The sequence below is a fragment of the Janthinobacterium lividum genome, from assembly GCF_011601275.1.
Classification (GTDB): Bacteria; Pseudomonadota; Gammaproteobacteria; order Burkholderiales; family Burkholderiaceae_D; genus Janthinobacterium; species Janthinobacterium lividum_E.
The window spans coordinates 115,344-171,004 of record NZ_JAAOLY010000014.1; the positions used below are offsets into that span (position 1 = coordinate 115,344).

The 55,661-nt window shown below is 63.6% G+C and carries 55 protein-coding genes and 1 pseudogene (2 of these 56 cut by a window edge); 13 read left to right on the forward strand and 43 right to left on the reverse strand.

Annotated elements, in window-relative coordinates:
• On the reverse strand, nt 1–24 hold the beginning of the coding sequence (locus tag GYK42_RS20740; protein WP_166449016.1) for an alpha/beta hydrolase family protein. It extends 2,472 nt beyond the left edge of the window; only the first 24 of its 2,496 coding nucleotides appear in the window; it begins with the start codon at nt 22–24; the stop codon falls past the left edge of the window.
• A 189-nt stretch (nt 25–213) separates the two neighbouring features.
• Here GYK42_RS20740 and GYK42_RS20745 point away from each other — a divergent pair, with 189 nt between their 5' ends.
• Complete coding sequence (locus GYK42_RS20745) at nt 214–732, forward strand: hypothetical protein (RefSeq protein WP_058048930.1); 519 nt, start codon at nt 214–216, stop codon at nt 730–732.
• Between the two features lie 6 nt (nt 733–738).
• On the opposite strand, the gene GYK42_RS20750 is transcribed toward GYK42_RS20745, so the two are convergent.
• The 8 genes from GYK42_RS20750 to GYK42_RS20785 all read right to left on the reverse strand — a co-directional run bounded on the left by GYK42_RS20750 (nt 739) and on the right by GYK42_RS20785 (nt 10,281).
• Entirely contained in the window at nt 739–1,548 is an 810-nt protein-coding gene (locus tag GYK42_RS20750; RefSeq protein ID WP_166449017.1) for a hypothetical protein, read from the reverse strand.
• 86 nt (nt 1,549–1,634) lie between these two features.
• A complete protein-coding gene (locus GYK42_RS20755) occupies nt 1,635–2,213 on the reverse strand; it encodes a nucleotidyltransferase family protein (protein WP_166449018.1) in 579 nt (192 codons plus the stop codon).
• Nucleotides 2,214–2,215: 2 nt separating this feature from the next.
• Nucleotides 2,216–3,214 (reverse strand): DUF4424 family protein, encoded by a 999-nt coding sequence (locus GYK42_RS20760; protein WP_166449019.1) that lies wholly within the window; start codon nt 3,212–3,214, stop codon nt 2,216–2,218.
• A gap of 5 nt (nt 3,215–3,219) precedes the next feature.
• Nucleotides 3,220–6,051, reverse strand: a complete 2,832-nt coding sequence (locus tag GYK42_RS20765; RefSeq protein ID WP_166449020.1) for an ATP-binding protein — start codon at nt 6,049–6,051, stop codon at nt 3,220–3,222.
• Nucleotides 6,052–6,059: 8 nt separating this feature from the next.
• Nucleotides 6,060–6,794, reverse strand: a complete 735-nt coding sequence (locus GYK42_RS20770; protein ID WP_166449021.1) for a hypothetical protein — start codon at nt 6,792–6,794, stop codon at nt 6,060–6,062.
• Nucleotides 6,787–8,157 carry a hypothetical protein gene (locus GYK42_RS20775; protein ID WP_166449077.1) on the reverse strand — a complete coding sequence of 457 codons (1,371 nt, stop codon included), beginning with the start codon at nt 8,155–8,157 and terminating at the stop codon, nt 6,787–6,789. Before GYK42_RS20775 ends, GYK42_RS20770 begins: the two co-directional genes overlap by 8 nt.
• Before the next feature lie 237 nt (nt 8,158–8,394).
• A complete protein-coding gene (locus tag GYK42_RS20780) occupies nt 8,395–9,156 on the reverse strand; it encodes a DUF3108 domain-containing protein (protein ID WP_166449022.1) in 762 nt (253 codons plus the stop codon).
• The gene (locus GYK42_RS20785) at nt 9,157–10,281 is read right to left on the reverse strand and encodes a DUF3108 domain-containing protein (RefSeq protein WP_240943685.1); all 1,125 of its coding nucleotides are present in this window, start codon (nt 10,279–10,281) and stop codon (nt 9,157–9,159) included. It lies immediately after the preceding gene.
• Between the two features lie 149 nt (nt 10,282–10,430).
• Here GYK42_RS20785 and GYK42_RS20790 point away from each other — a divergent pair, with 149 nt between their 5' ends.
• Nucleotides 10,431–11,147: a PhaM family polyhydroxyalkanoate granule multifunctional regulatory protein gene (locus GYK42_RS20790; RefSeq protein WP_166449023.1), complete on the forward strand. Its 717-nt coding sequence runs from the start codon at nt 10,431–10,433 to the stop codon at nt 11,145–11,147.
• A 21-nt stretch (nt 11,148–11,168) separates the two neighbouring features.
• Here the strand turns inward: GYK42_RS20790 and GYK42_RS20795 are convergent, their stop codons facing one another.
• The 11 genes from GYK42_RS20795 to GYK42_RS20845 all read right to left on the reverse strand — a co-directional run bounded on the left by GYK42_RS20795 (nt 11,169) and on the right by GYK42_RS20845 (nt 22,438).
• Nucleotides 11,169–11,465 (reverse strand): hypothetical protein, encoded by a 297-nt coding sequence (locus GYK42_RS20795; RefSeq protein ID WP_346768129.1) that lies wholly within the window; start codon nt 11,463–11,465, stop codon nt 11,169–11,171.
• Complete coding sequence (locus GYK42_RS20800; protein ID WP_166449024.1) at nt 11,449–13,179, reverse strand: tetratricopeptide repeat-containing response regulator; 1,731 nt, start codon at nt 13,177–13,179, stop codon at nt 11,449–11,451. Before GYK42_RS20800 ends, GYK42_RS20795 begins: the two co-directional genes overlap by 17 nt.
• Nucleotides 13,180–13,190: 11 nt before the next feature.
• Nucleotides 13,191–13,910 carry an ATP-binding protein gene (locus tag GYK42_RS20805; protein ID WP_166449025.1) on the reverse strand — a complete coding sequence of 240 codons (720 nt, stop codon included), beginning with the start codon at nt 13,908–13,910 and terminating at the stop codon, nt 13,191–13,193.
• A 156-nt stretch (nt 13,911–14,066) separates the two neighbouring features.
• The gene (locus GYK42_RS20810; protein WP_166449026.1) at nt 14,067–15,851 is read right to left on the reverse strand and encodes a family 2A encapsulin nanocompartment cargo protein cysteine desulfurase; all 1,785 of its coding nucleotides are present in this window, start codon (nt 15,849–15,851) and stop codon (nt 14,067–14,069) included.
• Nucleotides 15,826–16,755, reverse strand: a complete 930-nt coding sequence (locus GYK42_RS20815) for a family 2A encapsulin nanocompartment shell protein (RefSeq protein ID WP_034784363.1) — start codon at nt 16,753–16,755, stop codon at nt 15,826–15,828. The genes GYK42_RS20810 and GYK42_RS20815 overlap by 26 nt, the downstream gene beginning before the upstream one ends.
• Before the next feature lie 104 nt (nt 16,756–16,859).
• Nucleotides 16,860–17,084, reverse strand: coding sequence for a helix-turn-helix domain-containing protein (locus GYK42_RS20820; protein ID WP_034784364.1), 225 nt, complete (start codon nt 17,082–17,084; stop codon nt 16,860–16,862).
• 7 nt (nt 17,085–17,091) lie between these two features.
• Nucleotides 17,092–18,078: a serine O-acetyltransferase EpsC gene (gene epsC / locus GYK42_RS20825; protein WP_166449027.1), complete on the reverse strand. Its 987-nt coding sequence runs from the start codon at nt 18,076–18,078 to the stop codon at nt 17,092–17,094.
• Nucleotides 18,079–18,097: 19 nt separating this feature from the next.
• A complete protein-coding gene (locus GYK42_RS20830; RefSeq protein WP_166449028.1) occupies nt 18,098–18,595 on the reverse strand; it encodes a rhodanese-like domain-containing protein in 498 nt (165 codons plus the stop codon).
• 119 nt (nt 18,596–18,714) lie between these two features.
• A complete protein-coding gene (mnmC, locus tag GYK42_RS20835; protein ID WP_166449029.1) occupies nt 18,715–20,346 on the reverse strand; it encodes an FAD-dependent 5-carboxymethylaminomethyl-2-thiouridine(34) oxidoreductase MnmC in 1,632 nt (543 codons plus the stop codon).
• Entirely contained in the window at nt 20,346–20,909 is a 564-nt protein-coding gene (locus GYK42_RS20840; RefSeq protein WP_166449030.1) for a DNA-3-methyladenine glycosylase I, read from the reverse strand. The genes mnmC and GYK42_RS20840 overlap by 1 nt, the downstream gene beginning before the upstream one ends.
• Before the next feature lie 38 nt (nt 20,910–20,947).
• Nucleotides 20,948–22,438, reverse strand: coding sequence for a PLP-dependent aminotransferase family protein (locus GYK42_RS20845; protein WP_166449031.1), 1,491 nt, complete (start codon nt 22,436–22,438; stop codon nt 20,948–20,950).
• 106 nt (nt 22,439–22,544) lie between these two features.
• Here GYK42_RS20845 and GYK42_RS20850 point away from each other — a divergent pair, with 106 nt between their 5' ends.
• On the forward strand, nt 22,545–23,006 hold the full coding sequence (locus tag GYK42_RS20850) for an OsmC family protein (RefSeq protein ID WP_046682159.1): 462 nt from the start codon (nt 22,545–22,547) through the stop codon (nt 23,004–23,006).
• Complete coding sequence (locus GYK42_RS20855) at nt 23,007–23,660, forward strand: FMN-binding negative transcriptional regulator (protein ID WP_166449032.1); 654 nt, start codon at nt 23,007–23,009, stop codon at nt 23,658–23,660. It abuts the gene before it with no gap.
• On the opposite strand, the gene GYK42_RS20860 is transcribed toward GYK42_RS20855, so the two are convergent.
• The 3 genes from GYK42_RS20860 to GYK42_RS20870 all read right to left on the reverse strand — a co-directional run bounded on the left by GYK42_RS20860 (nt 23,644) and on the right by GYK42_RS20870 (nt 25,848).
• Nucleotides 23,644–24,597 carry an AEC family transporter gene (locus GYK42_RS20860; protein WP_166449033.1) on the reverse strand — a complete coding sequence of 318 codons (954 nt, stop codon included), beginning with the start codon at nt 24,595–24,597 and terminating at the stop codon, nt 23,644–23,646. The genes GYK42_RS20855 and GYK42_RS20860 overlap by 17 nt on opposite strands.
• 98 nt (nt 24,598–24,695) lie before the next feature.
• The gene (locus GYK42_RS20865; RefSeq protein ID WP_166449034.1) at nt 24,696–25,133 is read right to left on the reverse strand and encodes a CHRD domain-containing protein; all 438 of its coding nucleotides are present in this window, start codon (nt 25,131–25,133) and stop codon (nt 24,696–24,698) included.
• A gap of 157 nt (nt 25,134–25,290) precedes the next feature.
• A complete protein-coding gene (locus GYK42_RS20870; protein WP_166449035.1) occupies nt 25,291–25,848 on the reverse strand; it encodes a winged helix-turn-helix transcriptional regulator in 558 nt (185 codons plus the stop codon).
• A gap of 252 nt (nt 25,849–26,100) precedes the next feature.
• Between GYK42_RS20870 and GYK42_RS20875 the strand changes: the two genes are divergently transcribed.
• The gene (locus GYK42_RS20875) at nt 26,101–26,337 is read left to right on the forward strand and encodes a hypothetical protein (protein ID WP_166449036.1); all 237 of its coding nucleotides are present in this window, start codon (nt 26,101–26,103) and stop codon (nt 26,335–26,337) included.
• Here GYK42_RS20875 and GYK42_RS20880 read toward each other — a convergent pair.
• The 4 genes from GYK42_RS20880 to GYK42_RS20895 are packed head-to-tail and all read right to left on the reverse strand — an operon-like array spanning nt 26,334 to nt 31,025.
• Nucleotides 26,334–27,341 (reverse strand): Csu type fimbrial protein, encoded by a 1,008-nt coding sequence (locus GYK42_RS20880; RefSeq protein WP_166449037.1) that lies wholly within the window; start codon nt 27,339–27,341, stop codon nt 26,334–26,336. The genes GYK42_RS20875 and GYK42_RS20880 overlap by 4 nt on opposite strands.
• The gene (locus GYK42_RS20885) at nt 27,341–29,707 is read right to left on the reverse strand and encodes a fimbria/pilus outer membrane usher protein (protein WP_166449038.1); all 2,367 of its coding nucleotides are present in this window, start codon (nt 29,705–29,707) and stop codon (nt 27,341–27,343) included. Before GYK42_RS20885 ends, GYK42_RS20880 begins: the two co-directional genes overlap by 1 nt.
• Nucleotides 29,708–29,753: 46 nt before the next feature.
• A complete protein-coding gene (locus tag GYK42_RS20890; protein ID WP_346768130.1) occupies nt 29,754–30,482 on the reverse strand; it encodes a fimbrial biogenesis chaperone in 729 nt (242 codons plus the stop codon).
• Between the two features lie 12 nt (nt 30,483–30,494).
• The gene (locus GYK42_RS20895; RefSeq protein WP_166449039.1) at nt 30,495–31,025 is read right to left on the reverse strand and encodes a Csu type fimbrial protein; all 531 of its coding nucleotides are present in this window, start codon (nt 31,023–31,025) and stop codon (nt 30,495–30,497) included.
• Nucleotides 31,026–31,374: 349 nt separating this feature from the next.
• Here GYK42_RS20895 and GYK42_RS20900 point away from each other — a divergent pair, with 349 nt between their 5' ends.
• The gene (locus GYK42_RS20900) at nt 31,375–32,178 is read left to right on the forward strand and encodes a response regulator transcription factor (RefSeq protein WP_166449040.1); all 804 of its coding nucleotides are present in this window, start codon (nt 31,375–31,377) and stop codon (nt 32,176–32,178) included.
• On the opposite strand, the gene GYK42_RS20905 is transcribed toward GYK42_RS20900, so the two are convergent.
• Together GYK42_RS20905 and pnuC are read right to left on the reverse strand one after the other, a co-directional pair.
• Nucleotides 32,175–34,742: a TonB-dependent receptor gene (locus GYK42_RS20905; RefSeq protein WP_166449041.1), complete on the reverse strand. Its 2,568-nt coding sequence runs from the start codon at nt 34,740–34,742 to the stop codon at nt 32,175–32,177. The genes GYK42_RS20900 and GYK42_RS20905 overlap by 4 nt on opposite strands.
• A 329-nt stretch (nt 34,743–35,071) precedes the next feature.
• Complete coding sequence (pnuC, locus tag GYK42_RS20910; RefSeq protein WP_166449042.1) at nt 35,072–35,662, reverse strand: nicotinamide riboside transporter PnuC; 591 nt, start codon at nt 35,660–35,662, stop codon at nt 35,072–35,074.
• 136 nt (nt 35,663–35,798) lie between these two features.
• Between pnuC and GYK42_RS20915 the strand changes: the two genes are divergently transcribed.
• On the forward strand, nt 35,799–36,560 hold the full coding sequence (locus GYK42_RS20915; protein WP_166449043.1) for a substrate-binding periplasmic protein: 762 nt from the start codon (nt 35,799–35,801) through the stop codon (nt 36,558–36,560).
• A 6-nt stretch (nt 36,561–36,566) separates the two neighbouring features.
• Here GYK42_RS20915 and GYK42_RS20920 read toward each other — a convergent pair whose 3' ends face one another.
• Together GYK42_RS20920 and GYK42_RS20925 are read right to left on the reverse strand one after the other, a co-directional pair.
• Nucleotides 36,567–37,268, reverse strand: coding sequence for an isochorismatase family protein (locus GYK42_RS20920; RefSeq protein WP_205711487.1), 702 nt, complete (start codon nt 37,266–37,268; stop codon nt 36,567–36,569).
• 52 nt (nt 37,269–37,320) lie between these two features.
• Entirely contained in the window at nt 37,321–38,187 is an 867-nt protein-coding gene (locus GYK42_RS20925) for a pirin family protein (RefSeq protein ID WP_166449044.1), read from the reverse strand.
• 119 nt (nt 38,188–38,306) lie between these two features.
• Here GYK42_RS20925 and GYK42_RS20930 point away from each other — a divergent pair, with 119 nt between their 5' ends.
• A complete protein-coding gene (locus tag GYK42_RS20930; protein ID WP_166449045.1) occupies nt 38,307–39,212 on the forward strand; it encodes a LysR family transcriptional regulator in 906 nt (301 codons plus the stop codon).
• A 46-nt stretch (nt 39,213–39,258) separates the two neighbouring features.
• Nucleotides 39,259–40,062 carry a metallophosphoesterase family protein gene (locus tag GYK42_RS20935; RefSeq protein ID WP_166449046.1) on the forward strand — a complete coding sequence of 268 codons (804 nt, stop codon included), beginning with the start codon at nt 39,259–39,261 and terminating at the stop codon, nt 40,060–40,062.
• On the opposite strand, the gene GYK42_RS20940 is transcribed toward GYK42_RS20935, so the two are convergent.
• Both GYK42_RS20940 and bla read right to left on the reverse strand, forming a co-directional pair.
• Entirely contained in the window at nt 40,059–40,232 is a 174-nt protein-coding gene (locus tag GYK42_RS20940; RefSeq protein ID WP_166449047.1) for a hypothetical protein, read from the reverse strand. The genes GYK42_RS20935 and GYK42_RS20940 overlap by 4 nt on opposite strands.
• Nucleotides 40,233–40,496: 264 nt before the next feature.
• Complete coding sequence (gene bla, locus GYK42_RS20945) at nt 40,497–41,441, reverse strand: subclass B3 metallo-beta-lactamase (protein ID WP_166449048.1); 945 nt, start codon at nt 41,439–41,441, stop codon at nt 40,497–40,499.
• 139 nt (nt 41,442–41,580) lie between these two features.
• On the opposite strand from bla, the gene GYK42_RS20950 reads away from it, so the two are divergent.
• Entirely contained in the window at nt 41,581–42,384 is an 804-nt protein-coding gene (locus GYK42_RS20950) for a metallophosphoesterase family protein (protein ID WP_166449049.1), read from the forward strand.
• Here the strand turns inward: GYK42_RS20950 and GYK42_RS20955 are convergent.
• Entirely contained in the window at nt 42,381–42,908 is a 528-nt protein-coding gene (locus tag GYK42_RS20955; RefSeq protein ID WP_166449050.1) for a dihydrofolate reductase family protein, read from the reverse strand. The two genes, GYK42_RS20950 and GYK42_RS20955, sit on opposite strands and share 4 nt — an antisense overlap.
• Before the next feature lie 41 nt (nt 42,909–42,949).
• Here GYK42_RS20955 and GYK42_RS20960 point away from each other — a divergent pair, with 41 nt between their 5' ends.
• Complete coding sequence (locus GYK42_RS20960) at nt 42,950–43,546, forward strand: TetR/AcrR family transcriptional regulator (RefSeq protein ID WP_166449051.1); 597 nt, start codon at nt 42,950–42,952, stop codon at nt 43,544–43,546.
• A 30-nt stretch (nt 43,547–43,576) separates the two neighbouring features.
• On the opposite strand, the gene GYK42_RS20965 is transcribed toward GYK42_RS20960, so the two are convergent.
• The 4 genes and pseudogenes from GYK42_RS20965 to GYK42_RS20980 all read right to left on the reverse strand — a co-directional run.
• Nucleotides 43,577–44,254 carry a type 1 glutamine amidotransferase domain-containing protein gene (locus GYK42_RS20965; RefSeq protein ID WP_166449052.1) on the reverse strand — a complete coding sequence of 226 codons (678 nt, stop codon included), beginning with the start codon at nt 44,252–44,254 and terminating at the stop codon, nt 43,577–43,579.
• A 22-nt stretch (nt 44,255–44,276) separates the two neighbouring features.
• Nucleotides 44,277–45,440, reverse strand: a complete 1,164-nt coding sequence (locus GYK42_RS20970; protein ID WP_166449053.1) for an iron-containing alcohol dehydrogenase — start codon at nt 45,438–45,440, stop codon at nt 44,277–44,279.
• Nucleotides 45,441–45,531: 91 nt separating this feature from the next.
• A complete protein-coding gene (locus tag GYK42_RS20975) occupies nt 45,532–46,227 on the reverse strand; it encodes a TetR/AcrR family transcriptional regulator (RefSeq protein ID WP_431190179.1) in 696 nt (231 codons plus the stop codon).
• A gap of 33 nt (nt 46,228–46,260) precedes the next feature.
• A pseudogene (locus GYK42_RS20980) lies at nt 46,261–46,695 on the reverse strand (DUF308 domain-containing protein); the annotation flags it as partial.
• Between the two features lie 69 nt (nt 46,696–46,764).
• Here GYK42_RS20980 and GYK42_RS20985 point away from each other — a divergent pair.
• On the forward strand, nt 46,765–47,193 hold the full coding sequence (locus GYK42_RS20985) for a hypothetical protein (protein WP_166449054.1): 429 nt from the start codon (nt 46,765–46,767) through the stop codon (nt 47,191–47,193).
• 97 nt (nt 47,194–47,290) lie between these two features.
• A complete protein-coding gene (locus tag GYK42_RS20990) occupies nt 47,291–48,343 on the forward strand; it encodes an alpha/beta hydrolase family protein (RefSeq protein WP_166449055.1) in 1,053 nt (350 codons plus the stop codon).
• A gap of 450 nt (nt 48,344–48,793) precedes the next feature.
• Here GYK42_RS20990 and GYK42_RS20995 read toward each other — a convergent pair whose 3' ends face one another.
• The 5 genes from GYK42_RS20995 to GYK42_RS21015 form a co-directional block, all read right to left on the reverse strand.
• On the reverse strand, nt 48,794–49,573 hold the full coding sequence (locus GYK42_RS20995) for an enoyl-CoA hydratase (RefSeq protein ID WP_166449056.1): 780 nt from the start codon (nt 49,571–49,573) through the stop codon (nt 48,794–48,796).
• A gap of 215 nt (nt 49,574–49,788) precedes the next feature.
• A complete protein-coding gene (locus tag GYK42_RS21000; RefSeq protein WP_166449057.1) occupies nt 49,789–50,985 on the reverse strand; it encodes an acetyl-CoA C-acyltransferase in 1,197 nt (398 codons plus the stop codon).
• A gap of 60 nt (nt 50,986–51,045) precedes the next feature.
• Nucleotides 51,046–51,492: a YiiD C-terminal domain-containing protein gene (locus GYK42_RS21005; protein ID WP_166449058.1), complete on the reverse strand. Its 447-nt coding sequence runs from the start codon at nt 51,490–51,492 to the stop codon at nt 51,046–51,048.
• Nucleotides 51,493–51,554: 62 nt separating this feature from the next.
• On the reverse strand, nt 51,555–53,954 hold the full coding sequence (locus GYK42_RS21010) for a 3-hydroxyacyl-CoA dehydrogenase/enoyl-CoA hydratase family protein (protein ID WP_166449059.1): 2,400 nt from the start codon (nt 53,952–53,954) through the stop codon (nt 51,555–51,557).
• Between the two features lie 14 nt (nt 53,955–53,968).
• Nucleotides 53,969–55,661: the 3' portion of an acyl-CoA dehydrogenase C-terminal domain-containing protein gene (locus GYK42_RS21015; RefSeq protein ID WP_034753387.1), read on the reverse strand. 98 nt of this gene lie beyond the right edge of the window; 1,693 of the gene's 1,791 nt are visible here — the last part of the coding sequence; its start codon lies off the right edge, out of view; its stop codon occupies nt 53,969–53,971.

Here is a 55,661-nt window from a genome sequence, read left to right on the forward strand (position 1 = left end):
AAGCAAAGGCAAACGAGTAGACATGGAACTCCAGTGTATGAAGGTGGCGACAACAAGCGGGCGCACCGCACCGCTCATGGCGGCGCATTGTGACAAAGCATATTGCGTTCATGCCATGTAAATGTCAATCAGCAACTTTTGCCGTTTGACAAGCATCGCCGCCCGTCCCCATCTGGCTTACAATCGCTGTTTTACCCGCACCCGAATGCCTACATGGAAACCACTACCCTCGCCCTGCTGTTCCTGGTCCCGCTGCTGGTCTGGCGCATTTATTCGCGCCTGAAAAAACTGGTGGCGCGCCAGAAGTCGCAGTTGTGGCGCCATTGGAGCGTGGCGATCGTCTTTCCCGCGCTGCTGCTGTTCCTGGCGACGACGACGAAATTCGAGCTGTTGCCCCTGTCCAGCCTGGGCGCGGGTGCGCTGGCCGGCGGCTGGCTCGGCGTGCTGGGCTTGAAACTGACGCGCTTCGAACAGGTCGGCAAGGACTTCTTCTTTACACAGCACCGCTACCTGGGCCTGGCCATCACGATGCTGTTCATCGCCCGCTTGCTGTACCGCGGCATGGAAATCTACCTGAACACGCGCCTGGACGTGCCCGTGCCGCCGCCGCCGTTCGGCCAGAGTCCGCTGACCATGGCCGCATACGGCCTCGTCATCGGCTACTACGCCGTGTATGCGTGGGGCCTCGTGCGCTGGCGCCAGCGCAACAAGCCGCTGCAAGCGGCCGAGTAAGCCGGGTCAGTAGTACTGGCACAGGCCCGTACACGTCGTCACCGACAGCGCCTGGCGTATCGTCGCCAAGGCCGGCGCCAGGGCGGGATCGAGATCCTTGTCCGCATCGGCCAGGCTGGTCAGCAAACGCTCGCGCAAGGGCGGCGCCATCAGATTGGCATTCGCCGTGGCGTGCTGCGCGGCCGCTTCCAGCATCATTTTCTTTTGCGCCACGCTCCAGAGCGGCACCTGCATGAACTGCAATACGCCAGTGTAAACAATGGCCGTATTCTTGCTGAACGCCCGCGCGCGCAGACGCTCGGGCCCGCTCACCGCATCGGCCGGCTGGGCGCTGAATTCCTGCTCCATCAGCCCAATCAAATGGCCATGGCAATGCATGCTGAAAGCAAACAAGGTGCTCATTTCATCGCCGTAGCTGGCCAGGTTCTGCGTCATTTGCTCCCTGCGCGCCTGCTGCAATTCGGCGCCGGACAGCGGCAAGGGCCGTTCGAGGCCAAACGCATAGTATGTTTTCCCCAAACGCATGGCCTTTTCGCATACGGCCACGCTCTGGTTGACGTCCTGCAGCGCCGCGACGGGCGCCTGGAACAGGCGCGGGCCGTCGGCGATATGGGCAAACAGCTGCGCCACGGCAGGGTCGCCCAGGCGCGGCAAGCCGCTTTGCGGCGTGGCCTTGGCCATCAGCGCTTCCAGCTGGCCGCTCGCTTGCTGAAAATCGGTATAGCTGTCGGCGAAGGCGGCGGGCGCCACGAGGGCGGAGGAAAGGCAGAACAAACGGCCGAGGCGGCGCAGCGGCATGGAAATGGACAGGGACATGGGATCAGGAAAACACTATTGGATAACAGGCAATTATAGGCAATCTGTATCCATAGTGCATTTAATTGCTTTTACGCCAGCATTTCTCAAGCGATGATGGTGACGCGCGGCCAGCGCGCCGCATAGTTTTTGCTGGCCAGGCGCTGCGCATAGCCGTCTTCGCTGATACGCGCCGGGTTGCGCCGCACCACCATGTCGAACAGGTCATCGAGGCCATGCGGCGCGATGATGCCGATCTCGCCATCAGGCTGCAGATGGATGCCGACCGAAGTGGCAAACTCGGGCCAGGAAGCGATGGCGTCATCGAGCGACAGCAAGGGCGGCACGGCGTAGCCGAACTCGTCTTCAAACCACAGGTGCACCCTGGCCTGGTTGCACACTTCCCACGGCACGCCGGGCAGCACCGTTTCCAGGCGCTGGCGCAGTTCCACCTCGCGCCGGGCTTGCACATCATGCGCATCGAAATACGCCACGTCGACGTCGCTCAATGCCGACGGTTGCGCGTAGCCGTGCAAGGCGTCCCACACGAGGTTGCGCACGGCGCCGGCGCCGATGCAGCAGTGGGGCAAGCCCAGCTGCGCCACGGCGTGCAGGGCCTGCATGCACCACGGCGTGGCGCGGGCGATGGCGCGCAGGCGCGCGGCCAGCGCTTCCTGCGTGCTCATTCCTATGGCCGGATCTGCGGCGCCACGCCGTCGTGGTCGCCCGCGCCTTCGACATTGCCGAAGTACACGTCCAGGTCCTGCTTCGGATGGAAGTTGCGCAGCTTGACTTGCAAGGTGGTGGGATTGATCTTGGTGAACGTGCCGGGGAAGCACAGACTGACCAGCTCGTCCGGCTTGCCCTTGATCAGGTTCAAGGTAAAGTCTTCGATGCCATTCTTCCAGGTATTACCCGTCGTCAAAATGTACGACACCCAGACAGCATTGACGAAGCCGCTTTCGCCCTGCTTGGCCGCCAGGCGGTTCCACGTCTTGTAGAAGGCCTTGTCGCCGCAGTATTTCTTTTCAAAGGTATTGCCATCGCCCAGGTAGGATGCGCCCGGGCCGGCCGCGACGAACGGCGCATATTGATGGCGCACGCGCACGACTTTGCCGGCGGGGAATTTCTGCTGCCACAGGTAGATGACTTTCACCGTCCAGGCCGGCACCCATTCCTCGTCGTACAGCTGGGCCAGCAAGCCTTCGCGGATCATGATCTTGCTTTGCGCTGCCGTCAGCGGCGCCACTTTCTTGTCGAACGGGGTGTGCGACGGGAAATAGGCGATCTGTGCGTCCGACAAGCCCAGCTGGCGCAAGCGGGCCGTCACGTCGGAGCTATCGAGCTTGGCGACGAAGGTGGTTTTGTAATCCTTGCGCTTGCCATCCACGTCGACCGTAAACTGCTGCGGCTGGCCGTAATACGTGGGCGAACCATGGTAGCCGGCCGAGTATTCGGGCAGCGGGAAGAAGATCGTCTCTTCCACATCCTTGGTCGATTCATTGAGGAATTCGTACTCGACCTTGATCAAGTCCGTGCTCACGCTGAGCACTTCCTTTTTCATGGCCACGGCATCCGTCTTGCCGAACAGGATGCCGCCCGCGCTGACGGAACCGATGCCGTCGTTGGCCACGGCCGCGCCGGCCAATGCCAGCGACAGGGCCGCAGCCAGAATGAGCTTGCGCACGGCCATCACGCCACCTTGCCCGGCACGGGTTCGACCCGGCGCTGCAGCACGAAAATCGGTTGCGCCCATTGGGTATCCTTTTTCTTCTTGCTGGTGATCAAAGTGAGCTCCGACGGATCGTAGACATCCGTGTTGTGCGTCAACGGCGTCGTCATCAGGTATTGCGCTTCCGTGTTTTTCAGAAACTCGCCAACCAGCTGAATGTTGCGGATATCGAGGTGGGCAAACGGTTCGTCGATGAAGACGAAGCCGCCGGAACCGTCTTCCGATTTCAGCAAGCCGATCAGCAGCACCAAGGACTTCATCACTTGCTGGCCGCCCGACGCTTCGCCATCGTTCATGCCGATGACGCCCTTGCCGTCGAACTTGAAGCGCACGTGCAAACCCGCCTGCGACAGCTGCACGTCGTCGTTTTCCAGGCGCACGGGGTCGGCATGCACTTCGATGCCGGCCAGTTCGCCCAGCTCCTTGATGTTCTTGCTGTACGTCTTGATGGTGTAGCGCAAGCGCTCCATGTAGGCGCCGCGGGCATTGCCCGTCGCTTCGATGGCGCGGTTGTTCTGGTAGCGGCGCTCGTCCGTTTCCGACTGGCGGCCGTGCAGTTGGTCCGACAGGCGGTGATGCTGGTCGATGACGGTCGCGTCGAGTTCCCAGTCGTCGCGCGCCAGGCTGTTTTGCAGGCTGGCCACGCGCAGATCGACCTGGTGCGCATTCTGGTGCTCGGCCACGAGCGCGGCGCGGCGCGCGGGACGACGCCAGCTTTTCGGCAGATGGCGCCACGCATGACGCAAGGCCAGCAAGGCGCGCGCATGCTCGGCGCGCTGTTCAATCTGCTTCTTGTAGCCGAGACGCGACCCCGCTTCCGCTTCCGACAAGGCCAGGCGCGCGTTTTGCCACACCGTATCGGCACGCGTGCGCGCCACGGTGGCGTTCTTGGTGAGGTTCTGCAACTCTCCCAGGCGCCCGCCCACTTCCAAGCGCTCTTCCTTGAGCGGCTTGGAATTGCGCAGCGCTTCGGCGAATTCTTCCTGGCGTGCGCTCAGTTCCTTGGCCGCGTCGACGCCGGCGATGCGCGCCTTCAAGGCGCCCACTTCGGCCGCCAGTTTCGAGATCGCCAAAGTCAGCGTGTCTTCCTGTCCTTCCAGTCCCGGCAAGGAGCGCAACAGCGCTTCGAGGCGGCCGCTGCGGCCAGCCTGGCCGAAGCGATAGCGCGACGCTTCCACGAACAGGGAACGGCCGCCGCGGCGTTCGCGGTGATAGGCCTCGGGCGTGATCCACTCTTCGTGGTTGCCCAGCTTGAAGCCTGCTTCGACGGAATCGACGCGCGCAATGCGCGACAATTGCTCGATCAGCCAGCTCGGCACGGGTGCGGAGAATTTCACCACGGCCAGCAAGCTTTCGTCTTTCGCCACTGGCGCCGTGACCAGGTCGGGCACGATGAAATGGCGGTAGCGCTCCTTCTCGGCCAAACGGTAGGCGCTAGACGCATCCTTGGCCTTGTCGAGCAGGACGACGGAGGCGTAACCGCCCAGCACGCCTTCGACGGCGCCCTGCCAGCGGCTGTCCGTCACTTCGACGATGTCCGACAGCATCGCGTGGCTGATCCCCGCGTCGCGCAATGCACGGCGCATGCCGCGCACATTGTCCGGCTCCGGCATGGCCGTCTTGCCTTGCAGCGCTGCAATCGTCGCCTGCTCGCCCGCGATGCGGGCCGACAGAGCGTCGCGCTGCTGGCGCTGGCGCAGCAGTTCCGCTTCCTTCTGTTCCAGCTGGGCCGCCACTTCGGCGATGTCGCTGCCCGAGTCGGCCGCCAGCTTCTGCAAACGGTCCTTCTGTTCCAGCAAGCTGTCCAGCGGTTTCAGCTTGGCATTGATCAGTGACAAGCGGCTCTGCAAACCAATGGATTCCTGCTCCAGCAGAGTCTCGTTCATCTGCGCGTCGGACAGGGCCTTCGCCTGTGCCGCCAGCGCATTGCGTTTATCCGTCAACTGCTGATCGGCCTGCGCCATCGGTTTGCGCGCATCGCGCAATTGCCGGCTGGCGATGGCAGCCTTTTCGCGCGCCTCATGGTACTGCAGGCTGGGCAGCACTTCTTCCAGCAGGTTGCGGCGCTCTTTATGCAAGCCTTCCCACTGGTGGTAATTGGCCACGCGCAGGCGCAAGCCTTCCAGATTGGTTTTCGACGCTTCCAGTTCCGTCTCGAAACGTTTCAGCTCCACTTCCGTGTCGCGCTGGTGGCGTTTGGCTTCGTCGTAGGCGTCCAGCACTTCCTTGTCGCCAAAGACCTGGAACACCAGGTCAAGCAGCTGGCGCGGCGCGTATTCGCACAATTTGTCCGTCTCGCCCTGCTCCAGCGCCAGCACTTTCGACATGGCCGGCGACAGGCCCGCATTGGCCAGGCGCTTGCGGTAGTTTTCCACGCCGAGCCAGTCGTTGGCGTCCGTGATGTCCTCGATCTGCACATTGCCTGGACGCATCAGATACTGGCGCTTCCAGTCGCCGCCATTTTTCTGGATCTGGCAAAACAAGGTCACTTCATCGTCGCTGAAAAAACCCGAGCTGCGGAACGGCCGGTTCGACAGCTGCTTGCCCACGTTCTTGTTGTCGACCACGGCGCGCAGCCAGGCCGTCTGCTGGCCCGAGTGGCGCGCATAGTGTTTATACGTGCGCCCCATCGAGCAATCGAGGCCGAACAGGGTGCGCAAGGCATCGAGCAAGGTGGTCTTGCCGGAACCATTCTGCCCCGCGATGGTGATGATCTTCGCGTCGAGCGGGATATTCTTGATGCGCTGCCAGTAATCCCAGTGCACCAGTTCAAGTGATTTGATATGAAACATGGGCGCTTTCAGTGAGGAAGGTCGGACGCGGGCTCGTCGCCAGCGTCAGGCAGATCGCCGATGTCGGCGGACAAATCAGCGGATAAGTCAGCGTCGAGGTCGACGGCCACCAGGCGCGCCGGCGCCCGCTTGAACACGTCGGCCAGGGCGCCATTGATGATGCGCTCTTTCAACACGTCCGTGTCCATCATCAGGTCCAGCAGCGGACCTTCCAGGATGAAGTCGCCGCGCCGCTCGATAAAGCCCAGCTTGGCCAGGGTGCCCAGATTCATGTCCATGCGCGTCTTCTTGCCCAGCTTATCGCCGAAGTCCGACAGCAGCGCCTTGTAGGAAATACCGATCGACGCGTCTTCCGCGCGCGGCAACGGCCGTTCCGTGCCGAACATATCGTTCTGATCGTCGTCCGCGTGCTGGTGCGTTTCCTGGCGTTCGCGCTTGGGCAGGATGATCTGCGCCCACAGCACCACCAGCAAGGCCACGCCATCGCGGGCCAAGCCAAAATTATTGTTTTGCCACACGTCGCGCGCGCCGAAGATCTTCGGCTCGATGGTGCGCGTCAGGGCCAAAGTCACGTGGTCGGCATATACGTTGTCGAGCAGTTTCAAGCCGCAGGCCAGCAATCGCGCATCGATCTCGGCGCGGAACAGTTCGTCGGACAGCACGCGCTTGACGAGCTTGTCGTCGCGGCGCAGGGTTTGATGCGTGAGCAGGCGCGCAATCAGGATTTGGGAATCGTCATTCATCAAAGGTGGCGCCATCTAAATCAAGTGAAACATTCAGTGAAAGCGAGGCGATCGACATGGCCGCCACGTGGGGGTCGGTCAGTTGGACCATCTCGTCGGTCGGTGTAAAGGTAATCGGCAAGCGGGCCAATTCGGCCGTCGAGCCTTGCAAGCTCGCCTCGGACACGTCGCCCAGCAGCGGCAGCATCGAGGCGCGGTACGAGGCCACGGCAAAGCTGGCCGGCAGCAGCGAATCCTGCACGGGCACCGATTTCGGCCCCTCTTCGCCGATGCTGGGGAAATTGCCCAGGCTGGCGAAGTTCGACAGGCGGTCCAGGAGGTCATCGAGTTCGAGTTGCATGGCGGGACCGTCGCTGATGGTGGTGGGCGCGTCTTCCCCGCTGGGCAGGCCCGTGTTGGTGACGCCTGCCGCCCGTTCGGACAGCAGTTCCGTTTCGGCCACGTCGATCATCTCGGCCGGCGTGGAGAACAGGGGCACGACGGGCTGGTCGATGGCGCCTTCGGCCAGGCTGGCCAGATCTTCATGCAGCAAGAGCCAGCGTTTGATGTCCGTGGTAGACAGGCCCGACTGGCCCAGGTGCACGCGCTGGCGCTCGATCTGGTTCAGGGCGCGTGAAAACATGCCTTGCATGTTGAGCAATTTACTTTGCGCGCGGCCAATCGCCTGCGCCGCCTTGTGCGTGGCGCTGTCGGCGTTTTCATCGGACGTGATGGCCACGAGGATTTCGGAGCCCTTCTCCACCCAGTCGCAGGCCATGTTCCACTTCGCTTGCGCCGTGCGCAGCCGGAATTCCGAACCGGAAGCAATCGCGTCGGAGAATTCCTCCGTCAAGTCCACCAGGCGGCCCAGCAAATGCTGGAGTTGTTCAACCGACACGCCGCCGACGGCTTGCGCACCGGCCACCTGCGACAGCAAGAATCCCATTTCCGCTTCGTCTTCCGTCTGGCCCAGGCCCAGCAAGCTGTCGATGGCGGACAGCACGTTGCGCGCCATGGGCGTGACGCGATACACACCCTGCTGCGCATCCCAGGCCAGCAACTGGTTCGAGCGCAGGCGCAGCAAGACCGTTTCCAGGCTTTCCGGCAACAGATACGCCAGTTTCGTATTGATATCGGCGCGCGTATAGGCGGACGTGGCCGCATCGGCCGCAAGTTCGCGCAACACGAGCAAACGCACCAGCACGCCATCGAAACCGCCGTGGAACAAAGCCGTAAACACTTGCAGCAAGGGCTGCGCCCGCTTCAAGTGAAAAACTTGCTCGATTTCATCGGCCGAAATATTGGGCTGGAAATGCGCCTGCAAGGAATCGTGATGCTCTTGCTCTGTCTGATTTGCATCCGTAGCCACGGCTGCACTTGCCATTATATCAATCATTCTTTTCCGGATGAGTGTTCAGCGGGCGGCGCAGCGGGCTAGCGCAGCGCTGCGGGGCGGGGGCGTCAGTATATCAGTTCTGACATGCAATTTAGCGCGTGGGAGGACAGCCAGCGGGCAGTCAGGTCGCCGAGTGTTGTATTGAGGGAAACCCAACGGCGAAGGCCCGGGGTCGGCTCCTCAGGGTCCGACCCCGGTTTCTGCATCGGGGTTATTAGCAAGCACTTACTTCTGGATAATCTTTTGCAAGGTTTGCTCCACGTAATCACCGTCTTCATCGGCGAACGTCACCTTCACGGGATACCATTCCAGCGACGGCGCCAGCCACAGGTCCACTTGCTGGCCCTTCTTGTCCGGCGGCGGCGCCTTGATCAGATGCACGGCTTCGACCAGACCCTGGCCGGTGGCGACGGTTTCCTGCTTGACGACCTTGAAGGTCCACGGCTCGGCGTCGTGGCGGCCGGCAACGAAGAAGCTCCATTCCGAGCCGGGCGTGAATTTCTCGGGCGTGGCGCGCGCTATGCTGACCAGTTGCCAGACGGTGCTGTTGCGGTCCTGCTCGCCGCCTTTCAGCGGATAGCTGTCGTCGCCTTCGCTAAAGACGATGGTCTTGCTGTCGCGCTTGAAGGTAGTCGTAGCCGCTTCCTTGCGGAAACGTTTTTCCACGAACTGGGCCGGCGCCAGGCCGTAATCGTCGACCGTGCCTTCGCTGCGCTGCTCGAGGATCTTGCCGAACAGGGCGGCCTTGGTTTCTGCCAGCAGCGAGTACTTGCCATCGCCGGCGCGCCAGTTGCTGACCGATTCGCCGGACAGCGCAATGCCGCGCTGCCTGGCCTTGATCGAATAGACGAGGTCGGCCGACGGCGCCAGCTTGTACGGGCGCTTGATGACGGGATGCTCCACGGGCGCGTCGGCCATGGCGGGAGTCAGGGTGGCGGCCAGCAGGCTGGCGAGCAGAGCGCGTTTCAAAGTTATCAAAGTAGTCATCTATTTTCCTGTAGCGTCATTGACGCGAATTTGGGTCACGGTTTGCGTGGTCAGCGCCCCGTTCGCTTCGGTATTGCGTATTTGGACCGGATACCATTGCATGGACGGCGCCAGCCAGATATCGAGCTGCGACGAATACGTGCCGGGCTTCGGCGGCCGGCGCAAATGCCACGTCACCAGGCGGCCCATCCTGGTCTCCAGTTCTTCCTCGCCCACCAGCTGGAAACGGAACACGGTCGCTTCCTTTTCTTCGCCGACGAGGATGTCGATATTGCCGACCAGCTGGTTGACGTCGGCGCGGCCGATGGCGGCCAGCTGGAACGGCACCGTGGCCTTGTCTTGCGCCCCCTCCTGCCATGGCGCCGTGGCCGTCGTGGCCGAAAACGTGATGGCCTTGGCGTCGCGGTTGAAATGCGTGGCCGTTTGCGCGCGGCCCTTGCGCTTTTCCGTCGCCGAGACGGGCACGATGCCGCTGCCATCGATCAGGCCTTCGCTCGTCAGCACCAGCAGGTTGATGCGCGTGATCAGCATGCTCAAGCCCACTTCCAGCTTCAGCTGATACGTGTCGCCCCGATTGTCCCACGCCATGGCGGCCACGCCCTGCCACTTGGTGCCGTCCGCGTCGCGCCGATCCACGTGCAGGTCGAACTGGGCCGAGGCAGGCGCATTCGTCTTGTAGCGCCGCGCCTGTTCGACGGGCGGTGGCGGCACGCTGGCCGGCACGGGCGCGGCCGCCACGGCTGGCGCGGGCGCCGTGATGGCTGGCGCGCTGGCTGCCGGCGCCGCCGGCGCCGCCGGCGTGACCGGCCCTTCCGGCGCGTCGCTGGCCGGCGCCGTGAATTGGGCCGTGTCGCTCGACGGCAGTTCCGTCGGCGGCGGCGGTGGCGGCAAGCGGGGCTCGGGCAAGGGCCGCAGCTTGGGCGGAGGAGGCGGCGCCACCGGCACGGGTGTGGGCGGCTCGGCGATCAAGGCCATGCTGACCACCTGCGCATGATCCTGCCCCAGCGGCACCATGCTGGCACGCGAGGTGAGCCATTCCAGCGCCACGTAATGCAGTGCGCCGATGACCGCGACAAAAATGACGGTGCGGCGGCGCGGTGGCGAAAAGAAGGAGTCAGGCATCATAGGCCGTAGTGTACCGCCTTCCCCCCACTTCCTGCTTCTTGCCCGTGCTCAACTCCTGCTGTTTTATGTAAGAAAATGTTGGCGGCTTTGCGTCAGTTGCAAGCTGATATCTGCTACGCTAGGCACATCCACCTACCAGGAGATTTCGCATGGCAAACCCGCAAATGCCCCAAATGCCGGGCGCAGCAGTTGTGACCGACACCCTCGACTTCGTCAAGAACCTGTGGGGCAGCATGAGCGTGCCCGGCATGGGCGTGCCTGGCATCACGGCGCCCACCATGTCGGTGGAAGAGCTGGACAAGAAAATCAATGACTTGAAAGCCGTCGAAGCCTGGCTGAACCTCAATACCAGCATGCTGCGCGGCAGTATCCAGGCACTGGAAGTGCAGCGCGGCACCATCGCCACCCTGAAATCGATGGGCGCCTCCCTGGCGGCGGCCATTACCCAGCCCGGCGCCAGCGAGAAATCCGTGTTTGAATCGGTGCCCTACGCTTCCGCGTTTTTCCAGCAAGCGGCACCTGCGGCGCCAGCGCCTGAACCGAAACCGGCGCCTGCGCCCGCAGCGGAACCGGCTGCGGCGGCGCCCAGCGACGCCGGCAGCCAGGCCGCAGCCCAGCTGGCCAATCCAAGTGCCTGGTGGAATTTGTTACAAGATCAGTTCAAGCAGGCCGTGTCGACGGCCATGTCGCCCGACGCCGCCAGTGCGGCAGCGGCCAGCTTTGGCAGCGTAAGCAAAGCCAAGCCGGCAGCGGGCAAATCCGCCAAGCCGGCAGAAACTGGCACGGCAGCCAAGGCCAAGGCCCCGCTGCGCAAGGCGCCCGCGAAACGCGCGGCGCCAAAAACGAAAGCACCAGGCAAGGCCTAGCCCTTCAAGCCGGCAATATGATCAGGCGATACGATGAATGCGGATCGCCTCGATCATGTTGTCGGCCTGGCGTTTAACGTCACCGATCGTGATCAGGCCTTCGTCGGCCAGCGCCTTGGCGTGCTCGTACGAAGACTGGAATGTTTCCAGCGTGTCTCCCTTGGCGGCGACCGGGCGTACCCAGGCAATGGCGCCGACTTTCATTTTTTTGTACACTTCATTGACCACATCACGCATAGTTTCTTCCTTATTGTTGTAGAGCAACTCAAGCACGGGCGAACCCACGCTGGCCCCTAGTTTATCATCCGGCACGCTCACGCACGGATTTTCCCCCTTTTTCCGGCGCCGGCGGCGCTTTTTCCGCTACCACGACGGCTTCTTCCGGCCCGGGCGGCGGCGTCAGTTGCACCAGTTGCTCCATCAATTGCGCAAAGCGCTGCTGCCCTGGTGCAATTTTGTCTACATACAACAACACTTCCATGGCTTCGGCCGCCAATTCCGCCTGGTAGCCGCGCTGCTCCAGGAACGACACGATGATTTGCGCGGAATTGAACAGGATGCGCAAGTTGTTCGGCAGCTTTTCGCGCGCCGTGCGCATCCAGGCCACCGCTTCGTTGAGCTTGTCCGTCTTCCACAACAGCACGCCCTTGTTCATCAAATCCGACGCTTCCTTGCGCGAAGCGATGATCAGGCTGGTGCCCTCGTCGCCCATCTTGGCCTTGTCGAAAATCTTTTGCACCTCGTCCTGCACCACCTGGTTGTCGTGGTTGTTCTTCACCACATAGCACAGCAGGCCGGCCGGCGCATCCTTGACGCCGACGGCGAACAGCAGGGTCGCCAGTTCCATGCAAATGCTTTTCTCGGGCCGCGCCGGGTCTTCAAGCAGCATGGCTTCGAGTTCATCGCCGCACTTGCGCGCGCGCCGGTAGTCGCCCGTTTCGTGGTGCACCATGCCTTCCGTGATCTTCGCGCGCAGCCCGATCTGCTCGGGCGAGAATTCGCGCTGCGCCAGCAGCAGCCATTGCAGCGCTTCCTTGGCATCCTTTTTCAGGCCGCACACGCGTGCCAGGCCCAGGTAGGCGTCCGGCGTCTTCATGACGGAAAATTCGCCGATGGAAATACACTTGCGGAAGGCCTTTTCCGCCATGCTGACATTGCCGACCTTCAGGGCCGCCAGGCCCAGGTTGCGCTGGCGCGGCACGGAGTTGGGCGACAGGCGCGCCGCTTTTTCCAGCACGCCGCAGGCCTCTTCGTGCTGCCCCATCAACTGGTAGGCGACGGCCATCTGGTCGTAGGCATCGATGTAATACTTGTTTTCGACGATCACGCCCTGGAAGATCTGCCGCGCCGCCTCGTGCTCGCCGTTGTTCATGCGGATCTTGCCCAAGCCCGCCTTGGCCCAGCTGTAATCACGCTCGGCCAGCACTTTTTCGTACACGGCGCGGGCCTTTTCCGGCTCGCCGCTTTTCAGCAGCAACGACGCCTTCATGCGCAGCAATTCCAGCTCGTGCAGCTTGTTGACTTCGATCTGCGCGTCGCACAGCTTGGCCGCGCGCAGATAATCCTTTTCCATGCAAGCCTGGTCGATTTCGCGAAACACTTGCTTCTTGTGCCACACGCGATTCAAGCGCGTCAGCAGCACGCCTTCCGTGATCGGCTTGATCAGGTAGGCGTCAGGCTGGTGCTCGGCCGCGCCCATCACGGACTCCACGCTTTTCTCGGCCGAGACCATCAGCCACACGCTGGACGGCGCCGTCAGGTTGCGCACGCGCGTCTCTTCCAGCACCTGCTGGCCGTTCTTGCCTTCGCCCAGGTTGTAATCGCACAGCACCACGTCGTAGCGCGTCTTGGCCAGCAGCTTCATGGCTTCGCCGCCGCTGGCCGCCTGGTCGATATGGCGCGCGCCCAGGTTGCGCAACGATTCGCGCAGCAGGATGCGAATGCCGATGAAATCGTCGACCAGCAGATAATGCTTGTCGGCCCAGTCGGTGCTGCCCGCTTCGGCGGCGGTGGCGTGGCTGTCTGTCGTCATGGCATCCTCGTTCAGGGCAGGCGCAGGATGAAACAGCCGCCGCCCAGCGCGCCGCCATTTTCCAGGGCGATGCTGCCGCTGCTGCCCCGGTGCTTGTGCATCTTTGCCACTTCGCTGGAAAAATACAGGCCCAGGCCCGTGCTGTTGGTGGAAAAGTTCACGCCGGCCGCCATGCCGTCCATGGCCGCGCTGCCCGCGTCGAGCAAGGCTTGCGTATAGCCGTCGCCATTGTCTTCCACACGCAGCTCGAGCATGCCGCCGTGCTCCCGCACGGACAGGCGGATCGTGTCTTTCGTGTAGCGGATGGCGTTGTTGATCGCATGCGCGAGCACGCCGATGACCAGGTCTTCATCGAGGGTCCAGATCAGCTCCGGCGCACAAGCCGTCTCCAGCCGGATGCCTTTCGAGGCCAGCAGGATCTTTTCCTGGTCCACCACCTGGTCGACCACCTGGCTCACCAGCTGCGGCTGCACGTCGAACGGGTAGCCGGGCTTGCCCACTTCCTTGTACAGGGCCAGCAGCTGGATCAGGTTATCGTTGAGGCGCTTGGTCTGGTACAGCATCTGCGCCATCTGCAGGTAGGCGGGGTCGGCCTGGGGGACTGTTTTCGCCTGCTCGGCCGCCAGCAGCGACTCCAAAGTGCCGCTGACCACGCTGATCGAGTTTTTCATGTCGTGCACGGTCGACGCCAGGAACAGGAAAAGCTCGGGCGAGCTGTGTTGATCTTCCACCGGATATCTCCTTGGGCCGCAGCTTCAATATTGCCAAGGATAAATTATACCGCCAGCCTGCGGACGCCAGCCAGCCGCGCGCAAAGTCCGTGACATGATGCAACAATGCCGTCCCTGCTTGCGCAGGGGCGGCATCAGCTTGACAAGCAGGCACGATCAGCGGCGCGCGCCCGCCAGGCGCTTGACCACGACGATCATGCGGTCGATTTCCTCGTACGTGTTGTAGAAGGCGAACGATGGCCGCACGGTCGCTTCCACGCCGAAACGGCGCAGGATCGGCTGGGCGCAGTGGTGACCCGAGCGCACGGCGATGCCCTCGTCGTTCAGGGCGCGCCCCACTTCCGCCGGCTCGTAACCGGCCAGCACGAACGAGGCCACGCTGGCCTTTTCAAACGCCGTGCCGATCAGGCGCACGCCGGGAATGGCCTGCAAGTGGTGCGTCGCGTATTCCAGCAACGCATGCTCGTAGGCGGCGATGTTTTCCAGGCCGATGCGCTGCACGTAATCGATGGCCGCACCGAGCCCCACGGCATCGGCGATATTGCCCGTGCCCGCCTCGAAGCGGTTCGGCACGCCCTGGTAGACGGTGCGCTCGAACGTGACGTCGGCGATCATGTTGCCGCCGCCCTGCCATGGCGGCAATTGCTCGAGCAAGTCCGCCTTGCCATACACGGCGCCGATGCCTGTCGGGCCAAATACCTTGTGGCCCGAGAATACATAGAAATCCGCGCCCAGCGCCTGCACGTCCACGCGCAAATGCGACACGGCTTGCGCGCCATCGACCAGCACGCGCACGCCGGCCGCATGCGCCAGCGCGATGATCTGCGCCACGGGCGTCACGGTGCCCAAGGCATTCGACACCTGCGTCACGGACACCAGTTTCGTGCGTCCGTTGAGCAGCTTGCGGAATTCATCGAGCAGGATTTGCCCGCTGTCGTCGACGGGAATCACGCGCAGGGTGGCGCCCTTTTCCGCCGCCAGCTGCTGCCACGGCACGATGTTGGCGTGGTGCTCGAGCTGCGAGACGATGATCTCGTCGCCGCTGCCGATGTATTTGCGGCCAAACGTGTTGGCGACCAGGTTGATGCCTTCCGTGGCGCCCCGTACGAAGATGATTTCATTGGGTGAAGCCGCACCCAGGAAATTGGCCACCTTGGCGCGTGCCGCTTCGTAGGCATCGCTGGCGCGCGCCGCCAATGCGTGCGCCGCGCGGTGGATGTTCGAATTCTCGTGCGCATAGAAATACGACACGCGGTCGATCACCGATTGCGGCTTGTGCGTGGTGGCCGCATTGTCGAACCAGGCCAGCGGCTTGCCGTTGACGCGCTCCGCCAGCACGGGAAAGTCGCGCCGCACGGCATGCACGTCGAACGGCGCCGGCGTTTGCCCTTGCTGACGCGCAGGCAGCTCGGTCTGGAAATAGAAAGCGGGCTGGCCACCGGCCGGCGATACCGGCAGCTGGCGCGCGGGCGAGCGCTGCGGCGTGGCAAACAGCCCCCGCAGATCATCGGGCGCCGCCTGCCCCAGCCCCTGCTGCGCCAGTCCATCGAGCTTGCCGTTCGACGCGGGATAGCCATGCGCGCCGCCGACAAAATAGTAGGGCGACGGCGCACCGAGGGCGGACAAGCGTGGCGTCGGCACGGAAGCCGGCGCCGGCGCAACCGGAGACTCCAGCGGCGCCGTCACGGGCGGCACTTGCGCCGTCGCCACGCCGGGAGCGATGGCGGCAAACGAAGGGCCGGGCTGCGGCGGCGGACGGTTCGCATAGCGGGGCGCCGCATCGAGCACGCTGCCGGAACCGCCAAGGCTGGGAGACTTATCCAAGCCCGGCAGGCGCGCAAAAAACTCGCCCGCCAGGCGGTTCAGGGTCGCTTCATCGGGTAAGAACGGAACGGCAGGCAAGCCCGCCGCGCCATCACTTGTAGGTGTCTGGGTAGTCATGGTATTTACCGATCTCCACGTCTTCCAGTACGGCCAGCGCATCGTCGGTCAGCACGGCCAGCGAGCAATACAGCGAAATCAGGTAGGACGAAATCGCGTGGCGGTTGATGCCCATGAAGCGCACGGACAGGCCCGGGCTTTGCTCGCCCGCCAGGCCAGGCTGGAACAGGCCGATCACGCCCTGGCGCTGCTCGCCGGCACGCAGCAAGATGATCTTGGTCTTGCCGTCTTCGATCGGCAGTTTGTCGGATGGCACCAGCGGCACGCCGCGCCACGTGAGGAACTGCGAACCGAACAGGCTGACCGTCGGTGGCGGCACGCCGCGGCGCGTGCATTCGCGGCCGAAGGCGGCAATGGCCAGCGGATGGGCGAGGAAAAAGCCCGGCTCCTTCCACACTTTCGTCAGCAGTTCGTCAAGGTCGTCCGGCGTGGGCGCGCCCGTCAGGGTGAAGATGCGCTGGTCGTCGTGCACGCTGGCCAGCAGGCCGTAATCGGGATTGTTGATCAATTCGCTTTCCTGGCGCTCCTTGATCGTCTCTATGGTCAGGCGCAGCTGCTCCTTGATCTGGTCGTGCGGGCTGCTGTACAAGTCCGACACGCGCGTGTGCACGTCGAGCACCGTGCTGACGGCATTGAGAAAATATTCGCGCGGCTGGTCGTCGTAGTCGACGAAGGTTTGCGGCAGTTCCGACTCGTCGCGCTGCGAGCAGGCCACGCGCACGTCCTTCGGATTTTTCACGCGATTGAGGCGGTAGATACCCGCTTCCACGGGCAGCCATTGCAGCAGGTGCACGAGCCAGCGCGGCGTGATCGTGGATAACTGGGGGACGCTCTTGCTTGCATTGGCCAGCTGGCGCGCGGCGTTATCGCCCAGCGCGAACTGGTTCTCTGTTGCTTCTGCCATGACTACTCCTGATGAGAAAAGTGAATATGCTTATCTGAAAAACAAATAAAGTATCGGGCGCCCCTCTCTTTTTCTCAACATGCTATCGCCACCAACACGGCCTTTTAATCCACCAGCTCCGGTTCGCAGCGCGCCATCAAACCGGCCAGGCCGATGCCCAGCGCGCCGGCCAGTTTTTCCACCGTCAGCAGCGACGGCGTGGCGGCGCCCCGTTCGATTTCGCCGATGAACGAGCGGTTCAAGTCGGCCGCTTCGGCCAGCCGCTCCTGCGACCAGCCATGCCCTTCGCGCAACTGGCGCACGGCCAGTCCAAACTGTTTGATCAACATGCTGTCCTCATGGGTGGTGGGCAAAGGCGGTGTGGGATGGCGCCAGCGACTCCGGTGCCTCCTGCTGGTTGTGCGCTTGCGTGACATGGCTGCCTGGCGCCACGCTGCGGGTCAGCCAGACATTGCCGCCGATGACGGAGCCCTGGCCGATGGTCACCCGTCCCAGGATCGTCGCGCCCGCATAAATGACCACGTCGTCCTGCACGATGGGGTGGCGCGCCAGACCCTTTTTCAGCACGCCGTCGGCGCCGGCGGGAAAGCGCTTGGCGCCCAGGGTGACGGCTTGATAAATGCGCACGCGCTCGCCGATGATGGCCGTCTCGCCGATCACCACGCCCGTGCCATGGTCGATGAAAAAGCTGCTGCCGATGATGGCGCCCGGATGGATGTCGATGCCCGTCTGCGAATGGGCCACTTCGGCGATGATGCGCGCCACCAGCGGCGCGCCAAGCGCATACAAGGTGTGCGCCAGGCGGTAATGGATGATGGCCAGGATGCCCGGATAGCACAGCAGCACTTCGTCGACGCTGTGCGCGGCCGGGTCGCCATGAAAGGCCGCCGCCACGTCCGTGTCGAGCTGGGCGCGGATGCGCGGCAGCGCGCGGGCGAAGCGCTGCACGATGGCCAGCGCCTGCTGTTCGATGGATACCGTCTGCTGCAAGCCGTGCTGGCGCGCGTGGTAACTGAGTTCGCGCCGCACCTGTTCGTGCAGCCCAGTAAGCGTCGTGTCGAGCGTGTGGCCGACAAAGAAATCCTCGCTCTCCTGCTGCAGGTCGAGGGGCCCCAGGCGCATGGGGAACAGGGCCGCGCACAGGGCGCCGACGATATCGCGCAAATGCTGGCGCGACGGGAATTCGCGCGCGCCGCACTCCTGGTTGCTGGCCAGCCCTTCGCGCCACTGCGCACGCACGGCGCGCAATTCATCGACGATCTGGCGCAGTTCCCATTGCGGCTGCGCGGCAAGGGAGGCGGGGGGAATGGCTCGCTGGTTCATGATGGTTCCGGGAAGAGGTTTAATCTTGCAGCCAAGGCAGCGCATGCCAGCGCCAGCCGCCGCTGTGGCCACGCTGCTGCTGTTCGTCAAGGTCGCCCTCGAAGCCTTGCGCGATATTGAAGACGTGCGTGAAACCTGCCTTGGCGGCCGCTTCGGCAGCCGCGGCCGAGCGCTTGCCGCTGCGGCACAGCAGCACCACGACGGCATCCTTGCCGCCCACCTTCGCTTCCAGTTCGCGCGTAAAGCGGGGATTGCGGTTCATGGCCGTGCCGGTGGCCCACGCCACGTGCAGCGAGGCCGGCACATAGCCGACGAAAGTGCGCTCTTCATTCGTGCGCACGTCGACCAGCACGGCTTTGCCGGCCTGCACCAGCTGCCATGCATCCTGCGCGCTGACGATGCCCGCATACGGCAAGCCTTGCGCCTGCGCCTGGGTGCGCGCGAGATGGAGTACTTCATCAAACGCCGCCTCGCCGTGCGCGGCGCGGGGATCGAAAATCAGTTCTGCAGCAGCCATCTTTCCACCTCTTTATTCCGTCGTCAAAAACCAGCACGAGTCCACTGTAGCGAACTTATGTTGTTCGGAAAACAAATTAAAAAGAGTTTGGAAAGCTGAAAAACGTATATGGGGAAGATTTATGAAGCGCGGCGGCGTTCCCGCAATAAAAACCGAGCAGGGTCCAAAGCAGCGGCCAATTGACTCTCCAGCGGCAACGGCTCCCCCTCCAGCTGGCACGCCAGCAGCTCGGCCGCCAGCGGCGCCCAGATCAGGCCGCGCGAAGCGTAACCGAGCAAGCCAAACAGGCCAGGCCAGCGCGGTACGTCGCGCAGGCGCTCGCAGCGGCCCGGTATGCCCGGGTCGGGCAAGGCCCCCGCCAGCGGCAGGCGGTCCGGTGCCATGCAGCGAAAGCCCGTGCGGCCCGCCAGCGGCGCGTCGAACGGAGCCACACCAAGGATGTCGGCGATCTTCCCGATATTGTCTTCCTGGCTCGATGGGCGCAAGCTGGCGTCAGCGTCCGCATCGTAGCTGGCGCCCACACACACGACGCCCTCGTGCGCCGGCGTCATGTAGGCTTCGCGGCAGACGACGAACGGCAACAATGGCAAGCTGCCTTCGGCCAGGTGCGTGACCTGGCCGCGCACGGCGTCCAGCGGCAAGCCGGCCGCCTGTTCGAAATCCACGGCCCCCGTGCCCGCCGCCAGGATGACGGTGGGAGCCGCCGCGATCAGGACGCCGTCCGCATCGCGCACCAGCCATTCCCGGTCGCCACGTTCCAGTCGCAGGGCGCTGCTGGAAAAACGCCGCGTAAGCAAGGCGCCGCAGGCGTCCAGCATGGCCGCGCAGACGGAAGACGGGCGCGCCCAGCCGCCCTGCTCGAACCACCAGGCGCCATCGGGCGCCGGCGCGCCCAGCATGGCGGTCGCTTCGGGCGCTTCCAGCCAGCGGGCGAATTCGCGCGGATACAGGCCGCTGGCGGCAATCTGCCGCTGCACGTGCGCATGCGCGCCGTCGCGCGCCAGGTGCAGCACGCCGCTTTGCACACCCTCGATGGCGGCGCCGATGCCGCCCAGGTCTTTCCAGCGGCTCAGCGAGTACAGATAGGCGGCACGCACGAGGCGTGTGGCGATATTGTCGTCCTTCGACATCAGCGGCATGAAGATGCCAGCCAGGTTGCCCGACGCTTCGCTGGCCGGCTGCGCGTGGCGTTCGATCAAGGTCACCTTCCAGCCGCGCGCGGCCAGCCGTTCGCAGGCGGCCGCGCCGGCCACGCCCGCGCCGATGACGATGGCGCGGCGCTCGGGCGCGGTGACGGCCGCATACTCTGCGCGCCGCGCATAAAACATGGCGCGCAAACGGCTCTCGTCGAAAACAAAACCATGCTTTTGCAGCGCCGCGCGCTGCGCCTCGTCCAGGTGTATGGCTTGCAGGCGGGCGCCGTCGACCATCAGGCGCGCGAGCACCGATGTGGCTGCCGGCACCCAGGCCAGGTGCACTTCATCGACTTGCGCCGACAATTGCGCCAGGCAGGCATCGGCCTCGCCGATCAGCACATCGAGCGTAACGAGGCCATCGTGCGAAACCATGCGGTGCAGGCCAGGCACGCAAGGCGGCCACTGTGCGCGCCACTGCTCGGGCAAGTGGCGCGCATCGACGGGACGCGGCGCCAGCGCGATGTAGTGCAGACGGCGGCCGCCATGCGCCGCACAGGCGGCGCGCAAGCGGGCGCCGTCAAAATCCGTGTCGAGCAGGACGAGTACGCGGCGCATCAGCGCCCCGCGCGGCAAAAGCAGGTGGGCGCATGGTCGTTGACCATACCGATGCCCTGCATGTAGGCGTAGATGATGGTCGAGCCGACGAACTTGAAACCCAGCTTGAGCAAGTCTTTCGACAGTTTGTCGGACAAGGCCGTCTTGGCGGGGAACTCGCCCGGCTGCCAGCTGTTGACGATGGGCTGGCCATCGACATACGCCCACAAAAAGCTGTCGAGGGTCTGCCCTTGCGCGCGCAGGCGCAAATAGGCTTGCGCATTCGTGATGGCGGCCGCCACCTTCAGGCGGTTGCGCACGATGCCGGGGTCCGCCAGCAGTTGCGCCACCTTGTGCGGGCCATACGCGGCGATCTTTTCCGCGTCCCATCCGTCGAAGGCGGCGCGGTAGGTGTCGCGCTTGTTGAGGATGGTTTCCCAGCTCAGGCCAGCCTGCGCGCCTTCCAGGTTCAGCATCTCGAACAGCCGGCGCTCGTCGTGGCAAGGTACGCCCCACTCCGTATCGTGATAGTCGAGATAGCGGGGATTGGCCGGATTGGCCCAGGCGCAGCGGGTAATATTCATGGTCGTGTTCTTCGTGTGCAGGCAAATGCCAGTATAGTTTATCGGCCGCGCAGGATGCGTCCCAATTCCTGCAGGCCGTGCGCCATCTCGTCCGGGGGAATGGCCGCAAAGCCCAGCAGCAGCCCCGGCGGCGTGGCGCACTCGGACCCGGCCGCCGGATCGGCATAGTGGCCCAGCGGACGCAGTTCGATACCGCGCGACAGCCCCGCGCGCGACACCGTTTCTTCTTCGTGGCCGGCGCGAAAATACGCACACAGTTCCAGGCCGCTGTCGGCCGGGCCGCACGCAAGCTGGTCGCCCAGTTCGCGCGCGATGCCGCGCACCAGCAGGTCGCGCCGCTCGGCATTGCTGTCGCGCGTGCGGCGGATATGGCGGCCAAAGTGTCCCTCGGCGATGAAGTCGGCCAGCGCCATCTGCGGCACGATGGCCGTGTGCCGGTCCATCACGGACTTGGCTTGCACCAGCGCCTCGGCCAGCGCGGGCGGCGCCACCATGTAGCCCAGGCGCAGCCCGGGAAACAGCACCTTCGAGAGGGTGCCCACGTAGACCACGCAGCCGGCCCGGTCCAGGCTTTGCAGCGAGGCCAGCGGCGCGCCCGCGTAGCGGTACTCGCTGTCGTAATCGTCTTCCACCAGCCACGCTTTATTGTGCGCGGCCCAGGCCAGCAAGGCCAGGCGGCGGGGCAAGCTCATGCTCACGCCCAGCGGCATCTGGTGCGACGGCGTCACGTACGCCAGCTTCGCCTGCGGGCAATGCGCCACGCCGTACGCCACGTCCAGCCCCTGCGCATCGACGGGAACGGGAAACACGCGCGCGCCGGCCGCGCGCAGCGGGCCGCTGGCGCCCCGGTAGCCGGGCGACTCCATCCAGACCGGGTCGCCCGGCGCCAGCAAGATGGTCGACAGCAGGAACAGTGCCTGCTGCGAACCGGAGGTGATGACGATCTGCTGCGGCGTGCACTGCACCCCGCGCGACGCTTTCAGATACACGCACAGCAGCTCGCGCAGCGGCAGGTAGCCGGCCGGGTCGCTGTAGCCGAAATGGTGGTCGGGACGGCGCCAGCGCCGCGCTTCCAGGCGGTTCCACACGTCGAACGGGAAATGGTCGATGCGCGGCATGCCGACACGGAAGGCGCGCAGCGGGCCACGGTGATATGCCACCTGGCGCATGGCCGTCACCACGCCGTGGCCGCGTGCCGACAGGGGCCGCAGCAGGCCGGGCGCGGGGGCGTCCGCCTTGGCGGCCGGCGCGGCCATGGGCACGTCGATGCTGACAAAAGTGCCGCGCCCCACGGCGCCATCGAGATAGCCTTCGGCCGTCAGAAGCGCATACGCATTGAGCACCGTCTGGCGCGACACCGCCAGCAGGCGGCAAAAGTCGCGCGTGGGCGGCAGCTGCATGCCGGGACTCATGCGGCCATCGAGGATGGCCGCCTTGATGGCCGCATACAGCTGGCGAAACAGCGGCTCGCTGGCGCCGCGCCGCAGCGGCAAGGCGGCGATGATCTGGTTCAGGTGGGATGCAGGCATGGTGACATTCTTGAATTGGTAGCCTCAAGATAGCACTTATTGGATATTTTAAATAGCCAAGACTGGCGCTAAGATGGTGCATCCCCTCTACTCTCGCGGAGCACCCATGCATCAGTTTTTCGCCACCGTGGCCTGGCAGCGCGACGGCCAGGATTTTGCCGGCCAGCGCTACAGCCGTGGCCATGAATGGCAGTTCGACGGCGGCCTGACGGTAGCCGCCTCGTCATCGCCGCTGTCCGTGCCGCTGCCCATGTCGGTGGCGGCAAATATCGATCCGGAAGAAGCGCTGGTGGCGGCCACGTCGAGCTGCCACATGCTGTTCTTCCTGTCGCTGGCAGCGCAGCGCGGCTACGTCATCGACGACTACCGCGACGACGCAGTCGGTGACCTGGGCAAGAATGCGGCAGGCCGCCTGGCCATGACGCGCATCGTGCTGCGTCCGCGCATCGCCTTCGCGGGAACGCCGCCCTCGCCCGAGGCCTTGGCGGCCCTGCACCACGACGCGCACGAGCGCTGCTACATCGCCAATTCGCTGACGGCCGACGTGGTCGTGGAAGGAGCCGATTAAATGTACTCGCCCGCCAGCTTTCGCGAAGAACGCCTAGAGGTGCTGCATGGCTTGATCGACGCGCATCCGCTGGGCGCGCTGGTGCGCCACGATGCCGATGGCTTGTGCGCCGACCATCTGCCGTTCGAGATCGCCGCGCCCACGCCCGAGGCCCCGTTCGGCACCCTGCGCGCCCATGTGGCGCGCGCCAACCCGCTGTGGCGCAACGCTGGCGGGAACGATGAAGCACTGGTGATCTTCCATGGGCCGCACGCCTACATCACGCCCGCCTGGTATGCGGAAAAGCAGCGCAGCGGCAAGGAAGTGCCGACCTTCAATTACGCGGTCGTGCATGCCCACGGCCCCCTGCGCGCCATCGACGACGCGGCGTGGCTGCTGGGATTGGTGGAGCGGCTGACGGCGCGCCATGAGGCGGGGCTAGCCGCGCCGTGGCAGGTGAGCGATGCGCCTGCCGGCTATATCGAGAAACTCTTGAAAGCCATCGTCGGCATCGAAATCCCCCTCACGCGCATCACGGGTAAATGGAAGCTGGGCCAGAACCGCAGCATGCAGGACCAGGCCAGCATGGCGCATGGCCTGGCGCTGGACACCCAGCCCGGCGCTGCGCAGGCGCTCGGCGCACTGATCGCCGCCAACGTCACGCCAGCCAGCTGACGGCCGCCGAAAACGTCAGGAACGACAGCGCTGTCGACACCAGAATGATGCGGGCGATACGCGCCGTGTTCGCCCCGAAACGCTCGGATAGCAGCGAAACGTTGCTGGCGCTGGGCAGGCACGCCACCAGCACCATGCAGGTCAGCGCGAACGGATCGAGCGGCGCGCCCAGCGCGATGGCCGTGTGGCCGATACCCCACACCAGCAGCGGATGCAGCAGCAGTTTTTTCAACGCCACGGGTACGTATTCCCCCAGCGGCGCCGGGTCGGCCGTGCTCATTTGCGAACGGGCCAGCACGGCGCCGATGGTAAACAGGGCAACGGGCGAGGCGGCATCGGCCAGCAGGCCCACCGTCTGCATCAACGGCTTGGGCAAGGCCAGTTCCAGCCACGACGACATGGCGCCCAGCACGATCGCCCACGGCATCGGATTGCCCAGCATGCCCTTCATGGCGTTGGCGACGGCGGCGCGGCTGCCGTGCGCGCCGCCGCTGCCGATGCGCGACAGGGCGATGCACAAGGAACTTGTAATGAGCATGTCGACGATGATGGTGACGATGACGGGGCCCGAGGAACGGGGTCCCAGCAAGGTCAGTAGCAGCGGCACGCCCATGAAACCCGTATTCGGGAAGGCCGCCACCAGCGCACCGAAAGCGGCGTTGTTCCAGTCGATGCGGTGGCTCAGGGTCATGGCCGTGGTGACGCCCACCATGATCAGGGCGCACAGCAGGTACACGCCGAACACGCTGGCGTCGAGCAGCTGCGCGATGGGCGTGGCGGCGCCAAAGCGGTACAACATGCACGGCAGCGCGAAGTACAGGACAAAACTGTTCAAGCCGCCGATGGCGGCCAGCGGCAGCAGCTTGCGCCGCACGGCCAGGTAGCCGCACAGCACCAGGGCGAAGAAGGGAAAGGTGATGGCGAGAATGGTCAGCATGAAACGCCATTGTAGCGCGCTGCTGTGGCTGGCCGCCTGGCGCAAAAAAAGGCCGCTCGCGCGGCCCAAGGAGGTTTCGGGAAAACGCCGCTGGCCGGCTAGGGCTTGAGCTGGGCGCGGATCTCGCCGGCCGGGTAGGCGGCGCTGTGCACGTTCACGTACAGGTTGCCGGCCTGGTAGCTCGCATACTGGGGCGGCGTCAGCATGGCGCCGGCCGGCACGGCAAACATGCCTTCGGCCGTTTTTACGAGCGGCACGATGACGGGGCCGTTGGCGCCCGCCGGCGCTTCATGGATATGCGCGACGGTGGCCACCATGCCCGTATAGCGCACGCCGCCGCTGACGCTGCGGTCGTGGGCGACGCGAATGGTGCTGCTGGCGCTGGCCGTGCTGGTATTGGCCGGCACTTCCTGCGCGCCCGTCAAGGTGACGTCATGGCCGCCCGGGTCATGCGGGCCGTGGGAACAGGCGCCCAGCAGGGCCGCCAGCGCCAGCACGGTGGCGGCGCGGCGAGCATATTGTGGCAATGTAGTCATCGCAGTACTCCTTCAACGGACATCGGGTCACGGATGGCGCCACACCCTGCACAGCCGGGCCTGCGCCGCACTTGAATTGCATAGTGCGACGGTAACGCCATGCCGTGCAGTCCGTCTTGCTTTGCGCCAAACTCGGCGCACCTCCGCCAGCGCGTCTTCAGGCCAGATGCCCTTCCGCCACCCAGCCGCGGTTGGCGGCTGACGCCTTCGGCTTGGGCGCGATGCCGCTGCTTTTTTCCGCATCGAGGATGATGCTGCGCATGCTGTCGCTGGCGGCCGGCCCTGGCGCAAACGCGTAATACTCGTCATTGATGGGCAAGCCCGTCGTCGCGTCGACCAGCACCGGGTCGGCGGCCAGGCCCGTGTCGCGGCTGGCGATGACGAGACTGGCGCCTTCCGGCGCGAAGTTTTCATTGCCCCAGGCGATAAACGCCAGCAAGACGGGCTTGAAGGCGCGCCCGGACTTGGTCAGCACATAATCGTAGCGGGGCGGCTTGGCGCAATACAGGCGGCGCGTCATCAAGCCGCCCTCCACCAGGTCAGCCAGGCGGCGCGTCAGGATGGTGGGCGCGATCTTGAGGCTTTTTTCAAATTCGTCAAAGCGCGTCTTGCCATAAAACGCTTCGCGCAGGATGAGGATGCTCCACCATTCGCCCACCTTGCCCAAGCTGCGGGCAATCGGGCAAGGCAGATTATTAAAATTGGTATGTTTCATGGCCATCTCCTCACATTGATTCAACACAACAATCGAAAGTATTTCAGTTGCAATACGGAAACTTAGTGACTATCATTTTGAAAGTGAGGTGCTTGCCCTTGCGGCGGGCTGAAAATACACGAAAACTCACACTTTCCTTGTTCCAGTACAATCATGGCTGGTTCTGCTCCCCCAATCCCGGTGCGAAAAACGGTGCCAGCCACGCCTTCCAGCGCTGCTGCCCACGCCCGTTTTTCACTCGATGCGTTCACGATGACCCCTTTGAAGCTTGCCGTACTGCCTGCCCTGCTCGCCCTGTCCCTTTGCCAGACCACCACCGCCGGTACCGTGTCTTCTGCGTCCTTCCAGGCCACCTTCGTCGTGCAGGAAGCGTGCACCGTCGTCTCGCAGCGCAGCGGCACCCAGGTGCACTGCAAGCACAACACACCCTATCTGCTGCACCAGCAGGCAACGCCATCGGGCGCCGGCCTCGTTACCGTCACGTTCTAAAAATAAATCGTTGCCGTCACCGTGTCCTTGTAGTCGCCGGGGCGCGGCGACACCTGCGCCGGCACGCGTCCGTAAATCGTCAGCGGCACGCTGGAACCCGTCCCCGTGCCCGTCACCATGCTCGTGCCCGCCGTGCCATCGCCCCAGAGCGGCCCATCGAGGGTGGACGACAGCCGATAGCTGACCTTATCCGTCGTTAAGAGATTTTTCATTTGCCGGTTGGCCACGTTGGCCGCCACGCTGCCGCCATTGAGGGCAATCTGGTAGGCGTTGTTATTCACGCAGCGCACGGACAAGGTACTGGTGCTGCGCAAGTTGCCCGTCAGGATGGAGGCGTTGGCGAACGCCATCGGCGTGGCCGCGATGGTGCAATCGTTGACGGCCGTGGCACTCACCGTGAAACCGAAGCTGCCGCTGGTGGCCGTGCAACCCTGCAGGTTGACAAGGCCATACGTGGTGTACGTGTAGGTGCCCACGCCCGCAAAGCTCGACGTATAGATGGTATTGGCATTGGCGACCGTGGGCACGGCGGCCAGCGCCGTGCCAGCAGGAATCTTGGCGTACACGGTAAAGGTGGTGGAATACGTGCCGGGCGGGGCCAGCAAGCCGGCGGACAGGATCATGCCAAAGGTCGATGGCGCGCCCGCCACGCCGGCGCCGCCCCAGATCTTCGCCGTCGCATACGAATTGTCCACATACACGTTGTATTCCATGCGATTGGTACCGTTGCCCAGCTTGCGCGGCAGGGCCGACGTGGAATTCGTGCCCAGTCCCAGCGAAATGCACACTTGCGCGTTGGGCGTGAGCAACTGCCCCAGGTTCAGCGACGAAAACAGGCAACTGAAGGTGCCCGTGGCCTGCGCCACGTAATCGGTACCGGAAATCGGGCTGACGGAGCCGAAATTAATATTCGTCATGCTGACCGTGCAGGTATCGGCCGCCTGCGCCCCACTGCCCCAGGCGCAGCCCAGCAGCAAGGTCAGCCATAGCAGCAGGCGGCGCATCAGCGTCCTCCCCCGGCGCCAGCGGCAGCGCAGCGCAACGGCCCGATCACGGGCAAGCCGCCCGCGGCCGGGCGCACATACGCAAAGCCGACCGTGCACGCGCTGTCGCCCTCGCCCACTTGCAACTGATTCTGTTCGCGCAGGTCGTCGACGAAAATGATGCCGTCAAATCCCACGACCGTCTGCTTGCCGCTTTGCACATGCAGCACGGGCAAGCCTGTGGTCAGCGGCTTGCCATCGGCGCCTTGCACGATGACGGTGGCGGCGCTGTAGCGTTCGACGGGAAAGGCCGCCAGCACGCCGGCCAGGTGTTGCGGCACGACAGTCATATTGGTCACGGGCACGCGCGCGTCGACGTCGAGTTCATCCGTGGCGATGCTGATCTGGTTATTGCCATACGGATTCAAATTCGGCACCAGCAGATAGCCGCTCCTGCCCGTCACGCCGATCTGGCGGTTCTCATGCAGCACAGGAATATTGCCCACGCCGCCCGTGGAGACCAGCGCAAAACCGTTGCCCACCTGACGCGCCGTCTCGACATGGCCATCCATCAGCACCAGCGCGCCGGCCGCCCCCAGCGAGGAGGCATTGCCCATGCTGCTGCTTTGCGTGCGCGCGCTCACGCGACCGTCATTGCCCAGGTATTCCACTTGCGCTTGCCGGTAGGCATTGCCGCCCACCGTGCCAGCTTGTAAATTCCAGCCGAAGCCGCCGCCAAAGTCCGCCGCGCGCTGCGCGCTGACGCTGCGGCCGCTCTCGCCGTTTTGCCGGCTGCTGCTCGTACTGATGGACAGATTGTTGTCGAAGGCCATGCTCAGGCCGACATAAAATCCCCGCTTCTCGCGTTGCCGCAAATCCTGGAACAGGCTGGCGTTCAGGAACAGGCCGTGAAACAGGGTGGCCGAATAGCCCAGGGTGGCCAGCTTCGATGGCGGCGCGCCGGGCGTGCGGTAGCTGATATAGCTGCTGCTGATGCTGCTGCCCGCCGGCAAGGGCAAGCTCACGGTGACGCGATCCGCCGCGCGCACCACGGGACTGCCGTCGCGCGAAGCCAGGTCGCCAAACCCGGCGCTGGCGCGCACGCTTTGCACGTCGACGCTGAAGCCCGGCCCCATGTACTGGTAGCCGGCGCCCAGCTGCACGCCACGGCCATGGCCGGCGCTGGCCGACAGCGAGCCGCTGAGCACGCCCGCCTGGCCCAGCCGCACCAGCGCGCCCGCCCCCGCCTGATACAGGCCGGCAGCCAGTTCCGCATGGCCTTCGATGGTGAAGTTGTCGCTGACGCCGTGGCGGACGGAAGCGCTGGCAACGAGCTGGCGTTCATAGCCGAACAGGCGGCGGCCATAGTCGCGCCGCACGGCGCCCGCCTCGACCGAATAATCGCTCAAGCCGCTGGCCAGCATGCGCGTATCGACGTACAGGGGCAGCACGGTCGTCACGCTGCGCCCCAGGGCATCGCGCGTGATGAGGGTGGCTTGCCCCGCGCCATTGATGCCGGCCACCTGGTTCAGCACGAACGGGCCGCTGGGCACGCTGGCAGCATATTGCTGCACGCCATTGACGTACAGGCTCAGCGACGAGGGCACGAGCGCCGTGCCATCGACGGAGGCGACGGGAAAGGTCAGCAGGTCAGGACGCAACTGGAAATTCTTGCGCCACTGCACGCCGCCCACGCGCACGGCGCGGCTCCAGCTGAGCGAAGACGAAATCAGGTCGCCCACTTGCCACATTTGCAGGGTCTCGGGGTCGGCATGGCTCCAGAAGGTGTCAAAGCGCATGTATTTGCGCTGGTCCGACCCCAGGTTCACGGTGCCGGTATTGCTGAACACGCCGCTGTCATTGAAATAGCGCAAGTCGTTAAAGATGGCGGCGCGCCGCGTCCGGCCCAGTTCCGCATAGGCTTCGTAATTGAGGACGGCGCCGGGCGTGACGCGCGACGGCGGCGTCTGCGGGGCCAGGCGCGCATTGATGCGGTACGGCGAGCGCAAGTCATCCGCCACCTGCAGCGACACGCTCTGGCGCGCCGCATCATAGTCATAGCTGAGTCCGGGAATCGCATCGAGCGCCACGTCGGTCTGACCGGGTGTGGACAGGCGCGCCGGGTCCAGCCCCAGCTGCTGCAGGTTCGCCACACTGCTGCGCAAGCCTTTGCCCACCTGGGTAAAGCGCAAGATCAGCCCGGTTGATTCAGCATTCACAGTCACCTCCAGATACAGTTCATTCGGCGCCATCGGATCGCTCGGCAAGCTGGCCGGACCCGGATCGGCGCCCGTCTCGGCGGCAGATCCATCGGCCCTGGCCACCGGTGCCATGGCCAGCAACAGCAACAGCAACAGCAACAGCAAGGATGCCAGTGCGCGTCTCATGGTTTAACCCGGTTCGCGGCAAGCCCGCCCGCCATGGCGGCCCAGTTCAAGGTGTCGAATTCGTGGCAACGAGCGCCTTTGCATTCACGTTTGCCGCAATACTCAACGGTCCATCCAGTTCAGCCTCCCTGGCGACGGGCAGGCGCCATACGCGCATGCGTGCGGCCAGGACATAGCCAAACAGCCCCTTGCTGACGACAAATTCCTTGCCCGCCTGGTTCGTCAACGTCATCGCACCGATCTGTGCATGGAAATTGCCGCTGTTCTTGATGCGCAACATCCACTCACCCCGCTCGCGAAAGACTTGCCAGTCGAGTATTTCCTTGCCCGGCGCACCGGCCGGCAGCACGAACACGGGCACCGAGTAGCGCAGGCGGATATCGACGCCGCTGCGGCCCGCCGCATCCTCGCGGCTGACTTCATCGATGAGCACGCGATACGTTTTTTCCTGCGCGACGGGGCCAGCCTGGGCACGCACGAGGCGGATGGTCTGCCGGCTGTTGGCGGCGATTTCGACGATGGGCGGACTGGCCACCAGTTCCTGTGTCGGCGCCAAGGTTTCCTCGCCATCGCGCTGCTCCCAGGCGAACACCCGCACCTGCCCGTAGATGGGCTGGTCGCCGAGGTTTTGCAGGCTGATGCCGGCCGCATTCTGTGGGGCGCGCAAATTGAGCGTCACCGGCGAAATCTGCAGATTGGCGCCGTGCGCGCCCGCCGCACAGCAAGCCAGCAGCGCCAGCACGCTTTTCATCAGGGAAACAGCACCGGCCTTCACGCAGCGCCTGGCTTAAAAGTACACGGTGGCCGTGATGGTCGACTTGTAGGTATCGGGCGCCGGCGTCGCCTGCGGCGGAATATTGCCGTACACCGTGATCGGCTGCGATGAGCCGTTGCCGGTGCCGCCGACGGTATTCGTGCCCTGGGTATCGCCCCACAAGGTACTGCCGGCCGTCTGGTACAGATTGAATTGCACCGTCCCCAGGTTGCCGCCCGTGCCGCTCATATAGCGCGTGGTGCCGCTCGATCCCGTGCCCGAGCCGGCCGTCAAGCCCACGTTATACAGCGTGGTATTGGTGCAGGTGACGTTCACGGTCGTATTGACGTTCACGGCAGTAGCCAGTACACCCTGACTTTGGCCAAAGTCGAGATTGGCCGCCGCGATGGTGCAGTTGGCGATGATTTTCAGGGTAACGTCAAAGGTGGTGGTGGCGTTGCCGTTCAGATATACGGCGGCGTCGGCGCCACGCGGCAGGAGCGCCGTGGCGGCAACCGCCACGCTGGCGGCAACGATAAGGCGGGGAAAAATAACTCGCAACATGATACCTCCTGATGATGGAACATCATTAATGAGCCCACCAATATGAGGGGCGTCGAGGATAGTCACGGTATTGCCGGCGTTTTCTTGGGCACGCAAACCAGGACGACAAAATACTTGTGCCGAGAGTCAGGAACCCGGGGACTCCGGCATTGTTTGCAGCATTTGCAAAACAGATTTTTTTGCAATCGACATTGCTTAAAATCAATGCATGAGTGGATTATTGGCGATCTGGGAAATCCGCGCTTCTTCTGGCGGAGAAACATCTTTTGAAATACGAGAAAAGCAGAAAAAAAAGAAAAAGCGAGGCATAATAAGCCACAACTTGCTATTTGGTTAAGTCATCCATGCCATGCCATTGACCAGCGAAACCATCAAAAAGAATATCCTGCTTGTGGACGATTCCGCGTTCGAGCAGCGCATGCTGATGGAGCTGCTCAGCGAGCAGCCCTACCGCTTCAGCATTGCCTTCAATGGCTACCAGGGCTACCAGCTGGCATTGGCCACGCATCCCGACCTGATCCTGCTCGACGTGCGCATGCCCGAGATGGATGGCTACACGGCGTGCCGTTTGCTCAAGGCCAATCCCGAGACGGAAGAGATTCCCGTGATCTTTCTCAGCGGCGCCGATGCCGCCAAGGAACGCGTCATGGGCTTGCAAGTGGGCGGCGTCGACTACATTTCCAAGCCCTTCCTGCCGGAAGAACTGGCCGCACGCATCCATATCCACCTGGGTTTGATGCGTAAAAGCAACAGTACCTTGCCGGCCGCGTCCCTGGTCAGCGACCGGCAGCAACATCCGGACCTCGTGTTCGTCAATGCCGTCAAACAACTTATCCTCGACAACCTGGGCAGCCTGCCCAACCTGTCCGACATCGCCCGCAGCGTGGGCACCTACCGCGAAAAGCTGACCCTGATGTTCCGCGAGCAGACAGGCATGACGGTCTTCGCCTTCATCCGCGAAGCGCGCATCGCGCGCGGCGTGGAATTGCTGCAGCAGACCGAGATCGACGTGCAGGATATCGCCCTGCTGATCGGCTTTCACAACGCGGGCAACTTTGCCACGGCCTTCCGCGAACGCATGGGCGTCACGCCCAGCGCCTACCGCCAGCGTCTGCATGAGCAGACGGGGCAGCGGCAGGCGGCGGGCGCTTAGAACTTATAGTTCAGTTTTAACGACGCAAAGCGGCCGCGCGGGTCGGCCTGCGTATAGTCGAAGCCCGAAGCCGAGTAATCCCACGGCGCGCGCTTGTTGGCCAGGTTTTGCACGATGAAGGTGACGTTCGCCGCTGGCGTGACCTGCCAGCTGGTGGTGACGTCGAATGTGCTGAAGGCCGCCACGGATTCATCCAGATGCGTATTCTGCGCATAACTGCCCACGTAATTCCAGGTGAGCGTGGACGACCACTTGCCCTGCTCCCAGGTGGCCGAGGTGACGCCGCGCCATTTCGGAATCGAACCGAAATAATTCGTGCCGGCGCCATCGGTCAGCGGCGCGCCATCCGACAGCGGTTCGGCAAAGCGCAGCACGCGGCTCAGCTGGCCGGCCAGGGTCAGCTTGCCCCACTCCTTGTCGACGAAGCGCTGGCGCAGGTCGAGATCGATGCCCGACACTTCGCGCTGTCCCTGGTTACGGTACTGGCGGTACAGGGTCGTGATGCGGCCATCGGCATCGCGCGTGATCTTCTGCGGCGCCGTCGCTTCGTTGGCGAGAGTGGTGGTGGCGCTTTCCGTGCCGATCACGCCATCTTGCTTGATGCGATAGTAATCGAGGCCGATGCTCGAACTGCTGGTCGGCGACACCACCACGCCCAGGTTCAGGTTATTCGACCGTTCCGGACGCAGCGCCGTATTGGCGATGGTAATGGCCGTCACGCCGCGCGTCTGCGTGGGCGTGATCGGGTCGCGCGGATCGAGCACGCTGACATAGCTGACGGCCGTGCTTTGCGTGATTTCCGGCAGCGACGGCGCACGGAAGCCGCGCGACACGGTGCCGCGCACCAGCAGCCACGGCGCCGCCTGGTAGCGCGCGCTGGCTTTCGGCGAAAACGCATTGCCGAAATCGCTGTAATGGTCGGCGCGGCCCGCCAGGTTGACGGACAGGTCTTTCACGACGGGCACGTTAAATTCGGCAAACAGCGCCGACACGCTGCGCGAACCGTTGATGATATTGATGGCCGGGCGCAGCTCCGTGCCCGACAGCACGGCCGTCGAGGTTTGCGAATCCATCTTTTCGCGGCGCCACTGGGCGCCGGCGGCAAAGCCCAGCGGACCGGCCGGCAATTGCCACAGATCTTTCGCGGCCGAGAAATCGACGGTGTCGAGAGTCGACTCGGCCGGACGCAAGGTCGACAGGCGCAAGCGGTTACGCACGGCTTCGCTGTTTTGCGACTGGTCAAAGAAGTTATAGCTGCCGTCAGCCAGCACCTTCTGGAATTCGTAGCGGTTGACGAAGTTCTGCACGGTTTCTTCCAGCTTGCTGCTCGAGTGTCCCACAGCCGCATCCCAGTCCCAGCCCGCCAGGGTGCCTTTCACGCCCGCCAGCGCGCGGTAGAACGTGACGCGGTCCTGCTTCAGGCGCGGCCCCAGGTCGAACAGGGTGGCCGTGAACGGCAAGGGCGTGGCACCCGGATTATTCGGATGGCCCACGGGCAGCACGACGGGTATCGTGTCGAGCGCCTGGGTGGCGTTGTTCCACACGCGCGTGGCATTGTTGACGGTGAGCGGCGCGCTGAAGGTCTGGTCGGCGCGCGAATAGCTGTGCAGCAAATCGACGTACGCTTCCGTGTCCGCATTCAGTTTGAAGGTAGCGCGCGCGGCCGTGTGCACGCGCTGGATGCCGGGTATCAGGGTTTTATATGGCGACGGGTTATACGCCAGCACCTGCCCCGTCTTGCCCGGCGAGATGTCGCCATAATTGACCAGCTCCAGCGGGCTGCGCACGCCGCCCAGGGATCGCGTGGGATCGCTGCCCGCATAATTGGTGGCGACCCAGCCCAGCGCGCCACGCTGCTGCTTGCGGAAGTCCGCGTCGCGCATCCACGCCACGTCGCTTTGCTGCAGCTTGTCACGCTGCTGCGCGTCGATCGAGAAGACCAGGCTGTAGCCGTCTTCCTCGAGCTTGCCAAAACCCGTCTGCAGCGCCGCGCTCTTTTCATGCTGGCCCGTTCCTTCGGTCGAGCCGCCCCACTGCGCCGTGATGTCCGTGCCCGTGAATTCCTTGTACAGGATGATGTTGACGACGCCGGCCACGGCGTCGGAACCGTAGATGGACGAGGCGCCATCCTTGAGCACCTCGATGCGCTGCACGGCCGCCATCGGCAGGCTGTTCAGGTCGACAAAGGTTTCCTGCAGATTTTGCGCCGTCGCATAGCTGGCCACGCGCTTGCCGTTCACCAGGATCAGGGTATTTTTCTGGCCGATGCCACGCAGCGACAGGCCCGACGTGCCGGCCGAGAAACTGCCCGTATATTGTTCGTTATAGCTGTTGCCGCTGTTGGCGGAAATGGCGCGCAGCACATCCGACACGCTGGTCTTCCCGCTGGCTTTCAATTCCTTGGCCGTGATGACTTGCACGGCGCTGGCGCCCTCCTTTTCGCTGACGCGGATATTCGATCCGGTGACGTTGACGCGCAGCATGTCGTCCTCGGCGTGGGCGATGCTGGAGACGGCGGGAAAGGCAGCGGCGATGGCAAGACTGATGGCGAGTGGTTTGAACATGGTTTCCTCTTATTGGGATTGCAGCCTTTTTCAGATAAAAAAGGCCGAGCAGGGGCACGCGGACCGGATTGGCCTGCGGGCAAAACGACGACGGGGAATGAAGAAATTACGGGATGCGTGGACGGGCACGCATCGGCATCCACTGCGCCATGCATTGCATGGTCAGCTGGTGCCGGGCGGCGTAAAAACAGGCAGAAAGGGTAAAGCGCAACATAAAAGACACCGGTAAGCGGGGAAAGGCCACTATATCCCGGTGTCTTTATGGGGTGAACGAATTAAAAATTGAATGTATATACGATTTGGATCTAAGGACTTGGTTTTTGGCAATATCAGGCGTCGGCCATCGCCTGCGGCATGGCCGCCGCGCGGCGTGCCTGCACGTTCCACCAGTACCAGGAAATGACGGCGTTGACCCAGTAGGCCGCATACAGCACGGCCGTCAGGTGCAGGCCGCGGCTGTAGTAGAGCGGCACGGCCACCGTGTTGACCAGCAGCCAGAAGGCCCACGTCTCGATGCGCCGGCTCATCAGCAGGAATTGCGCGATGATGCTAAATACCAACACCGCCGAATCGATGAACGGTGCGTAGGCATTCGTGAAACGGTGCAGCAGCATGCCGTAGATCACCACGGAGGCGATGCCGGCCGGTACCACCCAGGCCAGGCTGCGCCAGCCCGTGCGCGTGATCGGCAAGGGCTTGCCGCCGGCGCCGCGCCGCCATTGCAGCCAGCCGATGACGCAGGTGACGATGAAAAACAGTTGCAGCATCACGTCGGCGTACAGGTTGACCTGGAAAAACAGCATGGCAAACAGCACGCAGCCGACGATGCCGATCCACCAGGAATGAATGTTGTTGCGTCCGGCCAGGACGATGGAGGCAGTCATCAAGACATTGGCGGCGATCTCGAGCGGGGGAGTCAAGCGGATTTCCTTTAAGTGAAGGCACGCCGCCACTATAGCCCATTTGATATCCGCAACCGGCCAAGCACTGCTTGACTTCCGTGGCCATTCTGGCAAATTGGGAAGCACTAGCCCCTGAACCACTGCGGAGATGTCCATGCGCTTGCGCCATGTGCTGCTTGCGGCAACACTGCTCGGCAGCGTCCTGCCCGCCCTGGCGTGCCGCATGACGATGGCGCTCGAGCAGTGGCCGCCGTACGTCTACCGCGACGCCCAGGGCGGTTATACGGGCCTGGACCTGGAACTGCTGCGCGCCATTTTCAAGGAAGCGCACTGCACCCTGGTCACCTTGCCGGAATTGCCGACGGCGCGGCGCCAGCTGCTGTTCCAGAAAGGGGGACTGGACCTGATGCCTGCCGCGTCCGAGACGTTGGAACGCCACGCGTATGCGCGTTTCAGCGTCAGCTACCGCGATGAAACCGTCGGTGTCTTCGGCAAGGCCGGCGCGCCCGCCGTGCAGCACCACGCCGGCAGCTTCGCGCAGCTCGCGCGCGGCAAGTCCACCCTGCTGGCGCCCAAGGTGGGCTGGTATGGGGCAGACTATGCGGCGGCCCGTCCGGCGCTGGAAAAACAAGGCCGCCTGAATGCGTTCGGCAGCTTCCGGCAAGGTATCCTCATGCTCGACGCGGGCCGCGCCGACCTGCTGCTGGGCGACGTGCTGGCCGTGCGCCACGAAGCGCGCCTGCAGGGTGTTGCCTTGAGCACCCTGCCCTTCCTGGCCTTGCGCGCACCCGTGCACCTGATGCTCAATGCCCGCACGACCAGCGCCGCCGACCTGGCGCGCCTGAACGCCGCCATCACGCGCCTGGAACAGCGCGGCGTGCTGGCGGCGATACGCAACAGCTACGCAGCGCCGTAGCGGCAATCAGCCCTTGGCAGCCGCTTCCAGGATTTCCAGCTTGGTTTCGCGGCCATTCTTTTGCACGCCCTGCGCCTTGTCGTAGCTTTCGATCAGCGCTCGGTACGGCGGCACGATGTGGTCCGTCATGATGGCGGCAAACTCCATAGCATCGGCGCGGTTCCAGGTGCTCATCACTTCAGCCAGCACGGCATACGTGTCGATCGGCACGGCGCCCGCTTGCGTCACGCGTGCCATGGTGATGTCGGTGGCCATCTTCGACCAGTTGCCCGAGGCGTCGATGATGGCAAACACCTTGTAGCCGGCCGCCAGCGCGCTGATGGTGGGGAAAGCCATGCACACGCTGGTGAGCGTGCTGGCGATCAGCAAGGTCTTGCGTCCCGTCTTTTCAATCGCTTCGACCCAGGCCGGATTGTCCCAGGCGTTGATCTGGCCCGTGCGCGGGATATAGACGGCTTCCGGGTTGAAATGGTGGATTTCCGGGATCAAGGGGCCATTCGGGCCGTCGGGCACGGAAGCGGTGGTGAAGGTCGGCATGTTCGCCAGGCGGGACAGCTTGGCCAGCGCCGTGACGTGGCCGCGCAGCGCGTGCTGCTCGATGTCGCGCACCAGCTGGAACAAGCCGCTCTGGTGGTCGATCAGCAGCATGACGGCGTCGTCGGGATCGATCATCGGTGGCAAACCTTGGAAGTTGGCGGGGGTGCTCATGGGGGTCTCCTGAAAAACCGTGCCGCGGGATGCGGCACGGGTACTGCACGAATTACTTTGCGATGCGGGCGAAGCGGCCGCTGTTGAAATCCTCGAACGCCTGCGCGATTTCCGCTTCGGTGTTCATGACGAAGGGACCATGGCCGACGATGGGCTCGTCGATCGGCTCGCCGCTCAGCAGCAGCACCACGGCGTCGTTGTTCGCTTCGACGGTGATGCTGTCGCCATCGCGCCCGAACAGCGCCATCTGCGCTTCGCGCACCACGCTTTCGCCGTTGACCAGTACCGTGCCATGCAGGACGATCAGCGCCGTGCTCCAGCCGGCGTGCACCGGCAGCTCCGTCAGCTTGCCCTGGGCCAGGCGCACATCCCACACCTGCATCGGCGAGAACGTGCGGGCCGGGCCATGCTGGCCGTCGAAGTCGCCGGCGATCACGCGCACGGAACCTGCAGCGTCGGGTAGCGCCAGCGTGGGTATCGTGTCGCTGGCGATGGCCTGGTAGCCGGGCGCCGTCATCTTGTTCTTCGCCGGCAGGTTCACCCACAGCTGCACCATTTCCAGGGTGCCGCCCGACTGCGTGAAGGCAGGCGAGTGAAACTCTTCATGCAGGATGCCGGCGCCTGCCGTCATCCATTGCACGTCGCCGGGACCGATCACGCCGCCCTGGCCCGTCGAATCGCGGTGCGCCACTTCGCCCTGGTAGACGATGGTCACCGTTTCAAAGCCGCGGTGCGGGTGCGAGCCGACGCCGGGCGGACGGGTGCCGGGCGCAAACTCGGCGGGGCCGGCATAGTCGAGCAGCAGGAAGGGGCTCAGCTGCTTGCCATGGCCGCTGTACGAAAACATGGAGCGCACGGGAAAGCCGTCGCCTACCCAGTGCTGGCGCGGTGCGCTGTAGATACCTGTGACTTTATTCATCTCGATCTCCTGTTGGGGTTTGCATTACGATGAAAACAAAATACGCTTGCAACGATGAAGCGGGTAGACGGTAAAATAGGCCATCATCGTTCCAAAAATAGAACGATCCAGGAGGCGGCATGCAGGACCTGAATGACTTGTATTACTTTGTGCAGGTGGTAGACCATGGCGGCTTCGCGCCGGCCGGGCGCGCGCTGGGCATGCCGAAATCCAAACTGAGCCGGCGCATCGCGCTGCTGGAAGAGCGCCTGGGCGCGCGCCTGCTGCAACGCACGACGCGGCATTTTTCCGTCACCGACGTGGGGCAGACGTTTTACGAGCATTGCAAGGCGATGCTGGTGGAAGCGGAAGCGGCGCAGGAGGCGATCGAACTGACGCGGGCCGCGCCGCGCGGCACGGTGCGCCTGTCCTGCCCCATCGCCCTGCTGCAGTCGCTGGTCGCGCCCATGCTGGCCGGCTTCATGCGCGAGCATCCGCAAGTGACCCTGCTGCTCGAAGCGAGCAACCGCCGCGTGGACCTGGTGGCCGAAGGCATCGACGTGGCCATCCGCGTGCGCCCGCCGCCGCTGCCCGACAGCGACCTGGTTCTGCGCGTGCTGGCCGAACGGGGCCAGTGCATGGTGGGCAGCCCGTTGCTGTTCGCCGATGCACCGCTGCCGAAGGCGCCGGCCGACCTGGCCGACTGGCCCAGCCTGGCCCTGGGCATGCCGCAACAGCACTACCAATGGGATCTGCATGGCCCCAATGGGGCGCGCGCCCAGCTGCGCCATACGCCGCGCTTCGTCACCGGCGACATGCTGACCCTGCGCGACGCGGCCGTGGCCGGCGTGGGCCTGGTGCAACTACCAACGATGATGATCACCGAACAGGTGGCCAATGGCAGCCTGCTGCAGCTGATGGGGCAATGGCGGCCGCAGCGCGAAATCATCCATGCCGTGTTTCCCTCACGGCGCGGCCTGCTGCCGGCCGTGCGCGCGCTGATCGACTACCTGGCGCACAGCTTCGCCGCACTGCCGGAAGAATGAGGGTTTTCAGGTACGATGGTGCTCTTTCAAGCGGCGTGAAAACAGCATGCGTTTATTGATACTGTCGGACCTGCACCACGAGCTGTGGCGCGACAAAGCGCCGCAGGGCGACCTCGCGCTCAGCGCCCCCGACGCCGTCATCCTGGCCGGCGACATCGACACGGGCACCCGCGCCGTCGCCTGGGCCGCCACCACGTTTGCGGGCCTGCCCGTGCTGTACGTGCATGGCAACCACGAAGGCTATGGCCACCACTTGGACAAGGTGCGCCAGGAGCTGCGCGCGGCCTGCGCCGCCACGCCCAACGTGCACTTTCTCGACGCGGACACGCACATCCTGGCGGACCCCGCAGGCGGCATGGTGCGCTTCCTGGGCACCACCCTGTGGACGGATTTCCGCCTGCTGGGCGACGATACGCGACAAGCGGCCATGCGCGACGCGGAAGCCGTCATGAACGACTACAAGCGCATCCGCCTGGCCGGCATGGGCTTTCGCAAGCTGCGCGCGGCCGACACGGCCATGTTCCACGCGCAGCAAAAAGCGTGGCTGGCGCGCGAACTGGCGCAACCGTTCGATGGACGCACGGTGGTCATCAGCCACATGGCACCGTCGCTGCTCTCGGTCGACGATGCCTACGGCAGCGAAGGGTGTTCGCCCGCCTACGCCTCGCGCCTGGACGACCTGGCCGCGCAGGCGGACCTGTGGGTGCATGGCCACCTGCACGTCTCGCGCGATTACCGGATAGGCCGCTGCCGCGTCGTATCGAACCCGTGCGGCTACAAGACGCGCAGCGGCGCGCCGCAAAATCCCGCTTTTGATCCGAACTTCATCATTGACCTAACGGCCGGCTAATCGTCAGCTTTGAGGCGGCCCGCCAGCCATTGCTGCAGGCGGTGCTTGCCGGCCCTGCGCGCCGCGCGCGGCGACGCCTCCGACTGGTGCGCGCCTGCGCCGCCACGCAGCCTGGCGGCCGCGACCAGCGGGTTGCGCGGCTTGGGCGTCGCTTTCACTTTGATTTTCATGGTGTTTCCTTTCAACCCGTCGTGCAAAACAAAAAACCCCGGCAAGTTTCCTCACCGGGGTTTGAAGGACACCGGCTCGGGATCGGCAATACTGCCGATTGCCCCGAGCGTCATGCGCGGGGCTAGTGATAAGTCGACTTGCTGCCAGCCTGCTCGAACATGGGTATCCTTTCTTTTGTTGGGTTAATCTGAACTGCGGACGCTGATTCTGCGCCGGATGCTGCAGTGCGTCAACCGCTTTTCGTGGCGACTGCGCCAACGTTGTTATTTTGTCGCAGTCGCTTTTTCTTTCGCGATGCGGGCATCGAGCTTCGCTTCATTTTTGGCAGCGTATTGGCTGCACGCCTGGGCATCGATAAAGGGATTCGGCGTGGCGCCTTCCAGCAATTGCGTCAGCTTGCGGTCGCCGCCGGAGTGATCGGGATGAGCCGAGATCAGGATGTCACACGGCAGTTTGGCGAAGTCCCGCATGACCTGGCGGAAGGCCGGCGTCAGGTCCGCATGGCGTTCATCGCCCAGGTAGTGAAAGTCGTCGGCCGCCACCGGCGTGAGGCTGGCACCAAACACCACGTTCAGGCAGTCCGTGCGCTCCGCATCCTCGCACGACACCCAGGTCCAGCTGGTGCTGCCCGGCGTATGGCCAGGCGTGTAGCGCGCCGTGACGGTCACGCCGCCCAGCTGCAAGGTTTCGCCATCGGCGATTTCGCGCACGTTTTCCACGGCCGGCATGGGATCGATTTCGCCCGCTTGCGGGTCCATGGCGAGCACCGAACCCGCGCGCAACGCCTGCGCACCGAGCGGGCTGGCGACCACTTGCGCACCGCTGTCGCGGGCCAGGGCGGCGATGCCGCCCGAATGGTCGAAATGCGCTTCCGTATTCAGGATGAACTTGATGTCTTCCAGGCGAAAGCCCAGCTCGAGGATATGCTCCTTGATGGCGGCCACCGATTGCGGCAACGCGCCGTCGATCAGGATCAAGCCTTCGCGCGTGTCGATCAGCACCACGCTCAAGCCGCCCACGCCCACGTAATACGTGTCGCCGTGGATGCGCGCCGGTTGCTGCGGGCGGTTCCACTGCGCCGCATACGGCGAGGCGATCGGCTGCGTCAGGGGATCGACGGCGGGCGCGGCGGCATGCGCGGCAAACGGCAGCGCCGAGGAGGCCAGCGCGATACTGAGCAAAGTCTTGGAAAGGAAGAAAGGCGGCATGCGGCTCCAGTAATGAGTGTGCGGTAATCGATGCCACAGGGTAACGTCGTCCCCTCATGCGGTCAAGCAGTCGGACGCGGCAACTTGCGCTACGATAGAGGTCCATAGACCTGCCGTGCGCCTTGCCGCGCCCACTGCCATGCGTTTGCTGATTCTGTCCGACCTGCACCTGGAAGTCTGGGGTGAAGACACCCCCGCCATCGACCTTGCCGCCAGCCGCCCCGACGTGGTGATCCTGGCCGGCGACATCGACACGGGCTGCAACGCCATCGCCTGGGCCGCGCGCACCTTCGGCGCCCTACCCGTGCTGTACGTGCACGGCAATCACGAGGGCTATGGCCACCAGTTGGAACACATGCGGGACGCCGTGCGCGACGCTTGCGCCAGCGCGAATGCGCACGGCGCCAACATCCGCCTGCTCGATGGCGACGCCATGGTACTGAACGGCGTGCGTTTTCTCGGCGTCACGCTGTGGACGGATTTTTTGCTGTTCGGCGCGGAGCGCCGGGAAGAAGCCTTGAGCGCGGCGCAAAGCTACATGCCAGACTACAAGCGCATCAGCACGGGCGGCGACACGCCGCGCCTCTTGTGCGCGGCCGACACGGCGCAGTTGCACGCGCAGCACCGCGCCTGGCTGGAACGGCAGCTAGCGCAACCCTTCGAGGGCAAGACCGTCGTCATCACGCACATGGCGCCCTCGATGCTGTCGGTGGAGGAGCAATACGCGACCAATCTCGGCTCGCCCGCCTTCGCCTCGCAGCTCGATGCACTGGTGGCGCAGGCCGACCTGTGGGTGCATGGCCACATGCATGCCTCGCTCGACTACCGCATCCAGGATTGCCGCGTCGTGTGCAACCCGTGCGGCTACAAGCGGCCCGATGGCACGCCGGAAAATGAACGCTACGATTCCGGCTTTATCGTCGACCTCGCCAGCACGGTTTAATTTTTCCGATAGCGCAGCTGGACCACGCCGCTGGGCAGCTGGCGCGTGTCGTCCAGGCGCCAGTCGCTGCGCGGCAAGCCATCCTCGAACAAGCGCACGCCCTTGCCCAGTACCACGGGCAGCACGGACAAGGTCAGGCTGTCGATGACGCCCTCGCGCAAACCGGCACGGATGACGGCGCCGCCATCGAGATACACGTGGTGGCACCCCTCCTCTGCCAGCGCTTCCAGTACTTCCCGCACGCTGCCTGCGCGGCGCTGCTCGCCATGGCGCGGTGCGAAGGCACGGTGGCTGAGTACCACCACGCGCTTGCCCGCATACGGCCACGGTTCGAACCCCAGCACGGCGTCATACGTGGCTCGGCCGATCAGCAAGGTATCGACTTGCTCCATCAACGCCGTGTAGCCGGTGGCGTCGGGCGAGTCGGGCGCAAGTTCGGCCAGCCAGGACAGGTCGCCGTTTTCTCCCGCGATGCAGCCGTCGATGCTGATGCCGAGAAATACGCTGACGAAAGTTTTTTGCATGGGTGCTCCTTGATTTAATTCTACGGTGTAGAATTATGCCCATGAAAACCCCAAAACTTCAAGCCATGGAATCTCCCGTGCGCCGCGCCGGACGTCCGCGCCGCGCTCTGCCCGCGCTGGATAGCGCCAGCATCCTGCAGACGGCATCAACCCTGCTGGAAGAAAAAGGCGAAGCATTTTCCATGCGCGCGCTGGCACAGAACCTGGGCGTCGATGCCATGGCCTTGTATCACTACTATGCGGGAAAAGAGGAGTTATTGCTGGCGTTGATGGCACAGCGTTTTGCCGCGCTCGATCCGCGCCAGCCGCCATTTACGCAACGCCAGGGGCCGCAACGGCGCCTGCTAGCGCTGTGCGCGCTGTACCTGGAACTGGTCAGCGCCACGCCGTATTTCGTGCGCCTGATGGCGCGCGGACTGGTGGAGCAAGCCGACGTGGCCGAGCGGTTCACGGCGCTGTTTGAGCAGGCCATCGAAGGCCTCGGCCTGGACAGGAAAACCCGGCTGCGGGGGCGCGATGCGCTCGTCGATTTCCTGCACGGCTATGCGCTGGCGGGCCGGCCGGCCAGCGAGACAGCCTGGCACGCCTCGGTCGGTCTGATCCTGGCGGGCATGGCCGCTGGACACACTGCTGTGTGACGACCAGCGGCCGGACGCACTAGCCTGGCATCAGGCCAGCAGCTTGAGCAGCGCCTGCGCGGCCGCTTCCGACGATGCGGGATTCTGGCCCGTGACCAGCAAGCCATCGGTGACCGCGTACGGCTGCCAGTCGCCCAGCTTCGAGTACACGCCGCCATTTTCCTTGAGCATGTCCTCGACGAGGAAAGGCACGATGGCCGTCAAGCCGACGGCATCTTCCTCGGTATTCGTAAAGCCCGTCACCTGCTTGCCGCGCACCAGCGGCGTGCCATCAAGCGCTTTCACGTGGCGCAGCACGCCGGGCGCGTGGCAGACGGCGGCGACGGGCTTGCCGGCGACGATCATCTGCTCGATCAGCGCGATCGAGTGCGGGTCTTCGGCCAGGTCCCACAGCGGGCCATGGCCGCCCGGGTAGAACACGGCGTCGAAGTCCCCCGCCTTCACGTCGGCCAGCTTGCCCGTGTTGGCCAGCACGGCTTGCGCAGCGGCGTCCTGCTTGAAGCGGCGCGTGGCGTCCGTTTGCGAACCCGGCTCGTCGCTTTTCGGGTCCAGCGGCGGCTGGCCGCCGTTAGGCGAGACCACGGTCAGCTTGGCGCCCGCTTCCTGCAAGGCATAGTAGGGCGCGGCGAATTCCTCCAGCCAGAAGCCGGTTTTCTTGCCGGTGTTACCGAGTTGATCGTGCGAGGTCAGTACCATCAGGATGTTCATGTTGTTTCCTTTTATGTCAGGGTTACAGTGCTGCTTCGAGGATACGGCGGCTGCGCGCGAGGTCGATATCGCGGTGTTCGCCGAGGGAGGTCATGCCATGTGCTTCCAATTGTTTCAGTACCGCTTCCACCGCTTCCTGGCCCAGCTGATAGGCCGACAAACGGGTCGCGATGCCCAGGCCTTCAAAGAAGGCGCGCGTGCGGGCGATGGCGGTATCGATGCGCTCGTCGTCGCTGCCGCTGTTGATGTTCCAGACACGTTCGCCATACTGTAGCAATTTGCCGCGTTTCTGCTCGCGCTGCACGTCCAGCAGTGCCGGCAGCACCAGCGCCAGGGTGCGCGCATGGTCGATGTCATAGAGGGCCGTCAGTTCGTGGCCGATCATGTGGGTGGCCCAGTCCTGCGGCACACCGGCGCCGATCAAGCCATTCAGGGCCAGGGTAGCCGTCCACATCAGATTGGCGCGGGTGGCGTAATCGTCGGGCGAGGCCACGGCCTGCGGCGCGATCTCGACCAGGGTCTGCAGCAAGCCTTCGGCAAAGCGGTCCTGCACCTTCGCCTGTGCAGGATAGGTCAGATACTGTTCCGTCGTGTGGACAAAGGCGTCGACCAGGCCATTGGCCACCTGCGTGGCCGGCAAGGTAAACGTTTTGCTCGGGTCGAGCACGGAAAACTGCGGGTACAGCAGCGGGCTGCGGAAACTCAGCTTGTCATGCGTGGCTTTTTTCGTCACCACGCCGCCGCTGTTCATTTCCGACCCCGTGGCAGGCAAGGTGAGCACCGTGCCAAACGGCAAGGCGCGCTGCACATTGGCGCCGCCGCGCTCGGCGATTTCCCATGGCTCGCCGTCGTACAGGGCAGCGGCGGCGACGAACTTGGTGCCGTCGATCACCGAGCCGCCGCCGACTGCCAGCAGGAAGTCCACCTTATCGCTGCGTACCTGAGCGACGGCGCGCATCAGGGTTTCATAGCTGGGATTGGGTTCAATGCCGCCAAACTCCTGCACGCTGCGCTGGCCCAGCGCAAGAGCAGCTCGCACTTCGGCCAGGGTGCCCGTCTTTTCGGCACTGGCGCCGCCGTACAAGATCAGCACGCGCGCGTCGTGCGGCACCAAGGCGGACAATTTGGCGACGGTGTCGGCGCCGAACACGATCTTGGTCGGGTTATGGAATTCAAAATTCTTCATGCTGCTGCTCCTTTATTATTAGACTGGTCGTCTAGAATGCAGTTCAAAAAACGCGGACATGGTGCGTCCGCTTGTTTGCCTTGTTTACCGTTTATCGGTCGCTGTCCGGCGGCAGCTGCAACATGGCCAGGGTCGCACGCCACGCCGTTTGCAAGGCGCTGGCATCGCGCCGCAGCTTCGTCAGCATGGCCGCACCCAGCCACAGCTGGTACAAGGTGGCGGCCATCTGCGCCGGATCGACCACCGATGGCAGCGAATCGTCCACCCTGCCCCGCGCGATGGCCAGGGCCAGCCTGGCGATGATGCGATGCGTGCCATCGAGCAGCGCCACGCGCATCGGCTCCGACATGTCCGCCACCTCGCTGCTGAGCTTGACCACCAGGCAGCGGCAGTCGCAACCGCTGCCATCAAGGCTTGCGCTGGTCCAGCTGGCCCAATACGCCATCAGCGACTGGGCCGCGTTCTGGCCGGGCGGGCTCAGCACGATCTCCATTTCCGCCAGGTAGCCGGTGACGTAATCCTCCAGCATCGCTACACCAAACAATTCCTTGGACTTGAAGTAATGATAGAACGAGCCCTTGGGCACGTCGGCAGCCGACAGGATCTCGTTCAGCCCCACCCCGGCAAAGCCCTTGCGCGTGATGATGGCCTTGCCCTGGTCGATAATGTGCTGGCGCACGTCGGTGTATTCAGCTTTCATGCGAGGCATTGTAGCACAATTAGACCAGTCGTCTAGGACCTTCTGTTTCAATGCAACGACTGCGACCCAAGCGCACTTGTCACGCATGGTGTTTTCATCAGGCTGCTCGCGAAGATCAACGGCGCCATCCTGAGCGCGCCATTCGCGGCGCAATTGCGCCATCCGGCTGAAGGCGGTCCTTGCCAATTTCCACCAGGCAAACGGACGCGGGTCGGCCAGCATGCTGAGCGCTCGGGAATAATCGAGCGTCAGCCCGGGCGTCCACGCCATCGTCTCGGCACGCTTGCGGATCTGGGCGGCGACCCACAGTTCCGGCGTAGCCAGGATACGGAAAAACACTCTCCAGCCTGCGCGGTCGCCATACAGGCGGCCAACGGCGCCGTCGATAGCCGCTTCCAGGGCCCGGGCGACCGTACTGGAACAATTACGATGCGTGAGATTGCAAGTCGCGTCCTTGCTATAATGCCACCAGAAAGACTGCAGCTGGCGCGGGTCGTAATTCCGGATACGGACCTGAACGGTGGACGGGCACCATGCCTTCGATTCTGTCGCGTAGCCTAGTGAAGCCGCCATCTTCAAGAATGATGAGTTCATCGCGCTCAAAACAAAATATACAGGTAAGGCATGCAAAAAAAATGGTTTGTCGTTGGCACTCTTGCCCTTTGTGCGTCGACCGCACAAGCGCAGGCAACCGCCCCGGTTACGTTGACGTATCAAGCAAACACCGCCAACTCGCCCGTTGATGTCAATCGCCTACGCGTGACTCAGGTCGATACCAATGCGTACGCCATCGACTTCTCCATCGTCGCGCCGAACCCTTCGCACCATACCGGCCATATCCAAGGCCTTGCAACGCGCGAAGGAAACCGTCTGACATTGAAAGAACCGATTTTCAAAGAGGACGGCACTATCGATGACCCTTCGCTTTGCACACTTGTCGTGGACATCGATGACAAGCATGCGAACGTAGTGAGTGCGGACCAGTGTTCAGGCTTCGGCGGGGCTGCAACGAATTTTGTTGAACAGGGACGCAACCTCTTGCGCTTACCGTAGTGTTCATACGGCAACATTTCCAACTCGCCGCAACGTCAGCTTCGGGGCGGATGCCGACGTTCGCCGGCCCCAGTCCAACCGCGCAGAAATTTCCGCATTGTCGACCAAAGTCGCTAGACTGGCCGCTACGAGCTACCGCAACCAGCAAACAGCGGACAACGAAATTACTGGACAAAGAAATGCCGAAAAATCAACTTATCGTTCAGCTTGCATTCTCATGACGCGGCGATTCCTCGCTAACCTGCTGGTCTGCCTGTGTGGTGCACTGGCCGCGACGTCCGCATTAGCGGCACGTGCCTATGACGAAGCGACGATCCGCATCGATGGCAAACCGCGCCGCTACTACCATCTGCACGATAGCGACGCGAAAGGAAAAACCACGCCGATCGTGCTCGTCAGCGGCTCGGGCTGCCGGGATTTCGCATCGCGCGTGCCGTCCTTTTTTGAGCACTACCCGGTACCCATCGATCTCTACTTCTTGGAAAAGGCGGGCATCGAAAAGGGCGACGACGGAGAGCATTGTTCGGAGGCGTACAGCCGCGAGGACGTTCTAGAACGTCGGGTAGGCGACACGCTGTCATTCATCGATGTCGAGCCCCGGCTACATTCCCTGGCCCCGCGCAGCTTGGCGATCGTCGGCTTTTCAGAGGGCGGCACGGTCGCGCCGCTTGCAGCCGCGAGCAGCGCAAAAATCGGCTGGCTTGCGGTGGCGGGCAGCGGCGGGCTGCCGCAAAGCGAAGAGTTCCTGGTCTTCGCAGCGCGCGGCGTCGCGCCCTATGCGACGCTGTTCTCACGTGCGCAGCTCCTGCAGACGTATGCCGCCATCAAAGCTGATCCGGACAGCCTCGATAAGGAATTCTTCGGCCACCCTTACCGGTACTGGAGTTCACACCTGTTCTACGATCCACTGCCCACGTACGCAAAACTCGACATTCCCGTGGTCGTAGCGATGGGCGAAAAGGACGACAGCGTCCCGATCGAATCCGGCCGCAAATTGCACGCCTTTTTCGCCAGCCATCCCGGCAACAAATTCACGTTTGTCGAATATCCCGGCGCAGGGCACGCACTGCAGGCGCCGGAGAGAAACTACCTTCCGCAATTCATCGCCGGGCTCGCCGGGTGGTTCAAAGGGAAACGCAATCCCTTCTGATTCGGTTGGCTTGGTTAGTCGGCGCCATGATCTGTTTCTTCGTTGTGAGCCAATTCAGACGGCAACTGGCCAAGCGTACCACCGTCCATTAAAGGGCGTGACCGTCCGCAATGAGGCAAGCGGACCTTCGCAATGCTTGCACCTCGATGCCACTCCCGAGCGACATCAGCCCAGAGGCCAAGAGGCCAAGATCCTGCTCTGAGGCCCTTTCCTGAGGCGCGAGCTTGTACTCGGAGCGCCGGAACTCGTTGTCCACCGCCACTAACTCCTGCTCTATCAGATCAAGGCGTGATTGTTCAAATCATCCAAGTCTGGCACTGCGCAGCAGCGCTAAAGAATCAGCTTAAGAATGCTGAAGTCCATCCAAGCAACCTCTGTTCAACTTATGCGAGAAAAATCCCGACTTCTGTGACACTCAACGAACGGCCCGACGAGATGTCAGGCCCCGCCTTATGCAAACTTCTTGAAATCCGGCTTCCTCTTTTCAAAGAAGGCCGTAAACGCTTCCTTCGCCTCGGCGCCGCCCAGCATGGCGCTGAACAGTTTGTTTTCCTCGGCGATGGCCGTCTTCATCGGCTCCATGCGGCTTTGTTTCATCAATCGCTTGGTGGCGCGGATGGAGGCGGCCGGCAGGGCTACCAGCTTAGCGGCCTGGCCTTGCGCGAACGTCATCAAGTCGTACAGGGGAACGACTTTCGAGACCAGGCCCATTTCCAGCGCTTCGCTGGCCGGGAACGACTCGCCCAGCATCAGTTTTTCCGCCGCGCGCGGATAGCCGGCCAGTTGCGTGAGCAGCAGGCTGGAGCCGAATTCCGGGCACAGGCCCAGCTGCGTGAACGGCATCGAAAAGCTGGCATTGTCCGCCGCGTAGACGAGGTCGCAATGCATCAACAAGGTGGTGCCGATACCGATGGCCGGGCCGGAAACAGCCGCCACCACGGGCTTGCTGCTGCCGTACAGCGCGCGCATGAACTGGAACACGGGACGGTCATGGTCGAGCGAGCCATCCTTCGGGCGCGCCGTCTTCATGAAGTCGTCGAGGTCGTTGCCGGCCGTGAAAATCTCGCGCTTGCCGCAGATCAGGATGGCGCGCACCGCATCGTCCGTCTCCGCCGCCACCAGCGCATCGGCCAGGGTCTGGTACATGGCGCCCGTGAGCGCATTCTTGCGTTCCAGGCGGTTGAATTCCAGGGTCAGAATACCCTCGCTCTTGCTGCACAAAATATCCATGTCGTCTCCAAAAAGATAAAGGGCGCCGAGGTATCCCCAGCGCCCAAGTTTTGACTAATCCTGTCTGACCACCTACGTCACGACGCCTGGCAGAAGCGCAGCGAGCGGCAGCGAGTTGTGGCCGAGACGCGCAGCTGTGCGAAGCACGAGGCCGCCCAGGCAGTGAGCATCGCAGGCCGCGAATCGCAACGCGCAGCAGCTTATGCCAGGTGTCATCAGACGCGTTCGAAAATGCCTGCTGCGCCCATGCCGGCGCCCACGCACATCGTGACCATGCCGTACTTCTGCTTGGTGCGCTGCAGTGCGTGGATCACGGTGGCGGCGCGGATGGCACCGGTGGCGCCCAGCGGATGGCCCAGGGCAATCGCGCCACCCATCGGGTTGACCTTCGATGGGTCCAGGCCCAGGTCGCCGATGACGGCCAAGGCTTGCGCGGCAAACGCTTCGTTCAGCTCGATCCAGTCCAGCTGGTCTTGCGTGATGCCGGCCGCGGCGCATGCCGCAGGAATCGCAAATTTCGGACCGATGCCCATGATTTCCGGCGGCACGCCACGTACGGCGAACGAGGAGAATTTCGCCAGCGGGGTCAGGTTGTGCTCGCGCAGGATTTTTTCGCTGACGATCAAGAGCGCACCGGCGCCGTCGGACATCTGCGAGCTGTTGGCGGCCGTGACGGAACCCTTGGCGGCGAAGACCGGCTTCAGCTTGGCCAGCGACTCCATCGACGAATCGGCGCGCGCGCCTTCGTCGGTGTCGACGGTGCGGCGCGTTACATCGACGTGGCCGGTAGCCAGGTTCGGTGTGCGCGTGATGATTTCCACGGGCGTCGTTTCCGCCTTGAAGAAACCGGCTTGCTGCGCGGCAATGGCGCGGCGGTGCGATTCAACGGAGAACGCGTCCTGCTGTTCGCGCGACACTTTCCATTGCTGCGCCACTTTTTCTGCCGTCAGGCCCATGCCGTAAGCCATGCCGATGTTCTCGTCGCTGAACATGTCCAGGTTCATCGATGGGTGGTGGCCCATCATCGGTACCATCGACATCGATTCGATGCCGCCGGCGATCATCACGTCGGCTTCGCCCACGCGGATGCGGTCGGCCGCCATGGCAATCGCCGTGATGCCCGAAGCGCAGTAACGGTTGACGGTGACGCCGCCCACGGTTTTCGGCAAGCCGGCCAGCAGCACCGAGTTACGCGCGATATTGAAGCCCTGCTCCGCTTCCGGGAACGAGCAGCCGATGATGGCGTCGGTGATCAAAGCCGGGTCGAGGCCAGGCGCTTGCGCCAGAGCCGATTGCAGCACGCGCACCAGCAGGTCGTCCGGGCGGGTGTTCTTGAACATGCCGCGCGGAGCCTTGCCGATCGGGGTGCGGGTTGCAGAGACGATGTACGCGTCTTGAAGTTGTTTGCTCATTTTGTTCTTTCAAAGATGTTGAACGAGGTTCGTGTTCTGTCGAATGTCCGGGATGCTGGCCTATCGCTTCTGCGACAAATACCAGTCCACCGTCACCTGTGCCGCCAGCGTGCCTTCGGCGTCGAAAATATCGACTGCCACGGGAAACGCCACCTTGCCGTCCTGCGCCAGCTGCGCCTTCAAGGCAGCCAGGTCGCCCGGTACCCGGCCTTCGGCGCGCGTCGCGCCCCGGGCCACCTTCTGGTACTCGATGCGCGACGATTTGGCCACCGGGCGCAAACCCAGTATCAGCTCGGCGAAGCCGCCAGCCATGGCCGCGCCGGAAGCCGTTTCGGCCAGGGTAAACAAGGCGCCCGCATGCTGCGTGCCCAGATGATTATTCAGTTTTGGATTTTCCGGCATCGACACCTTCGAGGTGCCGGCGCCGATGTCGTCGATGCTGATCCCCAGCAGCCGCACGAAGGGCAAGGTGTCCATCATCTGTTGTTTGATACGGTCATACACCATGCTTGGCCTCACGCGCAGCAATACTTTAAAAATAATGGACAGGATCGTCATCGACGTCAGGCTTAGTTGCGTACCGGCTTACCGGTTTGCATCATGCCCATGATCCGTTCCTGGGTTTTCGGATGGTTCAACAGCTCCAGGAATGCCTTGCGTTCCATATCCAGCAGCCACTGTTCGCTGACGAAGCTGCCCTGGTCCACGTCGCCGCCCGATACGATCTCGGCGATCATCTCGCCCAGCTTGAAATCGTGCGCCGAAATGAAGCCGCCGTCGCGCATGTTGACCAACTGCGCCTTGATGGTGCCCCAGCCGTAACGGCCCGTCACCTGGATCAGCGATGGCAGTTGCGGACGGAAGCCGGCGTCGAACATGGCGCGCGCTTCGACCTTGGCCACGTGCAGCAGCTCGTAGGCGTTGAACACGATGACGTCGTCTTCTTTCAAGTAGCCCATCTTCTTCGCTTCCAGCGCCGATTTCGACACGTTGGCGGTGGCCGCATTGGTAAAGCCCGTTTTCAGGAATTGCAGGATGTCGTTACCCTTGGCTTCCTTGTAGGCGCGCTGCGCCGCTTCCTTCAAGCCGCCGCCGGCAGGAATCAGGCCCACGCCCACTTCCACCAGGCCGATATAGGACTCGATCGAGGCCACGCGTTTCGATGCGTGCAGGGCCAGTTCACAACCGCCACCCAGTGCCAGGCCAGCGACCGCGGCGATCACCGGCACGTTCGCGTATTTCAGCGACATGAAGGTGTTCTGCAGTTCGGCGATGATCGGATCGACGGCTTTCACGCCGCCTTGCATGAACGCCGGCAGTGCCGATTGCAGGTCGGCGCCGGCCGAGAAGGCACCGCCTTCGGCTGCGTCGGCGTGCCAGATCACCAGGCCCTTGAAATTCTTCTCGGCTTCGGCCAGCGCCAGTTTCAGGCCGTTGATGACACCTTCGCCGATCACGTGCATCTTGGTCTTGAACGAGATGATCAGCACATCGTCGCCTGTATGCCAGACGCGCACGGATTCGTCTTCGAAGACGGTGGTGCCGGCGGTCTTGCCGTCGATGGCGCCGCTGCCCAGGACTGGCGCGCGGAACGGCTGGCGGTCATACACGGACAGGGTCGAACGCGGCACGAAGCTGTTCGACACGGCGGAGTACGAACCTTCCGGCGTGTGCACGCCGCCCTTGTCTGCAACCGGACCCTCGAAGACCCAGGCTGGCAGCGGCGCGTTGCACAGCGCGTGGCCGGCGTCGATGTCTTCCTTGACCCAGTTGGCCACTTGCAGCCAGTTCGATGCCTGCCACGTTTCAAACGGGCCCACGTTCCAGCCGAAGCCCCAGCGCATGGCGAAGTCGATGTCGCGCACATTGTCGGCCACGGTGTCCAGGTGGATGGCGATGTAGTGGAAAGCGTCGCGGAAGATCGCCCACAGGAACTGGCCTTGCGGATTCGTCGATTCGCGCAGCGCCTTCATCTTCTTGACCGGATCCTTTTCCTTCAGGATGCGGGCGATGATGTCGGCAGCCTTGGCGCCGCCGGCCACGTATTCACCGGTGGCGAAATCGAGGCGTTGAATTTCCTTGCCGACCTTCTTGTAGAAGCCTGCGCCGCTCTTCTGGCCCAGCGCGCCTTTTTCCACCAGTTGCGCCAGCACGGCCGGCGTCTTGTAGACGGCGGCGAACGGATCGTTCGGCAGGTAGTCCTGCATGGTCTTGATCACATGGCCCATGGTGTCCAGGCCGACCACGTCCGCCGTGCGGAAGGTGCCCGACTTGGCGCGGCCCAGCTTGGCGCCCGTCAAATCATCGACGACGTCCACGGACAGGCCGAATTTTTCAGCTTCGTGCACGATGGCCAGGATGCCGAACACGCCCACGCGGTTGGCGATGAAGTTCGGCGTATCCTTGGCGCGGACCACGCCCTTGCCCAGGGTGGTGGTCAGGAAGCCTTCCAGCTGGTCGGAAATCTCTGGCTTGGTGAACTCGGTCGGGATGATTTCGACCAGGTGCATATAGCGCGGCGGGTTGAAGAAGTGCACGCCGCAGTAGCGCGATTTCAGGTCCGCATCGAAGCCTTCGGCCAGCTTGGTGATCGACAGGCCCGAGGTATTCGAGGCGAAGATCGCGTTCGGGCCGATGTGCGGAGCGACCTTCTGGTACAGGTCGTGTTTCCAGTCCATGCGCTCGGCGATGGCTTCGATGATCAGGTCGCAACCGGCCAGCAGGTCCAGGTTGTCTTCGTAGTTGGCTACCTGGATCAGCGCGGCGTCGTCCTTGTTGCCCAGCGGGGCAGGCGACAGCTTTTTCAGGTTCTCGATGGCGCGCAGCACGATGCCATTCTTTGGACCTTCCTTTGCCGGCAGGTCGAACAGCACGACCGGCACTTTCGCGTTGATGCAATGGGCGGCGATCTGCGCGCCCATCACGCCGGCGCCGAGGACGGCTACTTTTTTAACGATGAAATTGGTCATATTTTCCTCAAGTCTTAGAACAGGTCTGCGTCGAGTGCCATCAGGTTGGCCGAACCGGAACGCGCCTGACGGATCAGGGTTGCCGTCTCAGGCTGCAAGCGGGCGAAGTAGAAACGTGCGGTAGCCAGTTTGGCGGTGTAGAACTTGTCGCCGCTGGATTCTTTTTCGAGGGCGATCTTGGCCATCTGCGCGAACAGGTAGCTGTAGATCATGTGGCCGACGACGCGCAGGTAAGGCACGCATGCCGCGCCCACTTCGTCAGGATTCTGGAAGGCCTTCATGCCGATTTCCATGGTCAGCTTGGTGACTTTGTCGCCCAAGTCGCCCAGTGGGGTGACGAATTCGCTCATCGCTTCATCGGTGCCGTTGTCTTCGACGAAAGCCTTGATCTTTTCGCCGAACTTGCGCAGCTTGGCGCCGTTGTCGCCGAGGATCTTGCGGCCCAACAGGTCCAGCGACTGGATCGTGTTCGTGCCTTCGTAGATCATGTTGATGCGCGCGTCACGCACATACTGCTCCATGCCCCACTCCGAGATGTAGCCGTGGCCACCGAACACTTGCATCGCGTCCGAAGTGGCGATCCAGGCGTTGTCGGTGATGAAAGCCTTGATGACAGGGGTCAGCAGCGCCACTTCGTCGGCCGCTTCCTTGCGCACGTCGGCGTCAGGGTGGTGCAGTTCGCGGTCGATCTGCAGCGCCACGTACGAGGTGAACGCGCGCGCGCCTTCGGCGTAGGCTTTGCCCGTCAGCAGCATGCGGCGCACGTCAGGGTGCACGATGATGCGGTCGGCCGGCAGTTCCGGGTTCTTGATGCCGGACAGCGAACGCATTTGCGTGCGGTCCTTGGCGTAGATCAGCGCGTTCTGGTAGGCGATTTCCGTCAGGCCCAGCGACTGCATGCCCACGCCCAGGCGGGCCGCGTTCATGAAGACGAACATGGCGTTCAAGCCCTTGTTCGGCTGGCCGATGATCCAGCCTTTCGCGCCGTCCAGGTTCATCTGGCAGGTCGAATTGCCGTGGATGCCCATTTTTTCTTCGATGGCGCCGCAGGTGATCGGGTTGCGCTCGCCGACCGTGCCGTCGGCGTTCGGCAGGAATTTCGGCACCAGGAACAGCGAGATGCCTTTCGAGCCTTCCGGCGCGTCCGGCACGCGGGCCAGCACCAGGTGCAAAATGTTTTCCGCCATGTCGTGCTCGCCGGCCGAGATGAAGATCTTGTTGCCGGTAATGGTCCAGGAACCGTCCGCCTCAGGCAGCGCTTTCGAGCGCAGCAGGCCCAGGTCGGTGCCGCAGTGCGGCTCGGTCAGGCACATGGTGCCCGTCCATTCGCCCGACACCAGTTTCGGCAGGTAGACTTCCTTCTGGTGGTCGGTGCCGTGTTCCTTCAGGCACTCGTAGGCGCCGTGCGACAAACCTGGGTACATGGACCAGGCCTGGTTCGACGAGTTCAGCATTTCATAGAAGGAGTTGTTCAGCACGACCGGCAAGCCCTGGCCGCCGTATTCCGGATCGCAAGCCAATGCCGCCCAACCGCCTTCGACGTACTGCTTGTAGGCTTCCTTGAAACCTTTAGGCGTGGTCACGCTTTTCGTGACGGGATCGTGGTGGCAGCCTTCGCGGTCGCCGGAGTGGTTCAGCGGGAACAGTACCTCGGAGGTGAATTTGCCGCCCTCTTCCAGCACCTGATTGATGATGTCGGCGTCGACG

Bases quoted from the DNA above. Each gene is read 5' to 3' on its own strand.
- GYK42_RS20745 (WP_058048930.1), top strand. From the start codon at position 214: ATGGAAACCACTACCCTCGCCCTGCTGTTCCTGGTCCCGCTGCTGGTC.
- GYK42_RS20750 (WP_166449017.1), bottom strand. From the start codon at position 1,548: ATGTCCCTGTCCATTTCCATGCCGCTGCGCCGCCTCGGCCGTTTGTTC.
- GYK42_RS20755 (WP_166449018.1), bottom strand. From the start codon at position 2,213: ATGAGCACGCAGGAAGCGCTGGCCGCGCGCCTGCGCGCCATCGCCCGC.
- GYK42_RS20765 (WP_166449020.1), bottom strand. From the start codon at position 6,051: ATGTTTCATATCAAATCACTTGAACTGGTGCACTGGGATTACTGGCAG.
- GYK42_RS20770 (WP_166449021.1), bottom strand. From the start codon at position 6,794: ATGAATGACGATTCCCAAATCCTGATTGCGCGCCTGCTCACGCATCAA.
- GYK42_RS20775 (WP_166449077.1), bottom strand. From the start codon at position 8,157: ATGGCAAGTGCAGCCGTGGCTACGGATGCAAATCAGACAGAGCAAGAG.
- GYK42_RS20780 (WP_166449022.1), bottom strand. From the start codon at position 9,156: ATGACTACTTTGATAACTTTGAAACGCGCTCTGCTCGCCAGCCTGCTG.
- GYK42_RS20785 (WP_240943685.1), bottom strand. From the start codon at position 10,281: ATGATGCCTGACTCCTTCTTTTCGCCACCGCGCCGCCGCACCGTCATT.
- GYK42_RS20790 (WP_166449023.1), top strand. From the start codon at position 10,431: ATGGCAAACCCGCAAATGCCCCAAATGCCGGGCGCAGCAGTTGTGACC.
- GYK42_RS20800 (WP_166449024.1), bottom strand. From the start codon at position 13,179: ATGACGACAGACAGCCACGCCACCGCCGCCGAAGCGGGCAGCACCGAC.
- GYK42_RS20810 (WP_166449026.1), bottom strand. From the start codon at position 15,851: ATGACTACCCAGACACCTACAAGTGATGGCGCGGCGGGCTTGCCTGCC.
- GYK42_RS20815 (WP_034784363.1), bottom strand. From the start codon at position 16,755: ATGGCAGAAGCAACAGAGAACCAGTTCGCGCTGGGCGATAACGCCGCG.
- GYK42_RS20820 (WP_034784364.1), bottom strand. From the start codon at position 17,084: ATGTTGATCAAACAGTTTGGACTGGCCGTGCGCCAGTTGCGCGAAGGG.
- epsC (WP_166449027.1), bottom strand. From the start codon at position 18,078: ATGAACCAGCGAGCCATTCCCCCCGCCTCCCTTGCCGCGCAGCCGCAA.
- GYK42_RS20830 (WP_166449028.1), bottom strand. From the start codon at position 18,595: ATGGCTGCTGCAGAACTGATTTTCGATCCCCGCGCCGCGCACGGCGAG.
- mnmC (WP_166449029.1), bottom strand. From the start codon at position 20,346: ATGCGCCGCGTACTCGTCCTGCTCGACACGGATTTTGACGGCGCCCGC.
- GYK42_RS20840 (WP_166449030.1), bottom strand. From the start codon at position 20,909: ATGAATATTACCCGCTGCGCCTGGGCCAATCCGGCCAATCCCCGCTAT.
- GYK42_RS20845 (WP_166449031.1), bottom strand. From the start codon at position 22,438: ATGCCTGCATCCCACCTGAACCAGATCATCGCCGCCTTGCCGCTGCGG.
- GYK42_RS20850 (WP_046682159.1), top strand. From the start codon at position 22,545: ATGCATCAGTTTTTCGCCACCGTGGCCTGGCAGCGCGACGGCCAGGAT.
- GYK42_RS20855 (WP_166449032.1), top strand. From the start codon at position 23,007: ATGTACTCGCCCGCCAGCTTTCGCGAAGAACGCCTAGAGGTGCTGCAT.
- GYK42_RS20860 (WP_166449033.1), bottom strand. From the start codon at position 24,597: ATGCTGACCATTCTCGCCATCACCTTTCCCTTCTTCGCCCTGGTGCTG.
- GYK42_RS20865 (WP_166449034.1), bottom strand. From the start codon at position 25,133: ATGACTACATTGCCACAATATGCTCGCCGCGCCGCCACCGTGCTGGCG.
- GYK42_RS20870 (WP_166449035.1), bottom strand. From the start codon at position 25,848: ATGAAACATACCAATTTTAATAATCTGCCTTGCCCGATTGCCCGCAGC.
- GYK42_RS20875 (WP_166449036.1), top strand. From the start codon at position 26,101: ATGACCCCTTTGAAGCTTGCCGTACTGCCTGCCCTGCTCGCCCTGTCC.
- GYK42_RS20880 (WP_166449037.1), bottom strand. From the start codon at position 27,341: ATGCGCCGCCTGCTGCTATGGCTGACCTTGCTGCTGGGCTGCGCCTGG.
- GYK42_RS20885 (WP_166449038.1), bottom strand. From the start codon at position 29,707: ATGAGACGCGCACTGGCATCCTTGCTGTTGCTGTTGCTGTTGCTGTTG.
- GYK42_RS20895 (WP_166449039.1), bottom strand. From the start codon at position 31,025: ATGTTGCGAGTTATTTTTCCCCGCCTTATCGTTGCCGCCAGCGTGGCG.
- GYK42_RS20900 (WP_166449040.1), top strand. From the start codon at position 31,375: ATGCCATTGACCAGCGAAACCATCAAAAAGAATATCCTGCTTGTGGAC.
- GYK42_RS20905 (WP_166449041.1), bottom strand. From the start codon at position 34,742: ATGTTCAAACCACTCGCCATCAGTCTTGCCATCGCCGCTGCCTTTCCC.
- GYK42_RS20915 (WP_166449043.1), top strand. From the start codon at position 35,799: ATGCGCTTGCGCCATGTGCTGCTTGCGGCAACACTGCTCGGCAGCGTC.
- GYK42_RS20920 (WP_205711487.1), bottom strand. From the start codon at position 37,268: ATGAGCACCCCCGCCAACTTCCAAGGTTTGCCACCGATGATCGATCCC.
- GYK42_RS20925 (WP_166449044.1), bottom strand. From the start codon at position 38,187: ATGAATAAAGTCACAGGTATCTACAGCGCACCGCGCCAGCACTGGGTA.
- GYK42_RS20930 (WP_166449045.1), top strand. From the start codon at position 38,307: ATGCAGGACCTGAATGACTTGTATTACTTTGTGCAGGTGGTAGACCAT.
- GYK42_RS20935 (WP_166449046.1), top strand. From the start codon at position 39,259: ATGCGTTTATTGATACTGTCGGACCTGCACCACGAGCTGTGGCGCGAC.
- GYK42_RS20940 (WP_166449047.1), bottom strand. From the start codon at position 40,232: ATGAAAATCAAAGTGAAAGCGACGCCCAAGCCGCGCAACCCGCTGGTC.
- bla (WP_166449048.1), bottom strand. From the start codon at position 41,441: ATGCCGCCTTTCTTCCTTTCCAAGACTTTGCTCAGTATCGCGCTGGCC.
- GYK42_RS20950 (WP_166449049.1), top strand. From the start codon at position 41,581: ATGCGTTTGCTGATTCTGTCCGACCTGCACCTGGAAGTCTGGGGTGAA.
- GYK42_RS20955 (WP_166449050.1), bottom strand. From the start codon at position 42,908: ATGCAAAAAACTTTCGTCAGCGTATTTCTCGGCATCAGCATCGACGGC.
- GYK42_RS20960 (WP_166449051.1), top strand. From the start codon at position 42,950: ATGAAAACCCCAAAACTTCAAGCCATGGAATCTCCCGTGCGCCGCGCC.
- GYK42_RS20965 (WP_166449052.1), bottom strand. From the start codon at position 44,254: ATGAACATCCTGATGGTACTGACCTCGCACGATCAACTCGGTAACACC.
- GYK42_RS20970 (WP_166449053.1), bottom strand. From the start codon at position 45,440: ATGAAGAATTTTGAATTCCATAACCCGACCAAGATCGTGTTCGGCGCC.
- GYK42_RS20975 (WP_431190179.1), bottom strand. From the start codon at position 46,227: ATGCGTGACAAGTGCGCTTGGGTCGCAGTCGTTGCATTGAAACAGAAG.
- GYK42_RS20985 (WP_166449054.1), top strand. From the start codon at position 46,765: ATGCAAAAAAAATGGTTTGTCGTTGGCACTCTTGCCCTTTGTGCGTCG.
- GYK42_RS20995 (WP_166449056.1), bottom strand. From the start codon at position 49,573: ATGGATATTTTGTGCAGCAAGAGCGAGGGTATTCTGACCCTGGAATTC.
- GYK42_RS21000 (WP_166449057.1), bottom strand. From the start codon at position 50,985: ATGAGCAAACAACTTCAAGACGCGTACATCGTCTCTGCAACCCGCACC.
- GYK42_RS21005 (WP_166449058.1), bottom strand. From the start codon at position 51,492: ATGGTGTATGACCGTATCAAACAACAGATGATGGACACCTTGCCCTTC.
- GYK42_RS21010 (WP_166449059.1), bottom strand. From the start codon at position 53,954: ATGACCAATTTCATCGTTAAAAAAGTAGCCGTCCTCGGCGCCGGCGTG.